This window comes from Mycoplasmopsis felifaucium ATCC 43428 (assembly GCF_000687775.1).
In the GTDB taxonomy this organism is placed as follows: Bacteria; Bacillota_I; Bacilli_A; order Mycoplasmatales; family Metamycoplasmataceae; genus Mycoplasmopsis; species Mycoplasmopsis felifaucium.
Genome location: NZ_JHXS01000006.1, coordinates 1 through 49,844 on the forward strand (window position 1 = coordinate 1; position 49,844 = coordinate 49,844).

At 28.0% G+C, this 49,844-nt stretch carries 51 protein-coding genes, 3 tRNA genes, 1 other RNA gene and 1 pseudogene; 31 read left to right on the plus strand and 25 right to left on the minus strand.

The window, feature by feature from the left end; translation table 4 throughout:
• Window positions 1-317: 317 nt before the first annotated feature.
• From T390_RS0101340 to T390_RS0101410, 16 genes and pseudogenes are all read left to right on the plus strand, one after another.
• A complete protein-coding gene (locus T390_RS0101340; protein WP_027334734.1) occupies window positions 318-938 on the plus strand; it encodes a hypothetical protein in 621 nt (206 codons plus the stop codon).
• Window positions 939-1,308: 370 nt separating this feature from the next.
• Window positions 1,309-1,566 (plus strand): annotated as a pseudogene (rpsP, locus tag T390_RS0101345) (30S ribosomal protein S16); the annotation flags it as partial.
• 105 nt (window positions 1,567-1,671) lie between these two features.
• Window positions 1,672-2,355: a tRNA (guanosine(37)-N1)-methyltransferase TrmD gene (trmD, locus tag T390_RS0101350; RefSeq protein WP_027334736.1), complete on the plus strand. Its 684-nt coding sequence runs from the start codon at window positions 1,672-1,674 to the stop codon at window positions 2,353-2,355.
• Window positions 2,345-2,695: a 50S ribosomal protein L19 gene (rplS, locus tag T390_RS0101355; RefSeq protein ID WP_027334737.1), complete on the plus strand. Its 351-nt coding sequence runs from the start codon at window positions 2,345-2,347 to the stop codon at window positions 2,693-2,695. The genes trmD and rplS overlap by 11 nt, the downstream gene beginning before the upstream one ends.
• A 104-nt stretch (window positions 2,696-2,799) precedes the next feature.
• Window positions 2,800-3,333, plus strand: coding sequence for a hypothetical protein (locus T390_RS0101360; protein WP_027334738.1), 534 nt, complete (start codon window positions 2,800-2,802; stop codon window positions 3,331-3,333).
• An 88-nt stretch (window positions 3,334-3,421) separates the two neighbouring features.
• Window positions 3,422-4,798: a hypothetical protein gene (locus tag T390_RS0101365; protein WP_027334739.1), complete on the plus strand. Its 1,377-nt coding sequence runs from the start codon at window positions 3,422-3,424 to the stop codon at window positions 4,796-4,798.
• A 7-nt stretch (window positions 4,799-4,805) separates the two neighbouring features.
• On the plus strand, window positions 4,806-6,119 hold the full coding sequence (locus T390_RS03735) for a glycosyltransferase (protein WP_051590842.1): 1,314 nt from the start codon (window positions 4,806-4,808) through the stop codon (window positions 6,117-6,119).
• The gene (gene mf1, locus T390_RS03740; protein ID WP_235732216.1) at window positions 6,052-6,621 is read left to right on the plus strand and encodes a diacylglycerol cholinephosphotransferase Mf1; all 570 of its coding nucleotides are present in this window, start codon (window positions 6,052-6,054) and stop codon (window positions 6,619-6,621) included. The genes T390_RS03735 and mf1 (T390_RS03740) overlap by 68 nt, the downstream gene beginning before the upstream one ends.
• A 47-nt stretch (window positions 6,622-6,668) precedes the next feature.
• Window positions 6,669-6,803: a hypothetical protein gene (locus tag T390_RS04240; RefSeq protein ID WP_268869703.1), complete on the plus strand. Its 135-nt coding sequence runs from the start codon at window positions 6,669-6,671 to the stop codon at window positions 6,801-6,803.
• Window positions 6,803-7,600: a diacylglycerol cholinephosphotransferase Mf1 gene (mf1, locus tag T390_RS03990; RefSeq protein WP_051590843.1), complete on the plus strand. Its 798-nt coding sequence runs from the start codon at window positions 6,803-6,805 to the stop codon at window positions 7,598-7,600. The genes T390_RS04240 and mf1 (T390_RS03990) overlap by 1 nt, the downstream gene beginning before the upstream one ends.
• Before the next feature lie 215 nt (window positions 7,601-7,815).
• The gene (locus T390_RS0101385; protein ID WP_027334740.1) at window positions 7,816-9,636 is read left to right on the plus strand and encodes an aminotransferase class V-fold PLP-dependent enzyme; all 1,821 of its coding nucleotides are present in this window, start codon (window positions 7,816-7,818) and stop codon (window positions 9,634-9,636) included.
• A 150-nt stretch (window positions 9,637-9,786) separates the two neighbouring features.
• Window positions 9,787-10,218, plus strand: coding sequence for a ribosome assembly cofactor RimP (locus T390_RS0101390; protein WP_027334741.1), 432 nt, complete (start codon window positions 9,787-9,789; stop codon window positions 10,216-10,218).
• Window positions 10,219-10,228: 10 nt separating this feature from the next.
• Complete coding sequence (locus T390_RS0101395) at window positions 10,229-11,848, plus strand: NusA N-terminal domain-containing protein (RefSeq protein WP_051590844.1); 1,620 nt, start codon at window positions 10,229-10,231, stop codon at window positions 11,846-11,848.
• Window positions 11,832-12,128, plus strand: a complete 297-nt coding sequence (locus T390_RS0101400) for a YlxR family protein (RefSeq protein WP_027334743.1) — start codon at window positions 11,832-11,834, stop codon at window positions 12,126-12,128. Before T390_RS0101395 ends, T390_RS0101400 begins: the two co-directional genes overlap by 17 nt.
• Window positions 12,107-13,912: a translation initiation factor IF-2 gene (infB, locus tag T390_RS0101405; RefSeq protein ID WP_027334744.1), complete on the plus strand. Its 1,806-nt coding sequence runs from the start codon at window positions 12,107-12,109 to the stop codon at window positions 13,910-13,912. Before T390_RS0101400 ends, infB begins: the two co-directional genes overlap by 22 nt.
• A gap of 29 nt (window positions 13,913-13,941) precedes the next feature.
• Window positions 13,942-14,454, plus strand: a complete 513-nt coding sequence (locus T390_RS0101410) for an adenine phosphoribosyltransferase (protein WP_027334745.1) — start codon at window positions 13,942-13,944, stop codon at window positions 14,452-14,454.
• A 36-nt stretch (window positions 14,455-14,490) separates the two neighbouring features.
• Here T390_RS0101410 and fmt read toward each other — a convergent pair whose 3' ends face one another.
• Entirely contained in the window at window positions 14,491-15,327 is an 837-nt protein-coding gene (gene fmt / locus T390_RS0101415; RefSeq protein WP_027334746.1) for a methionyl-tRNA formyltransferase, read from the minus strand.
• Window positions 15,328-15,425: 98 nt separating this feature from the next.
• On the opposite strand from fmt, the gene T390_RS0101420 reads away from it, so the two are divergent.
• On the plus strand, window positions 15,426-18,395 hold the full coding sequence (locus tag T390_RS0101420; protein WP_027334747.1) for a lysylphosphatidylglycerol synthase transmembrane domain-containing protein: 2,970 nt from the start codon (window positions 15,426-15,428) through the stop codon (window positions 18,393-18,395).
• A 37-nt stretch (window positions 18,396-18,432) separates the two neighbouring features.
• Here T390_RS0101420 and T390_RS0101425 read toward each other — a convergent pair whose 3' ends face one another.
• The 5 genes from T390_RS0101425 to parE form a co-directional block, all read right to left on the minus strand.
• Window positions 18,433-19,182 (minus strand): ribonuclease HIII, encoded by a 750-nt coding sequence (locus T390_RS0101425; protein WP_036436008.1) that lies wholly within the window; start codon window positions 19,180-19,182, stop codon window positions 18,433-18,435.
• Between the two features lie 2 nt (window positions 19,183-19,184).
• A complete protein-coding gene (locus T390_RS0101430) occupies window positions 19,185-20,111 on the minus strand; it encodes a Cof-type HAD-IIB family hydrolase (RefSeq protein ID WP_027334749.1) in 927 nt (308 codons plus the stop codon).
• Between the two features lie 40 nt (window positions 20,112-20,151).
• Window positions 20,152-20,670 (minus strand): metallophosphoesterase family protein, encoded by a 519-nt coding sequence (locus tag T390_RS0101435; protein WP_036436010.1) that lies wholly within the window; start codon window positions 20,668-20,670, stop codon window positions 20,152-20,154.
• 137 nt (window positions 20,671-20,807) lie between these two features.
• Window positions 20,808-23,393, minus strand: coding sequence for a DNA topoisomerase IV subunit A (gene parC / locus T390_RS0101440; protein ID WP_027334751.1), 2,586 nt, complete (start codon window positions 23,391-23,393; stop codon window positions 20,808-20,810).
• Between the two features lie 12 nt (window positions 23,394-23,405).
• Window positions 23,406-25,328 carry a DNA topoisomerase IV subunit B gene (parE, locus tag T390_RS0101445; RefSeq protein ID WP_036436012.1) on the minus strand — a complete coding sequence of 641 codons (1,923 nt, stop codon included), beginning with the start codon at window positions 25,326-25,328 and terminating at the stop codon, window positions 23,406-23,408.
• Between the two features lie 166 nt (window positions 25,329-25,494).
• Here parE and T390_RS0101450 point away from each other — a divergent pair, with 166 nt between their 5' ends.
• On the plus strand, window positions 25,495-25,737 hold the full coding sequence (locus T390_RS0101450; protein ID WP_027334753.1) for a hypothetical protein: 243 nt from the start codon (window positions 25,495-25,497) through the stop codon (window positions 25,735-25,737).
• A gap of 42 nt (window positions 25,738-25,779) precedes the next feature.
• On the opposite strand, the gene T390_RS0101455 is transcribed toward T390_RS0101450, so the two are convergent.
• Complete coding sequence (locus T390_RS0101455) at window positions 25,780-27,030, minus strand: hypothetical protein (RefSeq protein ID WP_027334754.1); 1,251 nt, start codon at window positions 27,028-27,030, stop codon at window positions 25,780-25,782.
• A 1-nt stretch (window position 27,031) separates the two neighbouring features.
• Window positions 27,032-27,583 (minus strand): peptide deformylase, encoded by a 552-nt coding sequence (def, locus tag T390_RS0101460; protein ID WP_027334755.1) that lies wholly within the window; start codon window positions 27,581-27,583, stop codon window positions 27,032-27,034.
• 19 nt (window positions 27,584-27,602) lie between these two features.
• On the opposite strand from def, the gene rsmD reads away from it, so the two are divergent.
• A complete protein-coding gene (rsmD, locus tag T390_RS0101465; protein WP_268869704.1) occupies window positions 27,603-28,184 on the plus strand; it encodes a 16S rRNA (guanine(966)-N(2))-methyltransferase RsmD in 582 nt (193 codons plus the stop codon).
• A gap of 31 nt (window positions 28,185-28,215) precedes the next feature.
• On the opposite strand, the gene T390_RS0101470 is transcribed toward rsmD, so the two are convergent.
• Together T390_RS0101470 and T390_RS0101475 are read right to left on the minus strand one after the other, a co-directional pair.
• Window positions 28,216-29,211, minus strand: coding sequence for a hypothetical protein (locus T390_RS0101470; protein ID WP_027334757.1), 996 nt, complete (start codon window positions 29,209-29,211; stop codon window positions 28,216-28,218).
• A gap of 149 nt (window positions 29,212-29,360) precedes the next feature.
• A tRNA-Ser gene (locus T390_RS0101475) sits at window positions 29,361-29,451 on the minus strand.
• 75 nt (window positions 29,452-29,526) lie between these two features.
• Between T390_RS0101475 and T390_RS0101480 the strand changes: the two genes are divergently transcribed.
• Together T390_RS0101480 and pgsA are read left to right on the plus strand one after the other, a co-directional pair.
• Window positions 29,527-30,126 (plus strand): MHJ_0274 family protein, encoded by a 600-nt coding sequence (locus tag T390_RS0101480; RefSeq protein ID WP_235732217.1) that lies wholly within the window; start codon window positions 29,527-29,529, stop codon window positions 30,124-30,126.
• Window positions 30,089-30,742, plus strand: coding sequence for a CDP-diacylglycerol--glycerol-3-phosphate 3-phosphatidyltransferase (pgsA, locus tag T390_RS0101485; protein WP_027334759.1), 654 nt, complete (start codon window positions 30,089-30,091; stop codon window positions 30,740-30,742). The genes T390_RS0101480 and pgsA overlap by 38 nt, the downstream gene beginning before the upstream one ends.
• A 40-nt stretch (window positions 30,743-30,782) precedes the next feature.
• Here the strand turns inward: pgsA and T390_RS0101490 are convergent, their stop codons facing one another.
• The 12 genes from T390_RS0101490 to T390_RS0101545 all read right to left on the minus strand — a co-directional run bounded on the left by T390_RS0101490 (window position 30,783) and on the right by T390_RS0101545 (window position 39,690).
• Window positions 30,783-31,025, minus strand: a complete 243-nt coding sequence (locus tag T390_RS0101490; RefSeq protein ID WP_027334760.1) for a hypothetical protein — start codon at window positions 31,023-31,025, stop codon at window positions 30,783-30,785.
• 155 nt (window positions 31,026-31,180) lie between these two features.
• Entirely contained in the window at window positions 31,181-31,609 is a 429-nt protein-coding gene (locus tag T390_RS0101495) for a large conductance mechanosensitive channel protein MscL (RefSeq protein ID WP_027334761.1), read from the minus strand.
• Between the two features lie 57 nt (window positions 31,610-31,666).
• Window positions 31,667-32,356: a LemA family protein gene (locus T390_RS0101500; protein WP_027334762.1), complete on the minus strand. Its 690-nt coding sequence runs from the start codon at window positions 32,354-32,356 to the stop codon at window positions 31,667-31,669.
• Window positions 32,357-32,430: 74 nt separating this feature from the next.
• Window positions 32,431-34,272 (minus strand): MAG1210 family protein, encoded by a 1,842-nt coding sequence (locus T390_RS0101505; RefSeq protein WP_027334763.1) that lies wholly within the window; start codon window positions 34,270-34,272, stop codon window positions 32,431-32,433.
• Window positions 34,273-34,911 (minus strand): ribonuclease HII, encoded by a 639-nt coding sequence (locus tag T390_RS03750; RefSeq protein ID WP_051590847.1) that lies wholly within the window; start codon window positions 34,909-34,911, stop codon window positions 34,273-34,275.
• 44 nt (window positions 34,912-34,955) lie between these two features.
• Window positions 34,956-35,957 (minus strand): hypothetical protein, encoded by a 1,002-nt coding sequence (locus T390_RS0101515; protein ID WP_027334764.1) that lies wholly within the window; start codon window positions 35,955-35,957, stop codon window positions 34,956-34,958.
• A 31-nt stretch (window positions 35,958-35,988) separates the two neighbouring features.
• The gene (locus T390_RS0101520; RefSeq protein WP_027334765.1) at window positions 35,989-36,897 is read right to left on the minus strand and encodes an RluA family pseudouridine synthase; all 909 of its coding nucleotides are present in this window, start codon (window positions 36,895-36,897) and stop codon (window positions 35,989-35,991) included.
• 48 nt (window positions 36,898-36,945) lie between these two features.
• Window positions 36,946-37,608, minus strand: coding sequence for a chromate transporter (locus T390_RS0101525; protein WP_027334766.1), 663 nt, complete (start codon window positions 37,606-37,608; stop codon window positions 36,946-36,948).
• Window positions 37,608-38,228, minus strand: coding sequence for a chromate transporter (locus T390_RS0101530; RefSeq protein WP_027334767.1), 621 nt, complete (start codon window positions 38,226-38,228; stop codon window positions 37,608-37,610). The genes T390_RS0101525 and T390_RS0101530 overlap by 1 nt, the downstream gene beginning before the upstream one ends.
• A gap of 6 nt (window positions 38,229-38,234) precedes the next feature.
• A complete protein-coding gene (gene trmB / locus T390_RS0101535) occupies window positions 38,235-38,858 on the minus strand; it encodes a tRNA (guanosine(46)-N7)-methyltransferase TrmB (protein ID WP_027334768.1) in 624 nt (207 codons plus the stop codon).
• Between the two features lie 56 nt (window positions 38,859-38,914).
• On the minus strand, window positions 38,915-39,130 hold the full coding sequence (locus T390_RS0101540; protein WP_027334769.1) for an MAG6790 family protein: 216 nt from the start codon (window positions 39,128-39,130) through the stop codon (window positions 38,915-38,917).
• Window positions 39,131-39,219: 89 nt separating this feature from the next.
• Complete coding sequence (locus tag T390_RS0101545; RefSeq protein WP_027334770.1) at window positions 39,220-39,690, minus strand: hypothetical protein; 471 nt, start codon at window positions 39,688-39,690, stop codon at window positions 39,220-39,222.
• 155 nt (window positions 39,691-39,845) lie between these two features.
• Between T390_RS0101545 and T390_RS0101550 the strand changes: the two genes are divergently transcribed.
• The 6 genes from T390_RS0101550 to T390_RS0101575 all read left to right on the plus strand — a co-directional run bounded on the left by T390_RS0101550 (window position 39,846) and on the right by T390_RS0101575 (window position 44,778).
• Window positions 39,846-41,894 (plus strand): MYPU_1760 family metalloprotease, encoded by a 2,049-nt coding sequence (locus T390_RS0101550; protein WP_027334771.1) that lies wholly within the window; start codon window positions 39,846-39,848, stop codon window positions 41,892-41,894.
• Window positions 41,894-42,520 carry a DUF402 domain-containing protein gene (locus T390_RS03755; RefSeq protein WP_051590848.1) on the plus strand — a complete coding sequence of 209 codons (627 nt, stop codon included), beginning with the start codon at window positions 41,894-41,896 and terminating at the stop codon, window positions 42,518-42,520. The genes T390_RS0101550 and T390_RS03755 overlap by 1 nt, the downstream gene beginning before the upstream one ends.
• 73 nt (window positions 42,521-42,593) lie before the next feature.
• Window positions 42,594-43,670, plus strand: coding sequence for a peptide chain release factor 1 (prfA, locus tag T390_RS0101560; protein WP_027334772.1), 1,077 nt, complete (start codon window positions 42,594-42,596; stop codon window positions 43,668-43,670).
• 44 nt (window positions 43,671-43,714) lie between these two features.
• Window positions 43,715-44,425 (plus strand): peptide chain release factor N(5)-glutamine methyltransferase, encoded by a 711-nt coding sequence (prmC, locus tag T390_RS0101565; RefSeq protein WP_027334773.1) that lies wholly within the window; start codon window positions 43,715-43,717, stop codon window positions 44,423-44,425.
• A gap of 32 nt (window positions 44,426-44,457) precedes the next feature.
• Entirely contained in the window at window positions 44,458-44,676 is a 219-nt protein-coding gene (locus T390_RS0101570; protein ID WP_027334774.1) for an acyl carrier protein, read from the plus strand.
• Window positions 44,677-44,703: 27 nt separating this feature from the next.
• Window positions 44,704-44,778: transfer RNA gene (locus tag T390_RS0101575), tRNA-Trp, on the plus strand.
• 63 nt (window positions 44,779-44,841) lie between these two features.
• On the opposite strand, the gene T390_RS0101585 is transcribed toward T390_RS0101575, so the two are convergent.
• A complete protein-coding gene (locus T390_RS0101585; RefSeq protein ID WP_027334775.1) occupies window positions 44,842-45,741 on the minus strand; it encodes a DegV family protein in 900 nt (299 codons plus the stop codon).
• A 126-nt stretch (window positions 45,742-45,867) separates the two neighbouring features.
• Between T390_RS0101585 and T390_RS0101590 the strand changes: the two genes are divergently transcribed.
• Together T390_RS0101590 and T390_RS0101595 are read left to right on the plus strand one after the other, a co-directional pair.
• Window positions 45,868-46,803, plus strand: a complete 936-nt coding sequence (locus T390_RS0101590; RefSeq protein ID WP_027334776.1) for a nucleotidyltransferase — start codon at window positions 45,868-45,870, stop codon at window positions 46,801-46,803.
• Window positions 46,804-46,911: 108 nt separating this feature from the next.
• A tRNA-Gly gene (locus T390_RS0101595) sits at window positions 46,912-46,985 on the plus strand.
• 54 nt (window positions 46,986-47,039) lie between these two features.
• On the opposite strand, the gene ffs is transcribed toward T390_RS0101595, so the two are convergent.
• Window positions 47,040-47,132, minus strand: an RNA gene (gene ffs / locus T390_RS04025) — signal recognition particle sRNA small type.
• Window positions 47,133-47,247: 115 nt separating this feature from the next.
• Here ffs and T390_RS0101600 point away from each other — a divergent pair.
• Window positions 47,248-48,201: a LacI family DNA-binding transcriptional regulator gene (locus tag T390_RS0101600; RefSeq protein WP_027334777.1), complete on the plus strand. Its 954-nt coding sequence runs from the start codon at window positions 47,248-47,250 to the stop codon at window positions 48,199-48,201.
• A 19-nt stretch (window positions 48,202-48,220) separates the two neighbouring features.
• Here the strand turns inward: T390_RS0101600 and smpB are convergent, their stop codons facing one another.
• The gene (gene smpB / locus T390_RS0101605) at window positions 48,221-48,664 is read right to left on the minus strand and encodes an SsrA-binding protein (protein ID WP_027334778.1); all 444 of its coding nucleotides are present in this window, start codon (window positions 48,662-48,664) and stop codon (window positions 48,221-48,223) included.
• 90 nt (window positions 48,665-48,754) lie between these two features.
• Here smpB and T390_RS0101610 point away from each other — a divergent pair, with 90 nt between their 5' ends.
• A complete protein-coding gene (locus tag T390_RS0101610) occupies window positions 48,755-49,690 on the plus strand; it encodes an ABC transporter ATP-binding protein (protein WP_027334779.1) in 936 nt (311 codons plus the stop codon).
• Window positions 49,691-49,844: the final 154 nt, after the last annotated feature.

Here is a 49,844-nt window from a genome sequence, read left to right on the forward strand (position 1 = left end):
AGGAATAAGAGTATAAAAAAATGAACTTTGCGATACCTTTATGGTAACATAATAGCGATCAGTTTTAGGATGCTTCCAACCGACCCAAAACTATTGAGAGTCCGATATTTGCGTAGTGCCTACGGCTTGTTAAAATATAGAACACATTCGGAATCGGAAACAGTTTCAAGCCTCTCTTTATGAGTGTCTTTTTCTTTTGTTAAATTAGACAATTTCTGCTTAATCAAATTAGTATTATAATAATATTGCATATATGATTTATTTTTTTCATATATATATATATATATATATATATTGTAAATATTAATCGAGGTCATATGTCTAAAACAAAAACAAAATCTAAGCTATTTGTAATGATGTTTAGTGCACTTTTTATTGCTTTGCTTGTCTCACCTTTCTTTATTAACGCTATTGTTCAAAAAGGTGTTGATTTTAAATTCGGCGATAAAACAACAACATTTTTAAGTGGATATATTTTAGGATTTTCAATATTATTAATTGCACCGGCTGGAATGAAACACACATCTAATATTTCTATGCTTAAGGCATATTCAGAATGTTTTAAACTCTTTTTCAAGAATAATTCAAATATAGCATTTAATATAGGTAAATGGGCAGGTTTAATTTGTTATTTGATATTCCTATCATTATTAATTAGTTATTTCTTTAAAACATTTAGCGTTTTTATTAGTCAAATAAAAACCAAAAGAGTTATGCAAATAATATTAGGGACAGTCACAATAATTATTAATTTATTATTAATAACTGTATTAGTTATTTGAACTTTAGCAATACCATATCTATTCGGAATAACGCAGGCAGCCACTGAATTCCTTCATAAAAATGCATCTATTATAGTATTTTGTGCAGCATTTTTAATTGTAGTTATTGCTATTATCTCAATGATATTTCCCGCTGAAAAGACAGAAGAAGCTTAGTTGCTTCTTTTTTGTATGTGTTTACTAATTAAAATTTGATTATCCAGGACTAGAAAATTTTATTTCCTGATTTTATAAAAATATATTAAAATAATACTGATACATTCCCAAAGTGAATGATTACTGTACCCATAGGGACAGTTGCTTAAGAGTATATACTCCCTTCCTTAATTAATATGAAAGTTGCTGTGAGCGGAAACTTTCCTTTAAATTGTCTTATGCTATTAAAGAGAGTAGACTCTCTTTTTTGCATTTTTTTTATTTCAAAAAAATTACTTATATATTAAAATATATTTAGCAATAGCTTGATGTCAAGCATTTGCGCTTGACAGAAGTCGAGAATTTAAGAAAGAAAATAAGGAGTAACCTAATGGTTAAAATTAGATTAAAACGTTTAGGAAGTAAATTTAACGCTTGCTATAAAATCGTTGTTGCTGATGCACGTGCTCCTCGTGATGGTAGATTTATTGAAGCTATCGGTCAATATAATCCACACACAAAAGCATTTGTTATCAACGAAGAAGCAACAATTCAATGAATTAAAAATGGTGCTCAAATTACTCAAACTGTATTTAACTTATTCAGACAACACAATTTAAATGAAAAATTTAAAAATGCTGCTAAAGCCAATGTTGAAGAAATCTTAATTGAATCTAAAAAAACAACAAAAAAAGATGTAGAAGCTGCATTTAAACCTACAAAGAAAACAACTAAAAAAGCTGCAAAATAATAAATGAAAATTAATTTTTTAACTTTATTTCCAAAATATTATGAGCCCTTCGCTAATGAATCGATTATACACAAAGCAATTCAAAATAAATTAATTGATTTGAATGTAGTTGATTTTAGAAATTTTAGCAAGGATAAGCACCATAAAGTAGATGATGAAATTTTTGGTGGTGGTCACGGAATGCTTTTACAAGTTGAACCTATTGATTTGGCACTTGAATCATTAAAAAACCGTGGTGGATATAAAATTTTAGTTTCACCGCAAGGCAGAGTGTTTAATCAAAATATTGCTAATAAATTAGCTAAATATGACCAAATCACCTTTATTTCAGGTAGATACGAAGGTTTTGATGAACGTGTAGTTGAATTAATTGATGAAGAATTATCAATCGGTGATTATGTCCTAACAGGTGGAGAATTGCCATCAATGGTTATGGCTGATTCAATTATTAGGCTTGTTGATGGAGTCATCAAAAAAGAAAGTCATGAATATGATTCGTTTCAAGGCAATGGTTTATTAGACTATCCACAATATACAAGACCTCGTATTTATAAAGGCATGGCTGTCCCAGAAGTTCTCTTAAATGGAAATCATAAAGATATTGAAGCTTGAAAAATGAAAGCTCAATACGAAAAAACGTTAAAAAATCGTCCAGATATTATTGAAAGGATTAAAAATGAGAAATAAATTAATCGAATTAGTTGAACAAAGTCAATTACGTACTGACTATCCTGAGTTTCGTGTTGGTGATAATGTTAAAGTTCACGTTCGTATTCGTGAAGGTGAAAAAGAACGTATCCAAGTTTTTGAAGGTTTAGTAATTAGCAGAAAAGAATCTGGTACAAGAGAAACATTTACAGTTAGAAAAGTATCATTTGGTATTGGTGTTAATAGAACATTTCCATTACACTCACCAATGATTGCACACATTGAAGTTATTCGTTCAAACAAAGTTAGAAGAGCAAAACTTTACTACATGAAAGATAAAATGGGTAAAGCTGCTCGTCTTAAAGAAATCAAGAGATAATAATTTTAGATTGCTTTACGCAATCTTTTATTTTGCATCTTAGCAATATTTTTGCAATATTCTTTTTAGGATAAAATTTATATATATAAATTTTGGAGATATGTATGACTAAGAAAACTAAAATTTTGTTAGGAGTTCTAGTCCCAACTGCATCGGTTACGACAATAGGTGCGGCTGTTGGATTTACTTTTTTAGGCAAAAAAGTTAAATATTATTCTAGTTTGAAATTTGACGAAAACAACTATAAAACTAACTTATTGACGAATGTATCTAAATACGAATTTGGCACAAGAGAAATAAAAAAAGATACTAACATAGAAACTCAAATTGTTAATGATGACAATCTTATAGATGCTAACAATAATATTAAAAATATTATAGATTTAGCAGATATTAATATGTTTGGCGTTTCAACGAGTATCCAACCTTTTTATGATGAAGTTAGTTTAGCATTAATGTCAAAAGGTGAAGTATATTTTTCTCAATTTACATATGATACTGAAAAAAGCATGACAGTTGATAAAACTTCAATGAAGGATTTTTTGGATAATTACAGAATTCAGAATAATGATTTAGATAAAAAATCAGCTATTTTGGAAGCTGAACGATATAAAAAAAGGTTCACGATTAATTGTTAACGAATTTGCAAAAATAATTTTAAAAAACTCTAATAAGAAAATTAATCTATGAATATGCTCCGATGATTTAAACTTTGCTAAAAACTTTATGGAGCTTTCAGCTTTCAAAAACGTGAAAATCTTGTGTTTAAATGAAGCAAGGAATATTGTTAATGATTATTGAACAGAATTTGATAAAGCTATAAAGAATTATAAAATAGCTAAAGAAAATAATGAATATGACTGAAAAACAGTTGAATCTGATCAATATTCATTTATTCCTTTTTCAACAGAACTCGACAACGTATATTTCTTTTTTGAAGACTGAAATGCAGTAAGCAATTTTAAACAAGCTGGATTAAAAAGAATATATAAATATAGTGAGTTGGATCCTGATTATAAAATCAAAAATGAATTATTCAATTATAGAATTAATAAATTTGATGAGAAAGGCCAAATAATTGGTAAACAGAGAGCTTTTAATTCAGAAATATACACAAAAGTAATTAAATATGATTGAAAAATTGAAAAAGAAAAAGTAGATAGAGTTCAATCATTAAGAAATAAACCTAAATTAATCTTTTTAGGTACCGCACAAAGTGAATTAGAAAAGCAAAACTTAGCATACTTAATAAATAAATACCAAGATGAATATAATATTTATTATAAAGGACACCCTAATTTTTCAGTTATTGATAATTGAATCAATGATACAGTTTTAAAGGGTGATACGATAAATTATAAAGATCCTTTTACTAATGAAAATAAATCTACTTCCCTTAAAAAAGGATCTCAACTTGTTGTTTTAAATAATCAAATTGCTTCTGAACATTTAACATATTTACATTCTGCAGAACCTGATAATTTTTGATTCGAAAAAATCGCAGCCGGTGATTCATCAACAGGAGCTTTGGATGATTTGGCGAATCCAACCATTAGTAAAAACACTACTTCAGATTTAATTTTTGCAAACCTAGCAGTTAAAACTTCAGACAAAACATGAGAATATATTCCAATGGAACCTGCTGATAATAATTCGATTTACTTTGATATAACATCTCAATTATCAACAAACATTGGTAAGTATTTTAATCACTCGGCTTTTTTAGGCGAATATCAAAATATTGTTAGCCATATTTCAAAGAACCAATCAAAGAAAATTGTTGTCTTTGATTTAAATAACTTTAATATAAATGATATTAAACAAAAAATTCAAGAAGCACTAAATAACAATAGACAAACAAGCGTTTTTGTGAAAGCAGTTAAAAATCCAAATTTTGATTATAAAGATTCTGTTCAGTTAGCTGAATTCATTAAAGTAATTGTTCCAAATCTATACTTATTAAAAGAATGAGCAGATTTAGATCCTAATCTTATGTGTTTGAATCCATATGCACCATTAGATTTATATACTTCAAAGTATGTTAACGATACAAAGACACCTTTGAACTTTATAAGTAATGAAATTATAGATTTAAGAAATTAGGATTAATATGAAAAAATATTGAAGAAATACAGTAGATATAAAAGAATTGAAAAAAAGAAGACTGCGTGTTATTCTTATAAACGATTCATACGAACCTGTTGTAGATGGTGTCGTTCGAGTTATGGAAAATTATGCAAGAGAATTTAAAAAACAAGATGTTGAATTTTTAATTCTGGCTCCTAAGTATAAAAAATATGATGTAGCTAACGATGAGAAACTTGAGTTCAAACCCTTGAGATTGAGAACAGCAACAATTAAATGAGGCGGATATGAAGTCTTTCAAACGCCGCTAAATATTTTTCAACTTAAAGATATAGATGCATTCAATCCAGATATTATTCACGTTCATTGCCCATTTTTTTCAGGTAAGGTTGCTTTACAACTGAAAAAACGTTATAACATACCTATAGTTTGTACATTTCATACTGACTTTAAGCAGGCAATTTATAACTCTTGTAAATTACAATGGGTTGCTGATTTATCTGTAAAAATTATGAACGAGTTTTTTTATAAATGTGATGAAGTTTGAACAGTTTCACAGATTGCATCGAATTGATTAAGACATGATTATAAACTTAAAAAATCAGTTAGAGTTATACCTAATGGTACCGCTTTTGCATATCCAGATAACGCTGATTTATTGAGGAATAAGGCAATTTCACATTTTAATATTGACACAACAAAGAAAAATTTATTATTTGTTTCAAGATTTGTTTGAGAAAAAAATATAAAGCTGTTATTAGATTCGTATAAAGCTTTAATTGAAAGTGACGATTCATATTCATTGACTATGGTTGGTGGAGATTGAAAAGCTAAAGAAATTATAAAATATGCCAATAGAATAGGTATATTAGAAAAAATTAAATTTACTGGTGTAGTTAAAGATCCAGATATATTAAAGGGTTTATATTTATCACATGATTTATTTGTGTTTTTATCTACTTTTGATACTTTTGGATTAGTAACAAGAGAGGCAGAAGCTTTAAAATGTCCTGTGTTAGCGGTTGAAAACACTGCTTCAGCAGAAGGAATTATTGACACAATTAATGGTTTTACAGTTAAAGAAAATATTAATGATATTGTGCATAAAATTACTGATATTTTTAACTATCATTATCCTTTTAACGCTATAAAACAGGAAGCCACCAAAATTCCTATTTCTTGAAGCTGAGTTGCTAAAACGTCAATTAAACATTATTATAGAATTATTGAAAAATATTACGCAAATCAAAAAATAAAGAAAGATAAATATTATGAACGAGAAGCAATTAAAGGTTTTAAATCTCCTTGATGAGTTTATAAAAATAGCCCAAAAGAATAATTTAGATTATATGGTGTTTTATGGCACATTGTTAGGAACAATTAGACACAAAGGTTTTATACCTTGAGATGATGATATTGACCTTGTAATACCTAAAAAAACTTTAGATTTTCTAGTTGAAAACTACCCAGAAAAAATTAAAACTAATGAAAATAGTAATAACTTTATATTAATACCAAAATTCACTAATGATGATGATTATAAAGAAGATGTTTGTTTCCTTGATTTATTTGTTGCTGTTCCTACTAATCAGAAAAGGATTAATAAATATCTTTCATTAAAGAATAAAATAGGTTATTTACATAGCTACACGCACAGAAAAGTATTTAAGAGACAATGAGGAATGAAATTAGCGAAGTTCTTCTTAAGTTGAACTTGACTAAGTAAAAAATATTTATTTAAAAATGCTTGAAATGAATTATATGATCCAAATGGTGATTTAATTCATGTATTAATTGACCTTTTAATAAGGTTACAAAAAATAACATTTATAGTGAACTAGATTTTGAAAAATGCGAAAATCGTAAGTTTGAAAACTTAGTTGTTAAAGTGCCTAAGAATTGAGAACAAATTCTTGTTCAAAATTATGGTAAAAATTGATCTACACCTATCAAAGGTAAAATGACTACACATCTGGGAATGTATGATATGGATGTATTCACTTACAAGAAAAAGGAGAAATAATGGAATATGATTTTTTAAACAAAGATAATCCAGCAAAAGAAGAAAATTTAAGAAAAAGACAACAATTAAATTTAAAACTGCTGAATGAATTCATTGATATTTTAGATAAAAACAACCTAAATTATTCATTAGTTTACGGTACAGCATTAGGTTTTTATAGAGACAAAAAAATGATCGATTGGGACTGTGATATAGATGTTTTACTTGATTTTGAAGCCTATGAATTTCTTTTAAAAAATTATCCAAATAATTTAATGACTTCCAAGAACACAAAATGACATAGTTTACAGTTTCCTCGTTGAGTTCCTGATCTAAATACTGCAGATATTAAAGATCCTAATTCAATTTATTTAGACCTGTTTATTATAATTCCTACAGAGCATAAAAAAATAAACTGATATTTAAATTCCTTATATACAAAATTACAAGCAGCTTGTTCTTGAAGAGATATAACATATCAATTCAAAGAGAGAAAATTAGCAAAATTTCAAAGATTTGTTTTATGAAGTTTATGTTTCTGGGTTCCTAAGCTAACAATGGAAAGAACTTATAAAAAATTATTTTCAATAAATCCAAATACATATTTTATTTCTAATTGACCATTGCATAAAGAAGACAACTCAATTAATATAAGCGATTTTTATAACCCTAAAGTCATATATGTTAATGGTAAAAATTATAAAATTATGAATAATATTGAAAAATATTTTGAAAAATGATACGGGAAAAATTGAACAACTCCAATTAAAAATAATAGATCAGTTTATTATGGTTTTACCGAAATGTACTCTGATTAGAGTCATTTTTTTATTTTTATAGAAAAAACTTATGTTAAAAATTAAATTTTTTCTATAAATTTTGTACATTAAATTAATGCAATAAATCTAAAACACCTATAAAACTGCAGTTTCAGAAAATTTGTTAAACTATTTATTTTTGAATATAGTCTATTTTTATCTATAAAGATAGATTTTTCGTTGTTATATAATTAAAAATATATTTAAGGAGACATATGAACAAAATTGAAAATGTAATAATTTTTGCTGCCGGTAAAGGCACTAGAATGGCACCTTTAACACAATATCTTCCAAAACCATTAGTACAAGTTAATGGTGAAGCTATGATTGAAAGAAATATTCGTTTCTTACGTAAAGCGAAGATAAAAAATATTTATATTGTTGTTGGATATTTGAAAGATCAATTTAAATATTTAGAAAAAAAATATCAAGTTAAGTTCATAACTAATGATGACTATGATAAATATAATAATATCTCTTCGCTTGCTTACTCATTAAATAAATGAGGCAACACTTTATATATTGAAGGCGATTTATATCTCAAAGAAGACATTATTCCAAGTATTGTGAATATTGTTGAAAATGAAAATCAATCAATTACCTTTGGTCAAGAATGTTTAGAACACAAAAGCGAATGAGTTTATGAAACAGATGATGATGCTAATGTTCTAGGTCATAAATTAGTAAAAGATGCTTATAGTCAAAGCATTTGAAGCGGATTTTTATATATAAATAAAGAAACTGCTGAAGAAATGAAATCTAAGTTCAAAACCTTCTATGCAATTGAAGCTAATAAAGAAAAATATTTTGAACAATTTTTATGAACTTTAGATAAGAAACTTAAACATATTCAAATTTTCAATTCACCTATAAGTGAATTAGATAATTTCAACGATTTATTGAAAATTGATTCAAGATACGCCAACCATTCAACAACTTTATTATTTACGCCTGGACCAATTAATAACTATCAAGAAGTTAGTGAAATTTTATCAAGTGCTGTTTTACACCATAGATCGCCATTGTTTAAATATTATTTAGATCAAACAACCAATTTAATTAAAGACTTCTTTAAAACAAAGAATGGATTACCTCTATTTGTTACTTGTTCAGCAACAGGAGCTATGGAAGCGATTGTTGTCAATTTAGTTGAACCTGGAGATAAAATTCTTTTAATTGAAGCAGGAGATTTTGGTAAAAGATTTCAAATTATGATTGAAAGATTATGCCAAAACAACTTAAATTTAGATATTTTAAGTTATCCTGATGGTGAAACATATATTATTAAGGATGTAGAAGAAAAACTTAAAAATAATAAATATAAATCAGTATTCATTACACATCACGAAACATCAACTGGTGTTGTTCACGACGTTAAAGCCGTTGGGGAATTAATTAAAAAATTGTCTCCAGAAAGTCTATATATTGTTGACACTACAAGTTCATTTATTCATGAGGAAATTGAATTTGATAAGTGAGGAATTGATGCAGCTATAGGAACTAGTGGAAAAGCGTTTTGTGTTATGCCTGGTTTAAGTTGTGTATGTTTATCTAAAAAAGCTATTGAAGTAGCAAGAAATAACAAGAACTATAAATTCTATTTTGACTTGCCAGCTTATGTTGATTATTATACAAATCAACGTTCAACACCATATACACCTGCTTCAAGTATTCTAATTGCAATAAATGCTGCTATGAAGGTTATGAAAAACCAAACAATTCAAGCAATAAGAAATAAACGTAAAAGAGTTTATGAATATATACGTAAAGAACTTAGAAAATTACACTTTACTGATGTTGTTGATGATGTTCATATGACACACGGATTATTAGTAATGGAAATTCCTAATGGTTATGATGCTGAAATTTTAAGAAATATTATTGATTACAAGAATAATATTTACTTTGAGTTAGGCCGTCAAGAGAGAAGAAAAACTCAAATTCGTGTAGGTATTCCTAATGTAATTGATATGGATAAGGCTAAATTACTTGTTGAGGCAATTAAGAGTAATTTACCTGATTCAAAAATTAGATAGTTTATTTAAAATACCTATAAAACAGTTGAATTATATAAAATAAAACAATTTATTAAGTTTAGTTGTTATGCTATAATTAAATAGATCGTAATTATACATATAACATACGAGTTGGAGTAATCCAACTCTTTGTTATTTAATAGGAGATAAATGAACTGAAAAACATTTTTAGTGGACAAATTTAAAGAACAAATTAAAGATGTCAAAATAACAAATGAATTTGGTGCACAATGTTTAGATATTTGTGTTAATACTACTGATTTAACTGAATTAGACAGGCTAAGTGGCGAAATAAACAGTTTCATAGACAATTCTGGAAAAGAATTAAATTATGATGTTGTTTCAATCCATTCACCAGGTTTTGATACTGACTTAAATGTGGAAGATTTAGCTAACTACATTGACAGTGATTTAGAATTTAAATTAATCAAAAATATTGATAAAAAAGACTTATATATTGGCAAATTAGTAGAAGTTAATTCAAATATTGCTAAAGTAAAATGAAACTGCAAAGGGCAATTTAGAACAGTTGAAATTCCTTTCGAAAATATTAAAAAAGTTTCATTATATTTCAAGTTTTAAGGAGATTATTATGAAAAAAAATAATGTATTAAACAGCGATAAAATGTGATTTCAAATAATCAAAGGATTAGTTGAAAAAGAAGATATCCCAATGGATAAATTAATCAAAGTTTTACAAGATGAAGTTACAAGAATTATTCAAAAACACCTAGACCCAGAAGCTGAAATAGTTTTTGAATTAGATGAAGAAAAAGAAGAAGTAAGAGTTTATAACTTAAAAGCACCTGTTGTTTCTGATGAATACTATGAAGAATTAGTTTCTTTAGACCCAACAAACTCATTAATTTATGTTTCTGAATCTGAAGCAAAAAATATTGATCCAGAAAACTGCCAAGACGGGGATGAAGTTAAAGTTAAAATTGATCTTTTAAACCTTAAAGAAGGCAAAAAAGAGAATAAAAATAATGTTTTAGTTGCAATTAAATCGTCAATTCAACAAGCAATTAAACAACTTAAGAAACAAGAAATTTTTGACAAATTCTCACATAGAATTGGCGAAAACATCAAAGTGGTTTTCACAACAAGAAATACAAATGGATCTTGAAATGTTCAAATTTTAGAAGATGGGACTCCAGCATATTTACCCGTAAGTCTTATTAGCACTAAAAGAAATATCAACCCAGGAACAATCTTACCTGTTGTTATTGAAAGCGTTGAAAATGATGCAAAATTAAATCAAATTGTTGTCTCGTTAGACTCTCCAAACATAATTAGCGAAATCTTAAGAAACTCAATCCCTGAAATTCATGATGGTTTAATTTCTATTTCGGCTATGGAAAGAATACCTGGTGAGAGAACAAAAGTTGTATTTGAATCTAAAGCGGGCTTATCATATGATGAAATTTATGGAGCAATAATGGGCAAAGAATCTTCAAGAATTCAAACTATCATTGCTGAAATGAATAAAGATTTATCAAATCCAAAAGACTTTGAAAAACTTGATATTATCATTAATACAGATAATTTAATTGAAAAAATAACAAGAGCAATGGCACCTGCTAGTGTTATAGATATTGTTCAAAAAGATGCTAAATCATACTATGTTATAGTGTCAAAAGACAATTTACCTTTAGCTATAGGTAAAAAAGGAACAAATTCACTTTTAGCTTCTAAAATTTCTGGTGTTTACTTAGATGTTATTACAACAGATAAGGCTGATGAATTAAAACTTCAATACAATAAAACAAATCTTAATTTAACTAAAACACCTGTGAAAAAGTACTCGAGACCACAAGCGGAGAAATCTTCAGTTCATACTACCAAGAGAACTTCAAGAGCGGTTTCAAATATTCCTATGAGTTTAGATGGTTTTGATGAAGATATTAGAACATACCAAGAACAAGAACACGACTTATTCTCAACAAATGAGTTCGAAAATCTTGATTTTGATGAATTATTAAAAAAACACATTGAAAATGATGAATGATCTTCTAATGATGATGAAGAACAAGAAACAATAATTGAAGATACAGAATCCTCAACAAGCGATGAAAAACTTAATGTTAAAGAATATCAACAAGCTAAAGAAACTCTTAAAAACTTTAAGGTCGATAACGACCTTAAATCATTTGGTTTAGATGGTGAAATTGACTTCGGAGAATTTCAAGACGAAGATGACTGAGAAGTTTAATAAGAATTACTCAAGGAAATGTATTGTTTCTGGCAATGTAAAACCAGAAAAGGAATTAATTAGATTTGACTATAATAAAAGTGAAAATATTATTAGACTAGATCTTAAAAGAGAATTAAAAGGCAGAGGAGCATATTTTATTCCTACTGTATCTAATTGAGAAAATATAGTCAAACGTAAGGGTTTAAATAAAGCCTTTAGAACGCAAGTTTCCCAAAAAACCTATGAAACAATTGAAAAAGAACTGAAGGAGGCTAAATGTCTAAAAGAAATAGAATAACTAATGCAGAAGAAATTAAGAAACAAATTTCTGATGTTAAAACTGAAATTGTTGATGGAACATTCATTTTTACTAATAAATTACCTTTAGGTGAATTTGCTAAAAAAATTAATGTTAATCCAAATGAACTTATTAAAACATTTTTTATGAAGGGTAAGTTCTATACAATTAATCACGTTTTAGAAGAGGAAGAAATTGCTGAAGTATGTATTGAAAAAGGTTTAGATTTCAAAAAAGAAAATAATATTGATGCAGGTAATTTCTTAAATGAAGTTGTATTTGAGGATGATCCGAATTTACTTGTTAAAAGACCTCCTATTATTACCGTTATGGGTCACGTTGACCACGGTAAAACTTCTTTAATTGACTTTATAAGAAAAACAAAAGTTGTTGAAACAGAAAGTTCTGGTATTACTCAACACACAGGTGCATACCAAATAGTTTATAAAGATAATAAAATTACATTTATTGACACACCAGGGCATAAAGCTTTTAGTGAAATGCGTTCACGTGGTGCAAAAATTACTGACATAATTATTTTGGTTGTTGCTGCTGATGATGGTGTTATGCCTCAAACAATTGAGGCTATACAACACGCTAAAACAGCTAATGTTCCTATGGTAGTATTCGTTAATAAAATGGATAAACCTCAAAAAGATATTGAAAGAATTAAAAGAGAACTTCTTGAGGCTGATGTTACTGTTGAAGAGTACGGCGGGGATACACAAATGGTATTTGGTTCTGCCTTAACTGGTCAAGGGATTGATGATTTATTTGATGCCATTTTACTTCTAGCAAATATTATGGACTTAAAAGCTAATCCTAACAGATACCCAATGGGAACTGTTATTGAAAGTAAAGTTGATAAAGGTGTTGGTAATGTTTCTACAGTTATTATTGAAAACGGAACCCTTTATAAATCAGACTTTATCGTCGCAGGTTCATGCTCTGGAAAAGTTAGATCTATGAAAGATACAAACGGAAATAATATTGAAAGTGCATTGCCCGGAACACCTGTTGTGATTTCTGGTTTAAATTCTTCTCCTTTGGCTGGTGATAAATTTATAGGTTTTGAAGACGAAAAATATGCTAAAAAATTAGCTACACAAAAAGCTCAAATTGATAAAAATAATGTTTTATACGAAAGAACCCAGAACATCAATATTGACGAAGGCAAAAAAGTGTTTAATATAATAATTCGTTCAGACGTTCAAGGAACTGCTGAAGCAATTAAGAGCACTATTTCTACTATGGAAAATGAAAATGCAGCGATTAGAGTTATAGCGGCCCAAGCTGGACAAGTTACAAGTAATGACTTATTATTAGCCCAAGCTTCTAATGCGACTATTATTTCATTTAACATTAATGTACCAACAAGTATAAAACAAACAGCGAAAGAGCTTGATGTTAAAGTTTTATATTATGACGTTATTTATAAAATAACTGAAGATATTGAAAAAATTCTTGATGGCGAAAAACCAATTGTTTATGAAGAAAAGAAAATTGGCTCAGCACATGTTATTAAAACATTTTTCTATTCAAAAGTTGGGACAATTGCAGGATGTATGATGGACGAAGGTGTTGTTAAAGCACATTGCAAAGTTAAAATTTTTAGAAATAGAAAAATGATTCATGCTGGACTAGTTGAAACACTTAAAAGAGAATTGAATGATGCTAAAGAAGTTGAAAAAGGTAAAGATTTTGGGCTTCATGTTAAAAAATATAATGATATCAAAGAAGATGATATTTTAGAATTCTTTGAAGATGTGCCAGTTGCATCTTAATTACTATAAAAAGGATTAATATGGAAAAAATTGATCTTAAATCATATATTAGAGATATATTAAACTTCCCTAAAGCGGGTATTGTTTTTAAAGATATTTCACCTTTATTGGCTGACGGAAAAGCTTTACATTATACAATTCAAAAAATGTCTGAATATGCTCTGGATGTAGATGTTATTGTTGGTCCAGATGCAAGAGGCTTCTTATTTGGAACACCAACAGCGGCTTTTCTAAAAAAACCTTTTATCATGGTTCGCAAACCAGGGAAATTACCTGGAGAAGTTATTTCAAGAGCTTATGACTTAGAATACGGTAATAACGTATTACAAATTCAAAAAGGTTTTATAAAGCCTGGTCAAACAGTTGCTATTGTTGATGATGTTTTAGCAACTGGCGGAACAACTAGAGCTATTGTTAAATTATTAGAAGAACAAGGAGCTATTGTTAAAAAAGTTATTCTTTTACTTGAACTTGAAGACTTAAATGGTAGACAAGCTTTAGAAGAAGAAAATATTGAAGTTGTTTCATTAATCAAATATTAAAATAAATGTTAACTTCCATTTTAGAAGTTAACATTTTTATTGCAATTTTACACGTTTTTTACTTTCAAATTGATAATCTGTGGCGTAGACCGAACCGTCTGAAAAATCTATTTTTAAGGCATTTTTGACAAAATTCAATGTTGCAAAAAAGATTTTTACACGTTTATCATCTTTTAAAATATATGCACCAGGGTTCATTTCAAATGCTCTTATTTTATTTATAGCTTGTTGACAAGTTAAATCATTAGTAAGCAGAGCATCTTCTTTTGATAATTTAGGGCTTAGAGTTACTTTTGATTCATCTTGAGTAATTCTATTTAACTTTCCTTCATCAATTTTATTTATTCAATCAACAATATTATTTTTGGCTAGGTTTGAAATTTTATCAAATAGTGTGCTAGCAACATCAGTTTTTTCTATGTTACATTCAGCTGTTGCAAAAATATCTCCAGCATCCATTTTATTTACCATTTCAATTAATGAAATTCCTGTTATGCTGTCATTATTTAATAACGAATATTGAATTGGAGCGGCACCTCTATATTTAGGGAGAAGAGAGCCGTGAATATTTAGATTTAATTTCTTAGCAATTTGTAACACAGAATCAGGTATAAATTGACCAAAAGCGGCTGTAATTAAGTAATCATAGTCAAGAGACTTCAATTCTTCTTTTATTTGTCCAATTTTTTCAGGCTGAAAGCATTTTATTCCATATTTTTGAGCTAATTGTTTAGTGGGTGTAGGTTCAATTTTACGACCTCTAAGATTTATTTTGTCTGGTTGACTGATAATTCCAATAACTTCAAAATGCTTAATTATTTCTTCAAAAATTGGTACTGCAAAAGCAGGAGTTCCAGCTAATAAAATTTTCATATATTAATTTTAAACATAAAATTTGTAATGTTTGCAAATTCTTTTATATTAATCATAAATTAATATAATTTAACTAACAAAAAAGTATAGGAGATAGTATGGCGATCAACCCGATTTATGAGAAGTGAAGTAAAAAATCTTCTTGAGATCCATCGTTTTATGAAAAACTATTAAGTTTTGGTAAAAAAAGCACTGAAGATGAAATTAATAAGGCATTTTCTGAAAGTCTTAAATTTATTAATAATAAAATTATTTCATCAATTGGAGTAGGAACTCACTTATTAAATGAATTTACTGTAGCTGCTCTTAGTTATTCATATGTTTCGTTTTTAAAACTTAAAAATATTGAAGAAGGTTCTAAAATATTTTTATCTTTAGATAACTCGTTTGCATCTAACATTTATATGAATATTTTCGCTAGAGTTTTAAACGAATATTGCTATAAAACAGTTATTTTCAATGATTATGCAAATATTCCAATATCTCATACTAATTTAGGAAGTGAGAATTCCAATAGTGTTGCTAGTGTAATTTTTAAAGAATATGATAAGAATTCTAAAATTTTCCAAATTGCTTTTTTCTGATCTAATGGTTCGCCATTGTCTAATGAAGATATGATGCATATTTCATGAGAACTGCAATCAGTTGACTATCTAACTATTACTATTCCAGATAAGGGTATTAGTTTTGAATATGATTATTCAGGTGAAAAATATTTGGAAGCACTTTACAATAAATATTCTAATAATCATTATTTGAATTCTAATTCTATTTTGAGTGGATTTGATTTTACAAATGTTTCTAATACAACCTTTTATGAAACGACTTTAAAAAAATTGGAATTACCTTATTTTGCTGTAAAAAGGCAGAAAACAAAAATAATTTATAATGCCAGTGAACAGAAACATCTGTCAAAAGTTTATTGAGAATCACTTAGCCGAAAAAGTAAAGTTAACATAGTAATAAATACCGAAGGCACTGGCTTAAATCTAAATGTTAAATATAAATCTGTTTATAAATATTTTAAACCAGATGAAATTGCAGCATTATATTTAAACTTTTTAATTAACGATGACCCTGATTTTGACAAATCTTACTTAAATAATTCGTTTTTGGCGAAAACGTACCAAGCCGGATCATTGACGCAATCTGTTGCATTAGAAAATAATATAGATGTATGGCAATATTCAAATAGATCAGATTTATGGGTTTATACTGAAAAAACGAAAAAAAATTTATTGTTTGCTTTTACACATCACAACGAATTTGTGCCTAATAAAAGACTTTTTAATGGGTATGATTCTAATCATTTTGCTTTAGAGATTGTTAGAATGGTCAATTATTATTCTAAATTTAAAAATTTAACCCTTTTTGATGTTCTAACTGAACTTTATGCAAAATATAGTAGATTCCAGTTATCTGTTAAATCGTATTTGGCTGATTCTGGAGTTGCTAACAGATTTATTAATCGGCTAAATAATGTAGAAACTATAGCTAGTAAATATAACATTGTAAGAATTGAAGAGTTGAATAAAAAAGGTTCTGCTGATAATAAAATTCTTTATAAACTATCTTTTAAAAATGCTGAGAGTTGTATTATTGAATATTCTAAAATATTTAATCAGTTAAATATTTATTGTGAAACTGTTCAACAGAAAAAAGAAGAGAATTCTGAACTTATGATGGTAGTTAGAAACCGTGAAATAATTGATGGAATTATTGACTTAAAAGAAGATAATAATGTATCTAAATTAACAATTTGATCATTTGCAAAATATTTTATTTATTTTGCGATATTCATGGGAATAATTTTGTTCTTATTCTATTCGGTTTATAACCTAAAAGGTGATGGAGTTGGCGGAAGTCCAAAACAAGTATTTGATGCTTTTGGCAAAAAGTTATATACTGACTGAGATAAATTGGGCAACGTTAGAAGTGTTTCAAATGGATACATAGTAAGAAGTGCGTTTGCTTTTATGGTTTTTTCTGTATTCATATATTGTGGATTACAGGCGTTAATTTTTAAAAGAACAATTTCCTTACAAGGCTATAAAGTAAAGTGATCCGACTTGTATATAGGATCATTTATAGGGGTAATTATTCAAACAATTACGCCAAAATCAATTGGTGGCGATATTGGTACATATTGATATTTAAGAAGAAGAAATATTCCTAGACCTGTATTATTTTCAACCATAATAGTTAACACATTCTTATGACAAATTGTTAACGTTTTAATGACACTAATTTTTGTTCCTACCGGCATTTATATTTTTCATAACTTTTTCAGTTCTCATTCTGTACAGTCAAATATTTTTATAATTATGCTTGTTCTAGGTTTAATTTTTGACACTGGTTTATCGGTTTTATTATTAATTATGGCACTTAACAAAAAAATCCAAAAAATCTTAATTAAAGCCACAATTGCATTAATTGAATGATTACCTTTTGTTAAATCTTATGATTCGTTCGCTATTAAAGCTAAATATGAATATGAGTTATATGCATTAAATATGAGTATGAAGAAATGCTTTAAAAATATTGGTGTTTTCTTTGAATTATTAATTTATAAATTAATTCCTTCATTAATAACTACAACAGCTATTTTTGGAAAAGCAATAGATATTATTCAGCCAAATGTTGCGGGTGGATTTTATATGAACTTAACAATTCAAAATTCATTAATTAGGGTATCTAATGCAATTAGTTTAACTCCTGGTGGAACCGGGACTGGAGATTATTTATATAAAGTTTTAGTAAAAGAATCTCTTCAAGGCACAGCATATGATGGATTTAATGCAAATCAAAATGCTTCTATTTTAACCGCTATGGGTACCTTTGGAACTGTAATTATTCCTTCAATTCTATCGGCAATTTTATTAGTGGTTGTTTATTGTGGCGAAAAAAGGGTTGATTATTACAATAAAAAAATGAAAAATTATAATTTAGTAACTAACGCAACGATCTCTATGCCAAGAAAAACTAAAACTAATTACTATAAAATAGCTATGCCAATTTGTTTGGCTTTAACAGTGGCTTCGTTTATATCATTTATCTTTATTCATTAATAAAAAATGACTTAGTTAATAAACTAGGTCATTTTCTTTAATCAAATAAGCTAACTAAAACTGTTTCATGTTTTTCAGGTTCTTTCATTTTAAAAGAAACCTTACAAACCTCATTAATAATATTTTTATCATTTTCAATAGAATTGAAAAATGTATTTCTAAATTCCTCAACTTTTGTTCTAACTCCGCGAGGAAAAACAGTATTAAATTTTTGAGACATAATATCCATTAAAGTAAGATAATAATCTCTAGCAAGTATACTTGCTGCCGCAACACTGATGTGTAATTTTTCAGCTTTATGCGCTAATAACACATCAGCATTAAACGGTTCTAATTTAGCTCAATTATTTTCAACTATAAATTTATTATAATACTGTTTTATAGTGTTATAAGTAGAATACTGGTCTATAAAAATATAATCAATAGTTTTGTTATTTTTTATTTTAGCAAACAGATTATTAAACGCGTTAAGATGCGTAAACATTTTTAACTCATTGACATTATAATTTTTATTTAATTTATTAAATCCACTTGGACTTAATTGATGACAAGAATATGAAATTAGATTACTTTTTTTCAATTTGGTAGCTAAGAGTTTTATTTGTTCATCTTTTAATAATTTGCTATCTTTTACACCCAATTCAATTATTTTACTGATATTTTCGTTTTTTACAAAGACAGCAGCACTACACATCGGGCCAAAATAATCGCTGACTCCTGCTTCATCAATACCTATTATATTTTTATCTAATAAGTCAATTGAATTTTCATATTCTATAAATTTCATAATTACTCTTCGTCGTCACCTTTATATCTGCTCATTTTTTCGGCAGCTGCTTTTGATTTAGCAATTTCTTTTTCAGGGTTATCAAGGAATTTGTTGATGTAATCACCCACAGCACCTTGTTGATTTGTTTTCTTAAGTTTAATTGTTGCATGTTTTTTAACTGCATCTGATGCATTTCCGACAGCTACAGAAACACAAGCTACCTTAAACATTGGAACGTCGTTAAAACCATCACCAAAAGCTACTGTGTGGTCTAAATCAATTCCATAGTATCTTGTTAATAATGATAATGCTCTACCTTTATTAACTGTTACATTGGTAATATCAAATACTGGTATTAAACCTTCACCTTTTGATCAGTATGAGAATTCACCTAAGTCTCCATATCTTGCTCTTAAGTATCTTCTTAGTTTTTCTACATCAGTTGTAGGTTTAACATCAAAAATAATTCCTGTAGGTCTAAGAGGAACTTTATTGAAGTTTAAACCAACGACAAATTTGCTAGCTGTATTAAACCCAAAAACACCCTCTAAATCGGCATCTCTGTGTTGTAATTGAACTCAACCTGGTCCTTCAATTGCGATATTTGAAATTTCTTTTTCAACAACTGGGTCGCCTAAAACATATAACATTTCATTAAGGTTTAAGTATTTGATATATGGGATGAAGTTTTCATCTTTTGGGTGGTGAATTTGTGCACCATTATAGTTTGATACAACTGTATCTAAACCTAATGATTCATAAATAGGTTTAGTACTTCTTCAAGGACGTCCTGTAATCGCACAAACAATGTGTCCTTCTTTTTGAGCTCTTTTTATAGCGTTAACTGTAAGGTCGTGAACTGTACCATCTTTACTTGATGCAAGCATTGTACCGTCTAGGTCAATTGCGAATAAAAATTTTGGTTTTTCTTGATTAATTTCTGACATTTTTTTCCTTTTATTATTATAAAAATAAGTTATTTGACTATTATTGAATAGTTTTAAATTTCACTAAAATTTTACCATTTAATTCATTATTTGTTTCAATAATACAGTATGAAGGATCAGAGTTAAGAAGCTGATTTCTAGAAATAAAAGGCAAACCAGCAGAACCTGGATTTATGATATATTTAATTGGTTCATTTTGATTGTTTTTAACTACTGTTAATAATTTAAAATGCGAATGTCCGTAAAGAATTACATCTGCATTAATATTTTCGCATTGTTTCTGTATTTCACTGCTATCCATTAATGTGTTGTATGACCCAAGCAAATGCCCGTGACACATATAAATTTTTAAATTGTTAACTTTGAAAAATTTTTCAATTGGCAGAAGACTCATAAAATCGTTATTTCCTCTAACTGCATAATCAAAGTTTGATTCAACCCAATCGTCACTTAGTTCTGTGTCTCCTAACGACAAAGCTAAATCATATTGTTCAATTTTTAAAATTTTTTCTGCAAGTGTTATATTTCTATGAATATCACTTAACACTAATATCTTCATGCCATTATTATATTTATAATAATAATTTAATATTTATATTAATTGTTAATATGCAAAAAATATGGAAATTTTATCCACTTTTATTATTTTGGACTAAAATGACTATAAAACAGCTTTAAAATAATGTGCAAAGCACATTATTTTTTCTTCATAATATCTTTGAATTTATCTAAAATTGCATCAACATCCATATCCAAAATGTTTATTTCTTTTTCTGCATTTTTAAATGTTATTTCTTCTTTTTCTGTGGCAACAGAATAAGAAATTTTAGGTGTTAAAATATTGTTTGCAATTTGATTAGTTTTAATGCTTAATTGACTGATATTATCTATTTTAATCTTTGAAAAACCTTCATTTATAGTGGTTATAGGATAATTTGAAATTTTTTCTATAAGTAATTCGTTTTGATCGTTTTGTATGAATAATTCTGAATGAGAATCTGCAACTTCACAATCAGTAACAATAATTGGTTTAGTTTTCAATTGTGGGAATATTGGCTTGCCTAAATTCTTTTTAGAAACAGGAGGAATGCTTGAAACATTTATCCTTTTTATTAGGTTTCTGTTTGCTAAAAGTACTATAGATTCGCCTTTTTCAACTAAAACGAATGCTACAATTTCGTCAATCGGAGGAAGATAGCAAGATTTTGTTCCATTCGATTTTGTGCCATAAATTTGAATATCATTTTCAGTATATAAAGAAGCCATACCTCTTTTAGTTATTAATAATGCATCTTTATATCCGTTCGAGAGTTTAACTCCAACAAGTTCATCACCTTCACGAAGTTTTATGGCTGTAAATGTTTTATTCATTCTTGAAACTTCAAAATCCTTTAATAAAACTCTTTTGCCTTGCCCTTGTTTACTTATTAAACAAACGTAATTAATAATATTAAAATCTGCAACATCTATCACTCCAACTATTTCTTCGCCAGAAACTAATTCAACAAAATCACTTAAATGGTTTCCAAAATCTTTTCACTTAGTTTCAGCAATTTTATAAACAGGTACAGCAGCATAATTACCTAAATTTGTAAACATTAAAAGAGTATTTAAAGTATTAGTCTTACCGTAATATAAAATTTTGTCTTGTTCTTTCAAACCGAAAGTTAAAAAGTCATTTGAATCAGCGACTCTCAAACTTAAACGTTTTAAATAACCGTTTTTAGTGGCACAAATATATACTTCTTCATCTTTAATTAAGTCTATTTCGTTAACTGATGCCTTATAAACTTCATCAATGATTTCTGTTTTTCTTTCACAGCCGAATTTTTTCTTAACTTCCTGTAAAACAGCGATTAAATACAAATTAAACTCATTTTCATCATTTAATAAAAGTGAACATTTTTTTATTAGTTCTTCAAGTTCTGTTTTTTCGAGTAAGAATGCTTGCTTATCGGTTTTACTTAATTTATAAAGTCTTAACTCAGCGATCGCAGTAGCTTGATTTAATGTGAATTGGAAAGTTTTAATTAAGTTTTCAATTACACCTTGTTTTGAATTCTCACTATTTCTAATTACTGCGATAACTTCATCTGTGATTTCAGCTACTTTTAAGAAGCCTTCAACTATTTCTAATCTTGCTTTATATTTTATTAAATCATAATTTAAGGTAGCTTTTTTAACATCTTTTACATGAATCAAGTAAGCATCTAGTAGTTGAGATAAGTTAAGGAGCTTTGGAGAATTATTTTGAATTACTACATTGTTATAGTTGTAATAAACTTGCATTTGTGTTTTAGATAATAAATAATTAACAATTACTTCTTCATTGGCATCTTTAGAAAGTGTAATTAAAATACTAATTCCATTTCTGTCTGATTGGTCTTTAATTTCTAATAACCCATTGACTTCTTCAGTTGAAATAATTACATCAATATCGTGTACAAGTTTGCTTTTAACTACACCGTATGGTATTTCAGTAATTTCAATGAATTTATTTTTACTATCTGCGTATGTTTTATATTTTGAAACGAGGGTTATTTTTCCTTTTCCTCTTTCAAATGCTTCTTGAATGCCTTGCGTTCCGTAAATTACACCACCAGTAGGAAAATCAGGACCTTTAACAATTTTATAAAGTTTATTTAGCTGAATATCAGGATGTTTAATTTTTGCAATTGCTGCATCTAAAATTTCATTTAAGTTATGTGGAGGCATATCAGTAGCAAATCCACTCGCGATACCAACGGCCCCATTAACAAGCAAGTTTGGAATAATTGAAGGTAATACTACGGGCTCTTTTTCAGAATCGTCAAAGTTTGGTGCAAATTTAACAGTATTTTTCTTTATGTCTCCAATAACGTGTTCAGCAATTTCAGATAACCTTACTTCAGTATAACGCATAGCGGCGGCCGGGTCGTCGTCAATCGAACCGACATTACCGTGCATTTCTAGTAAAGTATGCCCCATTTTTCAATCTTGAGCCATTCTAACCATCGCTTCATAAATTGATGAATCTCCGTGCGGGTGATATTTACCGATAACATCACCTACAACACGGGCTGATTTTTTAAATGGTTTATTATATTGTAAACCTAAATCAAACATTGAATAAAGAATTCTTCTTTGAACAGGTTTTAGACCGTCTCTTACATCAGGTAATGCACGTTGTTGAATTATATATTTTGAATATCTGCTAAACCTATCAGACATTATGTTGTCTAGATTTTCTTGAATTATTTTAGATAACAATGAATCTAATTTATTTTGTTTTTTCTTATCCATAATGCCCTTTCGTTATTTTAGATTTAATTCAAAATCGTCTTCCATTGTAAAATCAACATTTTTGTTAATTCAATCTTTTCTAGATTCAACATTTTCCCCCATTAAGGTTGAGACTCTTCTTTCTGCTAAAACGGCATCTTCAATTTTGACTTGAATTAGTGTTCTAGTTTCAGGATTCATAGTAGTTTCTCAAAGTTGATCAGCATTCATTTCACCTAAACCTTTATAACGTTGAACTTCTGCTCCTTTATATTTATCTTGTAATAATTCTTTTAATTCTTCTTCATCTCAGGCATAAATAATCTCTTTTTTACCCTTTTGTTGTGTAAGCTTGAACAAAGGAGGTAAGGCTATATAAACATTACCGTTTTCAACAAGTTTTCTCATATGTCTAAAGAAAAAGGTTAATAATAAAATTTGAATATGTGCCCCATCAGTGTCGGCGTCAGTCATAATAACAACTTTTCCATATTGTGCTTTGTTTAAGTCAAAATCGTCGCCAATACCTGCACCAATAGTGTTAATTATTGTTGCTATTTCCTCGTTTTTAAGAATTTCAAATAATCTTGATTTTTCGGTGTTTATTACCTTACCTCTTAATGGCAAGATTGCTTGATATCTACGATCACGACCTGATTTTGCACTACCGCCAGCGGAATCACCCTCAACTAAGAAAAGTTCCTTTTCTTTTGGATTTTTTGATTGAGCAGAAGTTAATTTACCGCTTAAAATTTGTTTTTCTTTTAATGCTGATTTAGTTTTACGTGCTTCTGCTCTTGCTTTTCTGGCAGCCTCTCTTGAATCTGATGCTTTTTTAATTTTTTCTAAGATTTTTTTAGCAAGAGGTTTATTCTCTGTAATCCAGGTTTTAATATTTTTAGATACTATTTCTTCAACAACACTTTTAGCTTCAGGGGTTCCTAATTTATCTTTTGTTTGGCTAACGAACTCTAATAATTTTTCAGGAATTTTGACTGAAAGTATTATGGTTAAGCCTTCACGGATATCTTCACCTTCAAATGTATTCTTACCTTTTAGAATTTTTTCTTCAAGTGCAAAATCATTAAATGTTTTTGTTAATGCAGATTTTAGTCCAATTTCGTGAGTTCCGCCATCTTTTGTTTTTACATTATTAACAAACGAAAGCATAGTTTCGTTGTATCCATCAGTATATTGAAAACCACATTCAACTTCAATATCTCTTCTAGTTTCCTTGAATGTTACTATTTGACCAATTGAATTTTTAGAATCATTTATAAAATCTACAAAAGCTCCTAAACCATTTTCGTGAATAAATGTTTCTTCCCTTGAATTGACTTCATCAATTAATTTAATTGAAAGACCACCGATTAGAAAACTGCTTTCTCTAAGGCGTTCCGCAATAATTTCAAAACTTAATTTGGCTCTTTTAAAAATATCATAATTAGGTCAGAATTTTACGATTGTGCCTTTTTTATTGGTTGATCCAATTTCTTTAGTTTTTTGGACTATATTATCGCCGTTTTCAAAAATTGTTTCGTAAATTTTTTTGTCTCTAAAGACTGTACAAATTAATTTTGTACTTAAGGCATTAACAACTGATGAACCAACGCCGTGCAAGCCTCCTGAAGTTTTATATGCACCTTCGTTAAATTTACCACCGGCATGAAGTTCTGTAAAAACCAATTCTACAGCACTTTTACCACTAGGTGTTTTGCCGACAGGTATACCACGACCATTATCATAAACGGTTACTGCTCCATCTTTATTAAGTGTTACGATAATCTCATTTGCATATCCTGCCAACGCTTCGTCAATCGAGTTATCTACAATTTCTCACACTAAGTGATGTAGTCCATTTACGTCTGTTGATCCTATATACATCCCTGGGCGTTTTCTTACAGCTTCTAAACCTTTTAGTTGTTGAATACTACTAGCATCATATTTATTATTCATAATTAAAATTATATATTAATTGAATAACAGTTAAATATAACGCCTGAATTTCATTTATCTTTGTATTTATTTTTATTCAAATACCTCTGCAAAACAGTCGCTTTTAACATTTATATCAGTTTTTATATTTAATTAATTATTGATATAATTAAATTAAGGTATTAAAATGAAAAAACAATTATTATCAAAATTTCTTATTGGTTCAGGCTTTATAGTTGCTCCGTTATTTTCTTTAACTGTGGTAAGTTGTACAAAGGAAACGCCCAAAACGGAAATAAAAGAAAACAAAAGCGAAAGTTCTAAACCTGCTATTTCTGTAGATAAAGAAACCAAGGATATCGTTTGAAATTGGAGCCAAAAAACTGGTTGTGGTTGTGGTAATCGACACAATACAAGCGATGATTTATAAACAGCTTTGAGCTGTTTTTTATATCAAAAAATAACTAGAAATCTAGTTATTTCCAATGTTTGAGCTTTTTGTCATTATTAAATTAATAATAAAGTTGATCTTATTAATAGTTTCAGTTTTTTCAGTGCCATTAAGTAATTTACCATTTTCAACGTAAGAACTTACTGAATCTGTTGTAAATTTAATTAAATCATTAATAATTTTGTTAAGGTATTCTTTTGCGTTAAAGTCTAATTTATAGTCTTTATCAATAATAACGCCAATTTTTTCTGCATTATTAATTAATTCGTTTGGTATATCTCTTATTATTTTTATGAAACCATTTACAAACTCTTTCATTAATCCTGTTGCTACTTTAAAGATAGTGTTTAAGATGCTAAACGATTCATTTGTAACAGTATACATTTTTAAAATATCATTAATTAATTGAGCTGCTTTAACTAATTTTTCTTTTGCACTTAATTGTTCTTCTGTGTTTAATGAAGTACTATTTGACAATGAAAAATGGAATATTAAATCTTTAGTTCCAGTTATTCCCGCGGCTTCTTCAACATTAATATTACCATTTGAATCATATATTGCATTACCTGTATTTTTATTGATAATAATGTAATTATTTGGATTTATAAATTGTTCAAAGTATAGCTTTAACGTGTTAGCTAATTCCATAGTATTTTTTGTGTCAAAAACATAATTATTAACGATTTCTGCTGTTGCTATCAAACCGGGTGTATACGACGAAACAGCTCTTGCTTTATTAAATGATAATGCAGATATAATTTGATTGTTGGTGTTATTCGTTGATTTATTGTAAGAAATGATTCCGGCAGCATTAGCCACAAAAACAGAACAAGGAATAACGCCTGCAGTAGCGATAATCGCCCCCAAACTTCTTCAAGCAACAGTTGTCTTTCCATCTTTCTTAAGTTGTTCCATTGGCTTCTTAATTTTTTTTCTAAGTATTAAAATTAATATTCCACCAATTATGCAAAATGGAATTTGGAATGCTAAAACAGCTAGGCCATAAATAAATGGCATAAGTTCTTTTGAGTCTCTAGTTATAGCTTCTTTATAATTAAAGTTAGCATTGTCCATAATAGCTTTTATTAATGGCGGCGATGCTAAAACACCAATTAATCAGCCAGATATGCCAAAAATAGCAGTAATCACACCTCCATAAATTCCTCTTCTAGCACCACTAATAATTGCTGAAATAATTACAATTAAAGCGAGTGAGATAGGAATAGCAATTGATCATCCTGAAAATGCTACTTCTTTCCAAGTATTTACCATTTTAAACCTTTCTAGCTTTCTTCTCTTTTCAAGGATTCAATTTATCTATATGATCAATAAAAAGTTTGCCGTTTAAGTGATCCATTTCGTGTTGTGCAACAATGGCAGGATAACCTGTAAGATCATATCTTTTTCATTTTCTTTCAAAGTATGAATATGCATCAAAAACAATTCTGTTTTTTCTGTAGACATAACCTTCTTGGCCTTTTATATTATCACCAACACTTAAAAATCCTTCGCCCTCATTTATAGCTACTAAAGCCTCACTAGTTGCAATAACTTTTGGATTAATAAAAACATCTCTAATATGTTGATTTACAGGGCCAACATCAGAATTAATATAAAACATATTTTTTAAGATACCATATTGCACAGCAGCAACACCTACGCCAGGTCTAAATTTTGTATTTGGTTTTTGACTATCATCAATGTGATAAATCATTTTTTCTGCTAAATCAATATCTTCTTCTGTTAATGGAATTGGAATATCTTTAGATTTTTTTCTTAGAACTTTTTCGGGGAGCATAGTTAATTTAACATCATAAGTCTTCATAATATTAATTATAATTTAATTAGTGATTTTGCAAAACTTAGAGGAGAGGGCAATGATTAGAATTATTTCTGGTAAGTACAGACATCGTCAAATCGAGCAACCCGATACAAAAAATACTCGTCCAACAATGGATAGAGTAAGGGAAGCAATCTTTTCAAGTATCAGGTTTGAAATAAGTGAAAAAATAGTATTAGATTTATTTGCAGGAAGTGGATCAATAGGTATAGAAGCTTTAAGCAATGGAGCTATGAAAGCCGTTCTAGTTGATAATGATAAAAATGCGATTAAAACTATAAAACAGAATATTTCATCATTAGGTATAAATAATGCAGAAGTGTTTGCGTGCAATTCACTTGATTTCTTGCAAAAATTTACAGGCCGCGAATTTGATTTTATTTTTTTAGATCCTCCGTATGCAGAATATGATTTGTTAAATCAATGTCTTGAGTTAATTAAACAAAATAAATTTCTAAGTAAATTTGGCCAAATAATTATTGAAACAGATGATTTAGATAAAATTATCGTGCCATCTGGACTCGTGGTTGTCAAACAAAAGCAATATGGGCAAGTTTATATACTCTATATAAATAATATTATTTAAATAGTCAGCAATTTAAAGTGCTGACTATTTATTATTGATTAATTAACGCTCTAGTGTGTTGCATTATTAACGAAACTAATAAAGCGTGGTTAAATAAAATTCCCACAACATCTGGAGCATTTTCAACATCAAACAATTTTGTTGAAGTTTTAATTCAAATATGTAACTTCTTATTTTCTCATACATAGTTAAAACCAAAGTTTTTAGAACCTAAATTGTATTCATCATAGAAAGTTTGTAGCTTTTGAATACTTTCGTCTTTAAAAATATTACTAGTTGAAAAAAGTTGCATGTCTTCATTTACTAATTTATATTCTTTGTTTTCATTTTTAATAATACTTGACAATAAATCACCTTGATAAAATCCATAAAAACTTTCTTCAATGTTATTAGCAATTTCACCTTTAAAAATTAAGACGTGTTCAGATTTATTGGTGTTATTTTTTTGAACATTTGCATACTTGATAATCCACTTATCGTTAGTATCATTATCTTTAAGAACGTATGCTTTATCCAATGTGATTTTAATATTATCGGCTTCATTTGGAAAAAGATTTTTTACGTATTCATCTGTTTTATAAATTGATTCGTTCATTGAATTATTTGTTTCTTCAGGGTCATTTAATAAAGTAATTCCATAATTATTAAATATAGTTGGTAGTACTTTATGAGCATTAATCATTTTGTAAGCTGCTTGTTTTACTAATAATTTTTGACCAAAATATAAAGACAGTATATATGATCCCGTTAATAAAACAAATATTATTAATCCAAAGAAAGTTCAGCTAGTATATTTAAGAGCATTTTCACTAATAGAAGTATTTTTAACAGAGTTAACTGAAATTAAAACAATTAAAAATGCAGGAACTAATGCGAATAGTATCATTCAAATAAGTTTGAATATAAAGGCTTTTTTAGCTGCTGTATTTTGTTTTTCTTTCATTAATTTATCAAAAAATTCTTTTGATTGAATATCTAGTTCTTTGCGAACAGCATCATAATTAGCCATTGAAATATTTGCTTTCATATGCCTCCTTAGTTTTATATATAAATTTTACCATTATGCAGCATTTAAAATTTCATTATTTAAAAAGTGTAAGCTTTAGAATTTACTGAAAGAGCATTTTTATAGGTATTAAAAAACAGGTTTCCCTGCCGGTCTCAAAATTTGAGATATGGCCGATGGTGAGGGATTTGAACCCTCGAATGACTATGTGCCATTACTTGTTTTCGAGACAAGCCTTTTCAACCGCTCAAGCAACCATCGTAATATATATTTTAAATAATATACATATATATTATAATTAAGTTTAATAATAAATATCAATATTATAGGAGCAACATGAATATTAATTTTAAACCAGTAGTATTAAAAGCTGATCCAATTACTACTTCAACTTCAAATCCAGCAGGTGGTATGACAATGTGAATTATTTTAGGGGTTTTAATTGTCGTTATCCTTGGTATTTTTATCTTTACTGCTGTTAAAGATAGTTTAAGAAAGAAAAAGAAAAAGAAACAAGACGCTGAATTTGCCAAGAAAACAAATGAACAAATGCAAATTATGAATATTAGACTTAAAACATTAATGGAAATTAATGAAGCTTATTTAGAAAAATTTGAGCCTTCAATTGGTGACTTTAAAATGAGAGAAATTGTTAAAGTAGCTAATGATTACTTAGATAATATCCAAAGAGATCCTGATTTTAGAGAGTTTATAGTTAACTCTAACAATACCAAGGATTTCTTGCGTGCTTTTGTTAAACTAAGTCATACGCGTTGCAATAACTGAAATAAGCAATGTCAAGATGTAAAAGAATTCTTTGATAAATATGTTTCTGAATTAGATCCTGATTTAGTTTCTGAAGTTTCTGAAAAAGCATCTATAGAAATCAAAAACTACTATGAAAAAGGATTATTTGCTAATGAATCTTCCAAATAAATTAACTTTAACTCGTATTATTTTATTGTTTCCATTAGTTATCCTATTTTGAGTTTTCGGTTTTCTAATGAAGCAAAACTCACATAATTATTATGTATCAGGCAGAATTCTATTAAGTTTAATGCTCTTAATTTTTATTGGAGCAATGATTACCGACTTTTTTGATGGTTATATTGCTAGAAAGAGAAATTTAGTTACCTCTTTTGGAAAACTATGAGATCCACTTGCTGATAAATTAATAGTTTCATCTACATTAATTGCTTTTGCTGCTTTTGGCTTTGTGCCAGTTTGAATTGTTATAATCTTTGTAGCAAGAGATATCGTTGTTGATGGTTTCAGAATTGTTATGGTTAAAAATAATGTTGAAGTTGCAGCCTCAAAATGAGGTAAATTAAAAACATTAACACAAACTATTGCTATTGGATTCTTATTTGTCCTTTCATTAATTTTTCCATTTTGATCTATTGAATGATATTCTGCAAAAATGATAGATTTTGTAATATTCCAAGTTTGTTTATATGTAATTAATATTCCAACTATCGTTGCTCTTGTCTTTAGTATTATTTCTGGAAGCTTATATTACAAAAGTATTAGAAAATATATTCGTGTTAAATAATTATTTAAAAAAATGAAGCGGTAATATACCGCTTTTTATATTAATAGGCTACATATACTGGTTTATAAACTGTCGTGGAACTTGTTGGTGAAGTATCGTCTCACTTGACAGAACCAGTTTTATTGACTTCGCCTTTTTTAGATGCAGCAGCCTTAATTATAGGTACTAACGTTGAAATTGCAGATATCACAACTGGAGCAATTGTTAATATGGCTGTTAAAATTGGACCACCACCATAAATTTTAGAACTTTCTTGTGCACTGATTGGTTTTCAATTATTCATATACCTCCTTTCATTTGAATAATTTGGTTTTTATATATAAATTGAAGATATAAATAAAAATAATAAAAACAACAGTTTTTACCATTATATAAATATCAATAGTTAAAAATGATATAAAAAAGACAATATAAAAAGCAGCCATTGGCTACTGTTCATTAGTCATTAGGAGTGTTTTGTTGTTCTAAACGTGCTAATCTTTCATTTATTTTTTTAAGTTCATTTAACATTAATTGATCAGTTGATGGTGCAACAGTAATTTCAACGGGTGGATTTTTCTTAAGTCTTCTTTGTTCAAGCGAATTTTTAATTGTAAATACAACAATTAAACTAATAAAAATTACCATCATAACTATAAAGAAGGAAATTAAGGCAGCAAAGAATTTGCCTACTGAGATACCAGCAATTTTCAAAGCAGCCACATCTTGCACGTGAAAAGCTTTTGAAATAGCACCCATAATTATATCGTTCGCAAATGAACTAACAACCGCATTAAATGATGAACCTAATAAAAGTCCAATTGCAAGCATAAACATATTGCCACGTTTTACAACGTTTCAGGCGTCTTTACATGATTGTCTAAACATAATATTATTATTTTAACACATAAGAATAAACAAAAAAGCCAATTAAGGCTTCGTGTTTTAATTGAAGAATACACTTCTTGCTTGTGCTTTTACTTCTGCACTTACAGAGAAAGGAATTCTTGTTGTATAACCAGCTCTAGCAGCTACAATTTGTTTTGTTGGTCATCTAAAAATTTCTGTATTTCATTGTAAAACAGTGTCATTGTAAATTTCTCTTGCGGCGGTAATTTCTCTTTGCAAGTATGAATTATCTTGCATTGCTTGTCTAATTGCATTGTGTGATTGTAAGTCAGGATATTTTTCCATTTGAACTTTAATTGAACCAAACAATGATGTAGCAGCATTATCAACTTGAGCAGCATATTCAACTCTTTGTTGATCGCCGCTTGCAGAAGGGTTAATTCCACTTCTTAAAGCTGCGACCGATTTCATAACATCCTTATCAAGTTCAACTGATTTAGAAACTAAAGCAGCAGCATTTTGTAAAATTTGTACTCTTTGTTCTAAAAAGTTATCAATTTGTGAAGCGTTATGTTGTAATTTTTGTTGTAATTGACGTAGATAGTTTCTTGCGCTGATTTTCATTAGTAAAAATACTAAACCAGGAATAATACATAATATTCAAAGAATTACTTCAAAAAATATTGACCCGCCACCAACTTTAACTGGTATTTGTTTTTGTATTACATTAACATCATTTCCTGATGCATTTACTGTTCCATTTAATTCGTCTAATTCGTTAGCCATTTTATCTCCTTAATTTTTACGTTTTATTAAAAACGTTATTGATTACTATAATTTTATACATTTTATAAATTAATTTACTTTTTATCATATGTTCTGCTTAAATCATATCGATTTATTACGTCTCATGGATCTTTTAATACATCAACTGCTTCAACATCCATTAATGTAGATTTCTTATCAAAGACAAAACTCCTACCTGAAATTCTCTCTTTAATGCAATCGATGTATTCATTTTCGTATTCGTATTTGTCATAAGTACCAACGTTTACTAGAGCTGTCTTTGATACAACATCATATTTATCTCATTTCACTGGGACATTGTATCAAACACCGTCATTTGCTTGCATTCTAACATAATCAATTTGAGGTGTAATTTTATAACCTCAAGATAAAACACCAAGTTTATCAATATTATCTTCTGTTTTAAGATGCCAAGTCTTAAAAATAGCGGGTGTACCAATAATATCTGGCAAAATATTTGAATTAGTACCAATTTGATTTATAAGTGTTTCTTGCTCGGGTTGAGAAAGGATCGGATCCGTTTGATGCTTTTGTCAAATAACATCCTCGGGAATTTGATTTAAGTATAATGGAATACTCATTATTGGAAGCATTGATAAAAAGAATATTTTGAAGAATAAAACATTATTATTTAAGAAAGTATTTTTAAAATCTTCTAAATTATAAAAATGCTCATATAACGATTTATCATACCTAAAATCAATTTGATTTAATTCATCTGATTTAATAATATTTAACTTTTTAAACTTTTTAAATTCAAAGTTGTCACCAAAACCAATTTTGTTATCAAGTAAGATTTCTGTTAATTTTTGTTGTGCTAATGGTGTAAACATTAATCTATACTCAACTTCATTGTCTCTATTAGTGCAGTTTCATAACGCTTCAAATTTATCGTTACCAAGTGAAGTGAAATTTTTACCTTCTTTAGTTGCTTGTTCGGTTAATTTGGCGAATTCTTTTTTCTTATTTTTTATGAATTTTTCTAATTTTTTCGGATTTAATTTTTCAACGTGATCATATGTACGTGTGAAAGATAATTTTGGTGCAGCATCATTTACATAAGCTATATATGTTTTTTTACTGTAATATGGACAAGGTTTTTCAATTGATGCGGTTAATATTTGTGTATGTGTAACTCTTCGTGAATTACCTTGTGAATCAGTTGTTCATGTTGTATATGTAACGGGGAGCGTACCAGTGTAAATTTTTGTACCCATTTCATGATTTAATGTTCTTCCAATATAAAACGGATAATGCATTAATTTACCACTTTGAAGTTGAATATGCGAAGTTTCAATGTTATCTGTTATATTTAGAATATCTTCATTTTTACTAACGAATTCGGCAAATTTTTCGCTTGAAAGATATTTATTAAATTTAATAATTGGGACGCTTTGTTCAATAATATGTTCCCTAATTCCGTGCTTCATTTCCATTGTTAATGGTTGAAGTTGCATTCTTCCCTTTTCTTTTTCTTTAGAAAGTTTTGATTCTAAAGTATTTACTATCTTTTTGTATTTTAAAAAGAAGTAAAGAAAACAACCAAGTGATAATACGATAGACACAATACCTAAAACAACAAATGGAATAATAATTGTTAGATTTGATATATTAAAAATTCCAATCAAACACAACAATACACCAAGAACAATAAAAATCATCATCCCAGCCATATGTCCATTTTTTGAAGTCTTGTTAGTTTTTAGATCTGATTCTAATTTTTTAACTTTTTTGCAGATTTCTTTATTAAGTTCTCTGTCTACTTTTACTTTTTCAATAAGCTTATCAAAAAATTTTTCTGTATTTTCATTAATAGAAACTTTATACATTTTTTCGTAATCTTCAATAGGGTTATAAGTTTCTCAATTAATTGAATCCTTTAAATAATCATTCATCTAATCCTCCTTAAATTGTTCTACATTATTATTATTATTTTGTAAATCCAAAGCAATTTTTACATTTTTATATGAAAGTCTATGAATAGGGCTTATTCCGTATTTTAATAAAGCAGCAGTATGATCTTTTGTGCAATATCCTTTATGTTTTTTAAAGCCATATTTAGGATAGATTTTATCGTATTCAAGCATTTTTCGGTCTCTTGTTACTTTCGCCAGAATTGATGCACATGCGACGTTAAAACTTAAACTATCACCCTTTACTAAATTTATTTGTGGTATATCTATACCTTCAATTTTTTCATAGTCAGTTATTATTAAATCCGGTTTTAATGGCAGTTGTTTAATACATGTATACATCCCAAATTTTGAAGCTTGTTTTGGATTTATATCGTCAACCTTTTTATTGTCTAAAATAGCAATAGAAAAACCTAGAGCGTTCTTTTTAATCTCTTCAAATAACATATTTCTCTTAGATTCTGATAGTTTTTTAGAGTCATTAATTTCATCATTTTTATAATTTGGATCCATTATTACACTTGCGACAACAAGCGGGCCAGCACAACATCCTCTTCCTGCTTCATCGCACCCTGCTATTAGTTTGTAATCTTTACAATATATTTTTTCGTATTCCAACATTTTTTCTCCTAAATAACAAAAATCCCTATTTTATAGGGATTGTGCTATTTATTTTCTTTTTTATTATCTTCATTTGTAAAATCAACAATTTCATCTTTATTGTTAATTTCATTGATGATTTTTTCTTCATTTTTATCTGCTTTTTCAGCAACTTCTGCAGTTTTTTTAGCTTTTTCTTTTTCAAAGATATCTAAAATTAAATTTACAAGTTTTTCTTTTTCCATTGTGCTATAACCACTAATGTAAAGAGTTTGTGCTATTTCAAAAAGTTTTTCATTAGGCATATCCATTAATTTTTTAAAGTGTTTTTCTCTGATAAGAATTTGTTTTTCGCCTTCTGCTTCAATATTTTCTTCAGCGGCTACAACTTGTTCCTCGGGCGTATAATCTGGATTTACAGATTTCATTAAAGAGTTCATAAATTCTTGAATACCTGGGTTTTCTTTTAAGAATTTTTGAGATTCAATATATCTATATACATTAATATATGCGTTTCTTATTCCAGTCATCTTGAATGCCACCAAAATTACTATTATTCAGCATAATATTGAAAAAATTATTTGGCTAATTGATACAATTAATAAAAATTGTTGAATTTCAACAGGATATCCTCTAAAGACACCTTTAAAAACTTCTCATTCAATACTAAATAATGAAAATAAAGCTAATGCAAACATTACGAATGATGGTCAAACAGGTAGTTGAGAAAAATCTTTAGCTTTTTTACCTTTAAGAATTGCTGATAGCGAAAATGAAAACATCAGAGAAAGTAATACAGTTAGTGATGCATACTTAGTGATTGAAAATATCAATTTTTGCTTCATTAATTCATCAAAACCATTGAGTCCTCTACTATTATTAAAATCTATTGCACTTACATACACACGACTGTAATCAATTACAACATAAATAGTTAAAGCTAACATAACAATCGCTAGTATCATCAATGACACAAGTCATGTTATAAATATTGGTTTAAATGTTTTTTTGTAATGACTGTTTAATCCTTCAATTGTCGTTTCTGTTCTATAATCAACATTAAACATACAACCTCCTTATTTAATTAAATTATAAATATTATTGCATTAATTCGTTGAAATCAAATTCAGCAACGGTAAACTCAGAAGGAACTGAAGCAAACACTTTTATATCTTTACCATTATTAGGGTGTTTAAATTCTAATTTATAAGCGTGCAGCCTTTGGTTAAATTTATCAACTTCTTTACCATACACAGGATCTCCATATACAGGATGTTTAATATATGCCAAGTGTACCCTAATTTGGTGAGTTCTACCTGTTTCAAGTTCGCATCTAACGAGCGAATAAGGTTTATTATCCATATAGAATGTTTTGAGTAAATAAACATATGTAATTGATTCTTTGCCATCTTTATGAATATTCATCATTTTTCTATCAATAAAACTTCTTTGAATTGGAAGATTAATTTTGGTAATTTTATTTTCCATTATGCCTTCGCAAATAGCGACATATGAACGATGAATTTCGTGATTTTTCAGCATTTCGGCAAGTTTATTATGCGTTTCATTGTTTTTGGCGATTATAAGCAATCCACTTGTGTCTTTGTCAATTCTATGAACGATTCCTGGTCTTAGTAATCCATTGTTATTTGAAAGAGTTTGAAAGTGATAAAGCAAGCCATTAACAAGCGTGTCATTCATATGACCTGGTGCAGGGTGAACAACTAAATCACTTTGTTTATTAATGATAATTAAATCGTCATCTTCGTATTTGATATCAAGTGGGATATTTACAGGTTGGATATCAGTTTCTTTTTCAAGAAGCTTCATAATTGTGATTGTCATACCTTCTCTGACGATGTAATTAGGTTTACGGACATATGTTTCATCATTAACATAAACTGCTTCTTGTTCAATTAATGATTTAGCATCATTTCTTGATATGTCTGAATTATCGCTGATATATTTATCGATTCTTTCTTTGTATTTAACTTCAAGTTTTAACATAGTTAAAATTATATATCAATTGAAAATAATATTATTTCATAATATTCTTTAAGTTCAGGGGTGAAAAACAACCATAGCCACTGCAATATTTATGAGAATAATCATTATTATTGAGCATCTTAATTTGTATAGAATAGCCGAAAAACCGACAGTGAGTGGAACATAAATAAATAAAGCAATTTTACGTGAATTGTCATAAAACAACCCTTTTGGGCTATTTGACCTATCAAAAATATATTGAGTTGCTGAAAAATTAAAAATAAGTTGAGGGAATAATAAACCAACTAATAATTGAATTACAAGAGCCCCGATAATACCAGCAATTACAGGGTTCATAATGTTCATTAAGGAACTAAAATATTTTGTAGTTTGCTTCTTAGTGATCAATTTCATTGCTCCATACATTATTAAAATTGGAACTAAAATGAAGGCGAGATACGTTAAAAATGAAAATATAAATCCAAATCAATGTCCATTTGATGCTAAGTAGCCTGTAGCAAAGGCTAATTTGGTTGAAAATACACCTGGTGTTGAGTTACTGATAGTGAATAAGTTAGCCATTGTGTCAAAGCTTATATTTGTATTAAATAGTTTATTTAGCAATGACCAAAACCACTGAAATATAGGCATAAAAATTTGTCCGCCCCCAAAAACAGAAAGGCTAATTATAATAATTATTGTTAGTGTTGTTAAAACTAAAAGGAATGACATTATTTATCCTCCTTTTTTGAAGAAGTAATTTTTATTTTATCAGTATTTCTTTTTCTAGCAATGTATATACTTGTAAATATTAAAATAACTATAATCATAATACCTATTGGCATATTGTATGGGTTAGGAATAAATAAAGTAAATAAGAACGTAGCTAAAAATAAAATAATTCAAAGTGATATATGAATTTTCTTTGAGCCTTTTTTATAGTAGTTTCATACAAAAATTATTAATGTCCCAACAATAGTAGAAAGTACTGCGACTTCTATTACATAAAGATAATTTGTTGGTATATATTTTGTGAAATAAAATAGTAAAAATGCAACAATTATGTGCGGTAATGTTCCAAAAATAACAACTGTTGTGCCTTTTCAAAAATCTAAAGTTTTGAATGAAATATAGCTGAGAGCTTCAATAACACTCGGCCCAGGTAGCATATTAGTTATTAATACATTTTCATCAAATTCTTCTTGAGTTAATCATTTATATTTATCAACACTATAACGCTTTAAAATAGGCATTAAGGCATTTCCTCCACCAAAGCCAACAAATGAAACTAGGATGATAAAACCTAACACTCTTCAGAAACTGGGTTTTTTAATTTCTTTATTATTTTCCATAAGTAATTATTTATTTTCTGGTTTTTTAGCTCAAATAAAATTAATATTTTTACCTAGGGAGCTTCATTTTTCTTCATATCCTGTTGTTTGATTGTCTGCATTATAAATAGATTTATGTAAGTCTGTGCCGAAATCAACTATTTTTCAGCCATTTTCGTTTAAACTTTCTAAAGTAAAAGCATACAGCTTATCATTGTCACTTTTGAATTTTAATAGTCCACCTTCTGTTAAAATATTTTGATATTTTTCAAGGAATGTTTTAAATGTAAGTCTTCTCTTCTCGTGTTTAGCTTTTGGTCATGGATCGCTAAAGGTTAATCAAATAGTATTGCATTGGCCTTCAAATAATTCATTAATATTTGTAGCATCCTCAAGAAGGATATTGAAATTTTTAAGTTCCAAATTAATTGCTCTTTTTGCTGCTTTGGCTGCCACGGTTGCATATTTTTCTAAGCCATAGTAGTGAATTTCGGGATTTATATTAGCAAGTTTAGTAATCATTTCTCCTTTGCCCATACCAATTTCAATAACGTCTGTTTCATTAAGTTTAACTTTTGTATTTCCCTGTTTTATAAGCAAATTAGATAATTCTAGTTTTTCGTTTGCTTTATTATCATTACGTAATCTCATAATAGAATTTTAACAAAATAAAACAAAAGGGCGTATACCCTTTTGAGTGAAGATTATTAAACTATTTTTAATACAACTTCTTTTGATTTATGTTTACCGCCTAATGAATTTCTTTCGACATGAATAACTTCAATTTTTTCATTACCACTAGTGTGTTCTCCAAGTTTTTGTTTACGACGGTAGCCAAGAATTAAACCATCAAGGTCATCTAATGTGTTAGCTTCCGCAATAATATCTTGTGTTGAAATTAATTTAGCTTTGTATTTATACATAAATCTCCTTTTTGAGTAGGATTAACCTACTTATTAAATTATAAAGTAGAATAGTTTTATTTTTAAAAGTAATATCTTAGTAAAAGGGCTTATTTTTCTTCCTTTTTCACTTGTTGCTCTTCAAGTTTTCTTTTTTCTACTTCGGCTTGTAGTTTTCTTTCTTCATCTTCTTTGAGTATTTTTAAATAAGTTTCCTCGGTTAAGCCTTTAGAATCGATAGTTTTTAAAAATTTTAAATATTTAGTCGCATTATAAATTGCTAACGAAACTAAATATTTTCCAACGAAGGTTTGTTGTTTAAACTCTAAAATTTGACATTGGTTCCTTATTTTCATTAAAAATGTAATTCTTATTGGTAATACCACGAAAATATAAATAGCAATAGAAGTAAATAACATAATTGTTGAAATATGTCTTCAATTTATTTGTGCTTTGAATGCTGAAACAGCAAATCAGATTGAAAAACAAATAAAAAGTATGATATTAATCAACTCAAATGATAAAACACAAATATATTTCTTTACTCTATTAGCTTTAATTTGATTATCTTTAAGTTGCATAAAATAATTATATTTAATAAATATTCTCTTTATGATGTTCTGCGGGTTTTTAAATTAATAATTTAAGTAATATGCCATTTTTTCCATTTTCTGCAATTATGCACATACTTTTATATAATATTAATACTTAATTTATTAAGTTACAAAGGACACATATGACACCACACAAAGATACTAATAAGGGTGGGTCGAACAAAAGATCAAAATATTTAACAATTGCGATTGTTATCCCACTTATTTTTATTTTTATACTTCTAGGCGTAGGAGCATATTTTGCTTATCAATTATTTAAATCAGAATGAATATATCCAGAAAAACAAGCAAATAACACGGATAAAATAGAAATTCAAAAGATACCTGAACAAAAGGAGATTGATCCGGAATACTTTAATTCTAGAGATAAATTTTTATCAAAATATTCAAAAGTGGATTGAACAGCCGAAAAATTATACAAACAATATAAAAAAGGTGATGTTTCAGTAATTGAATATAAGGATCCTATCAATGGTTTAATTTTTAAAGATTATAGTTATGGAACTTACCAAGAAGAACCTAGATTTTTTCTTGGTTTTGAAGGACTTGCATACTTAGCTAATCAATTTTATGAAAAAGTGACTTTTGGTCCAGAGATTTCTAGCCTTAAAAGCATAAATGTAAACAACTTTAATGTAATAAATGATAAAGCTAATGGATTGTATTTGCCACAATATAATGAAATTTACTTAAACGGCTCTTTTATAGCTGAAAAAGGTTTTAAATTAGTTCCAAAAGTTAGACATTTAATTGAAGTATTATTCCATGAATATCAACATCACTGAGCAACCTCGTATGCTTCTTATGGATCGTTAGATCCTAATGATCCAAATACTACTAATTTTGTTTATAGTACTAATGAAAATGATGGTAGATATTCACAATGAAATACTGGTTTTATAAACAACTATCTTAATAACCTAAATTATGGATTTGATAATCTAAGAAATATCACCAATGTTCCCAATAATTCTATAACAAGGGTGTTAACACTTAATGATATTTTTGAATTGTCAAATAATAAAGACAAAATGCAAAGACAAGCTTTATTAGAATACGCAAAAAGAGTTACTAATTCTAATGATGAAGTATCTTTTAAAGCCCAAAAACAATGACAGTTGTATACAAATGTTCACTACGATTATAAATTAGACCAGCTTACTTACTATTATTCTATTGATGAGCTTGTGCCTAGAGAATGACAAAAATATACATATGTGCCTTATTACGTGCAAGGTATTACTGATAAAACTATTAATTCTAAGTATGCTGAAAATTTAAGTTACAAGGGTAATTTACCATATAAAGATAAAACAGACCAAGGTTTTGAAATTAGCCAAAACTACTATGGATCAATAATTACTGACTTAAATAATGGCTATTCATACACTACATTTTCATCGTATGCGGCTGACTGAACACGAACAGTTGAAAATGGCTCTTTAAACTCGTCAGTAGTAAATAAATATAATGGAAAAACTGATACTATTTATAATTTGAATCAAAATGCCAATAGTTATTCATATCCAAATTCAGTTTGAGGGCTAAAATACGAGTATATTGTAAATAGTCAATATTATCGAGTTGCCGAATTTCAGGATAAACATAGAGAATTTTATAAAGGTTTTCTTGACACAATGTTTTATGGGAAGCCATTTGCCCAAATGAAGTCTAAAATAGCCTTAAACAGTGAAAATAAGGTTATTTCTAAATACTTAAATGAATACCAAATTACTGGATACTTACCAAGTAGCGATTTTAAATATTTAGTTTATAAAAACAAACAATCACAGGTTGTTAAATTACCACTAAATTATTTAAACTATTTTAACTATAATGCAAAAGATGATTATTTAGATGGTTTTAGAACACTAACACCTAATAAACTTGATGCTTCAGAGTACAATGAAAATTATTTTGCTTACTATACACCATTCTTTAATACTGATAATGTTGATTTTAATTCGCCTATATACTTCTATAAGGGCGACTTAAATGCGAATAATTCAATTGATTCAGACGAAATATGAGCCGATTTCACTAACAAGGATGTACCTAACAATAGATACTTAATAAGCAGTGATTATTCATATTTCCAAGATTACAACTTTGAAACAAAACAACTTAAATTAATAGGAAATAAAGTATATATGAAGGGAGGTTTCTACTAATGAAAAATCCCCAGAATTTACCTTTACCAGGTTCTATAATTAATGTTCAAGCTTACAAATTTAATGGTATGTTATACAGACAGTGAAATGGTGTAAAAGTATTAAGAAATACAGACAAACATTTTGTCTTATGTATGCATAAAACAAAGGTTTCAGAAAAATTTAAGCACAATTGAATTTATAAAGATTATGTGCTATGATTTATGCCAAAACAAGGTATGTACAACGCTTTAATACTTTTGAAACCGGTGCAGAATTATATTTATGTTAATATCGCTTCGCCTCCAATTTTTGAGGATAATACTCTTAAATTCATTGACCTTGATTTAGATGTTAAAGCCTATCCGCACAATGGTGCAAGCATCGTTGATGGTGATGAATTTAAAAGTAACGCTTATCTTTATGAATATTCAAAAGATCTGAAAGAAATGGTATGAGAAGCAGCTACTGAAGTTATGGGTAAATATTCTAATGATGAATATTTCTTCAATAACCAAGTTATAAATTATTACATTGGAATAGCTAAAAAAGATAAAGCTATTGCAGAAAATTTTAGGGCAAATATAAGACCAACATATCGTTGAAAAAGTTATTTTGGAGAAGATGATGAAGATCAGGAGTTATAACTCTTGATCTTTTCTATCCAAGTCGCCAATAAAATGGCTTAGGATTTATATTTATAATTTATAATTTAAAAATATGGAAAAAAGTATGTTTAAATCTCTAACTGAGATAAAAGAAAGTTATTTATCTTTAATGAAAAAACTTGATGATCCTGAAGTTATCAATGATATTAAAGAATACACAAGAATAAGTAAAGAAGTGAATAAAATAAAAGACATCGCCGAAGCGTTTAAAATTTATGAAAATCTTTTAAATGATTACGAAATGGCTAAAGAGATGCTTGAATCTAAAAACCAGGATGAAGTTGAATTAGCTAAAAGCATTATCGATTCAAATTTGGATCAGCTAAGCAAACTTGAGGAAGAGCTTAAAATTTTAATTTTACCTAAGGATGAAAACGATGACAAAAATGTTATTGTTGAAATTAGAGGTGCTGCTGGTGGCGATGAGGCTAACATTTTTGCTGGTGATCTATTTAAAATGTATTCAAAATTTGCAGAAGAATTAGATTTTAAACTAAAGGTTTTATCAACCAGCTCTGCTTCAAATGGTGGATATTCGCAAATTGTGTTTTCTATTAAAGGCGATAAAGCATATTCTAAATTTAAGTTTGAATCAGGTGTGCATAGAGTTCAAAGAGTGCCCGTTACAGAATCGCAAGGTAGAATTCATACATCAACTGCAACCGTAACAGTCATGCCAGAGATTGATGATTCTATTGAAATTGAAGTCAAACCTCAAGACATTAAAGTTGATGTTTACCGTTCAAGTGGTGCAGGCGGTCAATCGGTTAATACAACTGATTCAGCTGTTAGAATTACTCACCTACCTACTGGTATTGTTGTTACATCTCAGGATGAAAGAAGCCAAATTGCTAACCGTGAAACGGCTCTAATGGTGCTTAAATCAAAATTATATGACCTTGAACTTCAAAAGAAACAAGAAGAAGAATCAGGATATAGAAAACTTGCTGGCCACGGTGATAGAAGTGAAAAAATTAGAACATACAACTATCCACAAGATAGGGTTACAGACCACAGAATTGGTTTTTCAACAAGTTTAAAACCAATTATGGAAGGTAAGCTAACTTCGTTAATTGATGCTTTATTAACTGAAGAACAAAACCAAAAAATTAAAGATGGTGGTTTTTAATATATACTTCAACTCGTTTGAAGTTTTTTATTATTAGGAATAATATGCCAACAAAAGAAGATTTAATACTTGAAAAAAGAAGATATGGATTACCAGAAATAGTATCTGAAGAAGAACAAGAAATGCTTAATAATAATTGACCAGTGCAATATATTATGGGTTATATTGAATATGCTAATGTGCATATAAACTTGAACCATAAAGTATTAATTCCACGCTATGAGACTGAGGAATTAATATATTTAATTGTCCAAAATTACTTAAAAACAGGGATGAAAGTTTTAGATTTATGCTGTGGTTCAGGATTTATAGGAATTGGATTAAAAAAGAATTTTCCAGATATACAACTAACTATGAGCGATATTGATCCTGAAGCAATCGAACAAACTAAAGAAAATGTATTAATCAATTTTAAGGATAACAAAGATATAAAAATTTTACATAGCGATCTATTTGATAGAGTTTTTGAAAAATTTGATTTAATAGTATCGAATCCACCTTATGTTTCGTTTAATGATATTGATGCAAGTAGTGATAGTTTAAAACACGAGCCTCAGCACGCAATTTACGCCCCTGAAAATGGTTGATATTTTTATGAAAAAATTTTGAATGAAGCACCTAAATATTTGAATGAAAATGGACTTTTAATATTTGAAATTAATCCTAAACATATAGAAAAGTGAAGACAAATAAACAATTGTTTTATTTTCAAAGATGTCTGCGGTAAAGACAGGTTTGCTGTTATTAAAATTTAGATATTGCTTTTTTTACTTTATAATTCATTATTATGAATATAAATGAAATTATTGCAAAAATTCAAAAATTAACTAAAGTACATGTTACTACAGATTCTTCATTTGAAGAACTTAAAATTGATTCATTATCACTTGCTGAAATTGTTTTTGATTATGAAGAAAAACTAGGCGTGACTGTAAATGATGAAGATTTAATGAAAATTAAATACGTAAAAGACATTGAAGAAGTTTTTGCTAAAGTTTTAAAATAATTAGGTATAATACTTTTACCTAATCGTAGGAGTGTAGTTCAATGGTAGAACAACGGGCTTCAACCCCGTGTGTTATGGGTTCGAGTCCTGTCACTCCTGCCATTTTTTTATTTTCTTTTTTAAATAAATCTATAAAACAGTGCAAAAAGAAAAAAGCACATTGTGCTATTTTCCAAAAATAATATTCATTTGTTTATCAACTACTTCAGATAATTCTTTAGGTAAAGAAGTAACAATTAATACGTATGCTTCAGGGCCAACATGAATTGAAACTACTGGGGGAATGCTATAAATATTCGATTCTACATTAAACAATTTTTCAACTTGTTTTTTATATTGTACTAAATCTTCATCGGTTGAACCAGAATGTAAAATAATACATTTTTTAACATGATTTTCATCAACACGAAAATCATTTGCTTTTTGCTGTGCGTTCTTTAAGATTGTTTTATAGAAGTTTCTGCCAATTCCTTCTTTTAAAAGCTGACCGTTTTCAAATTTAATCATTGGCACAATATTGAACATTTTAGCTATCAAAGCTGCAGCGGGGTGTAATCTTCCGCCTTTAACCAAATATTTATTATGTTTAGGTATTAATGTAATAGATTTTTTAAAACTACCTTGCTCCATAAAATTAATATATTCATTAATTTTGCTTGAGTCTAATTCCATTTGACTTTGGAATCAAAATAAATCAATCAAAATTAATGTTGCTATTTCAACACTTTCAATTATTTTTAATTTAGGAAAGTCTGCTTTCATAACAGATAAAGCACTAAAACTGTTTGACAATGCTTTGGAAATTGGATAAACAATAATTTCTTCGTATTCTGCTGAAAGTTTAGTAAATAATTCTTCAGCATAGCTTAAATTGAACATAGATGTTTTTACGTTTGATTTTAAAGTAAATTTATCAAAAATATTTGATGAGTCAATTTCAACTCCGTCAGCGTAATTAGTTCCATCAATGTCAATATATAGAGGCAGGTAGTATCATCCTAATTTTTCAGCTTGTGCTTTAGTTAATCCACAAGATGAGTCAACAACTATTGCATATTTTTTCATATGATTATTATAAATAAAAGAATACTAATTCATATAATATTATTTTTATAAAAAAAATTGTTTTTTTATTCATATCACAATAAATTCCTAATATTTTTTAGTATATTATTGAACATAAGGAGAAGTATGGCAATAGGTATAGTGGCTGAATATAACCCATTTCATAATGGACACATTAAGCAAATTAAATGAATTAAGGAAAATTTCCCTGGCGAAAAAATAATAGTAGTTTTATCGGAAAAAATGACCCAACGTGGTGAGTTTGCTGTTGCTCCATTTAAAGAAAGAGCGAAAATAGCAAAGGAATTTGGTGTTGATAAAGTTTTGAAATTAAGTTTTGATGAAACTTGTCAGGCAGCACATATTTTTGCTTTTAATGCTGTTATGAAGCTTTATACAAAAGGCAAAATTAACAAAATTGTTTTTGGCTCTGAGACGAATGATGTTAAAAAAATGATTGAAATTGCGACCATTTTAAGAGATAAGCAAAATGAATTTTACGAATTAACTAGAAAAATTCAAAAAAATCAAAAGGTTAGTTTTCCGAAAGCTTGTTCTATTGCTTTAGCAGAAATTAGTGGATTAAATTATAATATGCCAAATGACATATTAGGATTTGAATATGTTAAAACTATTATAAATAACAATTTACCCATTGAAATCTTTTCTATTGAACGTAATGTAGGTTTTCATAGCGATGAAACAAATGGTGAATATGCGTCTGCATCATTGTTAAGAAAAATGATATACGCTGGAGAAGATATTTCTCAATATAGTCCAATGAAATTCACTAAAACACCTATAAACATCAGTAATTTGTATTTAAAATTTCAAAGAAGAGTTATAAAATGAGGCAAAGATATTATTAAATTAATTCCAATTATTTCAGAAGGAATGGAAAATTTAATTTGCAAAAATATTAATATGCCAACATATGAACAATTTATTGATGCCTGTACATCAAAAAGATATACGAGTTCTAGAATTAAAAGAATTGTTGCATGAGTATTGTTTAAGAAACCTAGAAACCTAAAGAAATTAAATTCAGATTTGTCAAAATAAAAATAAAGGCAGTTTCAATTTTTAACCTCACTTTTATAATGAACAACAATAAAAATATACAAAATATTTGCATTTTACAAATTTTGGTATAAACTTATATATGTAAACGCAAATGTAGTTCAATGGTAGAACACAAGCTTGCCATGCTTGATACGGGGGTTCAATTCCCCTCATTTGCTCCATATGTTCGTGAGAATACCAGTGCGAAAGCACTTTTTTTATAGCCTTTTAAGGAAAATAAAAAAGCTAATAAACATAGTACTTCTTAATGTGGCTGCTCCATTTCTGTCCTGACCAGGTTATAAGGTTTCTATTTTATTAGCCATATAATTATAGCATTAAAAAACATTGATTCTGGCAAACATTTTTATCAAAATTGATACTATTTTGTTGAAATATGAAAAATTACCATAAATATTTTTTTTATATATAATAAGAATAATTATGAAAAATTTTTCTTATAAAGATATTTCTAAACTGGCAAAAGTTTCTATTAGTACAGTAAGTCGTTTTTACAATGGCGGTTATGTTTCTAAGAACACTAAACAAAAAATTGAAGAAATCGTTAAAGAACACAATTATTATCCAAACCATGGTGCTAGATTAATCAGAGGGCATGATAATTCAATTTTTGTAATTGTTCCTGAATGATATGATAATTCATGTACACAAGTTATGAATGGTATTCAACAAGGTGCTAAAAAATATAACGAAAGAGTTATTGTTACTTTTACTGAGCCAACTTACGAAAACTACATTGAAACAGTTAAATATGTAATTTCTTGAAGGCCACGCTCAATTGTTTTTTTCTTGCCAACTAATGATAGAGAGAAGATTTTAGCTTACATAAAAGAAAATGTATCAGATTGTGCAACACTTATTTATAACGAGCAAAATTCAGACTTTAACTGTGTTTCAATTGACTATGAAAATTCTTTTTATTCAATTACAAAAAAATTCGCTGAATATATTGAAGATGGTCAAAAAATTATCTTACCTATAGATAATAAACTTGATGAACATCAACAAGAAATGAGAAAAAAAGGGTTTGAAAAAGCTGCTAGAGAACTCGGATTAAACTATGAAATAGCAATTTTGGAAAATAAAAATGTTAAGAAATTCAAAGAATTCCTTAACTACCTAAATAAAGAAAACATAGTTAATGTAGTTGCTTCTACTCATGAGGTTTTCATAAATTTAGTTTCTTCTGCAGATAAAAATTTAAGATTAACGGATATTAGTTATGTTTCTATTTATGATTATCAATCTAAATATAAATGCAAAATTTTTATAGACTACCCACAAATTGGCATGGAAATTACTAGAATACTAAATGACTTTATTCATACAGGTGAAACTCAATCTAAAGTGTTTAAACCACTAGTTTCATTCAAATAAAATCCCGTATAGGGATTTTTTATATATATCTGCTTTGTACTTTTTTGATGTACATTTCATTATCTTTGCGTTTAATTTCTTCACGTTTATCGGCTTTATTCATACCTTGAACTAATGCTATTTCAAGTTTAATTTTAGATTTATCATTGAAATAAATTTTAGTTGGCAAAATAGTAGAACTACTTAATTTTTCTTTTTTGCTTTTTAAACGTTCGATCTCACGTTTATGCATTAAGAGTTTACGTTCTCTATCTTCTTCACATTGTAACAACATATATTTTGCAAAAGATGCATTGCATAGAAATATTTCTCCATTTCTAAAGAAAATATAGGAATTTGTTAAATTAACGTTTCCTGCTCTTGCAGATTTAACTTCTCAGCCAAGTAATTCGATTCCTGCTTCATGTTTTTCAATTATTTTATAACCGTGTAAACCACGTCTGTTGTCACTAATTAATTTCATATTTAAAATTATATTTTAATTTTCAAATTCATGAACTTGCAAAATAAAAGTTATATAATAAAAAATATTTTATTTAAAGAAGGTTTTAATATGAATTCAACTTATATATTAGAAGTTAAAAATTTAAGTAAATCCTTTGGTAAAAAGAAAGCTTTGGATAACTTAAGTTTTAAAGTTGGCAAAGGTGAATTATATGGTTTTTTGGGTGTAAATGGAGCCGGAAAAACAACAACTTTAAGTATGATTGTAGGGTTATTACATCAAGATACAGGAACAATCTCAATTGATGGAAACGAAATTAAAACGGCCAAAGATTTTGAAGTAGTTAGAAACAAAATTGGTGTTGTCTTCCAAGAATCAATTCTTGATGATAATTTAAGCGTCAAAGACAATTTATTAATTAGAGCAACTTTATATCACAAGTTTTTTAAAAATATTAAACCAATTGAATTGGTTAATGAAATTGTTAATGATTTTGATTTAACAGATATTTTGAATCAAAAATACAGAACTTTAAGCGGTGGACAAAGAAGAAGAGTAGATATCGCAAGAGCTTTAATTCATAAACCGGAAATTTTATTTTTAGATGAGCCGACAACTGGATTAGATCCAAATAATAGAAAACTTGTATGGGATACACTTAAAAAAATAAGAGCAGAAAGAAAACTAACTATTATTTTAACTACACACTATATGGAAGAAGCTAATAGTTGCGATTATGCAATTATTATTGATAAAGGTGTTAAATTAACTGAAGGAACGCCCGCTGAATTGAAGAGTAGATTTAGTAACACAACTATTTTTGTTTATGGCGATAAAACAGCCGAATTAGAAAAAGTATTATTAGAACACGATTTAAATTTTTCTTATGATGATAACGCATATGCAATCGTTTTTAAGCAATATAATGAAGCCACAGATTTCCTTGAAAAATATAAAGACTTATTAAAAGATTTCGAAATTAAAAAAGGTACTATGGATGATGTCTTCTTAAATGTAACAAAAAAGGAGGCCAAGAATGTTTAAAAATTTACAAGTATTATTTATGCGTAATGTTAAATTATTCTTTACAGATAAAAGAAGAATGATAATGACATTTTTCTCTCCAATTGTTACTGTATTTATTTTTATTTTATTTGGAAGATATTTATTTGAACAAAGTGTTAAGGGTTTAAATAAT